Origin of the sequence: Weissella sp. MSCH1 (assembly GCF_045799135.1) — a bacterium.
GTDB lineage: Bacteria > Bacillota > Bacilli > Lactobacillales > Lactobacillaceae > Weissella.
On record NZ_JBJMBA010000041.1, the window covers coordinates 1 to 55442 of the forward strand.

The 55442-nt window shown below is 43.5% G+C and carries 71 protein-coding genes and 1 other annotated feature (1 of these 72 running past the window's edge); of the genes, 11 read left to right on the forward strand and 60 right to left on the reverse strand.

The window, feature by feature from the left end; all coding sequences use genetic code 11:
* Window positions 1-254 precede the first annotated feature (254 nt).
* Window positions 255-668 carry an ArpU family phage packaging/lysis transcriptional regulator gene (locus ACJ28U_RS06500; RefSeq protein ID WP_216808639.1) on the reverse strand — a complete coding sequence of 138 codons (414 nt, stop codon included), beginning with the start codon at window positions 666-668 and terminating at the stop codon, window positions 255-257.
* Window positions 669-805: 137 nt separating this feature from the next.
* Between ACJ28U_RS06500 and ACJ28U_RS06505 the strand changes: the two genes are divergently transcribed.
* Window positions 806-1474 carry a hypothetical protein gene (locus ACJ28U_RS06505; protein ID WP_216808640.1) on the forward strand — a complete coding sequence of 223 codons (669 nt, stop codon included), beginning with the start codon at window positions 806-808 and terminating at the stop codon, window positions 1472-1474.
* Here ACJ28U_RS06505 and ACJ28U_RS06510 read toward each other — a convergent pair.
* The 21 genes from ACJ28U_RS06510 to ACJ28U_RS06610 form a co-directional block, all read right to left on the reverse strand.
* Window positions 1471-1599 (reverse strand): hypothetical protein, encoded by a 129-nt coding sequence (locus ACJ28U_RS06510; RefSeq protein WP_258257889.1) that lies wholly within the window; start codon window positions 1597-1599, stop codon window positions 1471-1473. The genes ACJ28U_RS06505 and ACJ28U_RS06510 overlap by 4 nt on opposite strands.
* Window positions 1600-1602: 3 nt before the next feature.
* On the reverse strand, window positions 1603-1791 hold the full coding sequence (locus tag ACJ28U_RS06515) for a hypothetical protein (protein WP_199402314.1): 189 nt from the start codon (window positions 1789-1791) through the stop codon (window positions 1603-1605).
* A complete protein-coding gene (locus ACJ28U_RS06520) occupies window positions 1784-1960 on the reverse strand; it encodes a hypothetical protein (protein ID WP_407618743.1) in 177 nt (58 codons plus the stop codon). The genes ACJ28U_RS06515 and ACJ28U_RS06520 overlap by 8 nt, the downstream gene beginning before the upstream one ends.
* Window positions 1961-2000: 40 nt before the next feature.
* Window positions 2001-2267: a hypothetical protein gene (locus tag ACJ28U_RS06525; protein WP_407618744.1), complete on the reverse strand. Its 267-nt coding sequence runs from the start codon at window positions 2265-2267 to the stop codon at window positions 2001-2003.
* The gene (locus tag ACJ28U_RS06530) at window positions 2267-2827 is read right to left on the reverse strand and encodes a hypothetical protein (RefSeq protein WP_407618745.1); all 561 of its coding nucleotides are present in this window, start codon (window positions 2825-2827) and stop codon (window positions 2267-2269) included. The genes ACJ28U_RS06525 and ACJ28U_RS06530 overlap by 1 nt, the downstream gene beginning before the upstream one ends.
* A complete protein-coding gene (locus ACJ28U_RS06535; protein ID WP_407618746.1) occupies window positions 2827-2961 on the reverse strand; it encodes a hypothetical protein in 135 nt (44 codons plus the stop codon). The genes ACJ28U_RS06530 and ACJ28U_RS06535 overlap by 1 nt, the downstream gene beginning before the upstream one ends.
* Window positions 2961-3230 carry a hypothetical protein gene (locus ACJ28U_RS06540; protein WP_407618747.1) on the reverse strand — a complete coding sequence of 90 codons (270 nt, stop codon included), beginning with the start codon at window positions 3228-3230 and terminating at the stop codon, window positions 2961-2963. Before ACJ28U_RS06540 ends, ACJ28U_RS06535 begins: the two co-directional genes overlap by 1 nt.
* Before the next feature lie 59 nt (window positions 3231-3289).
* Window positions 3290-3745, reverse strand: a complete 456-nt coding sequence (locus tag ACJ28U_RS06545) for a hypothetical protein (RefSeq protein WP_407618748.1) — start codon at window positions 3743-3745, stop codon at window positions 3290-3292.
* A 2-nt stretch (window positions 3746-3747) separates the two neighbouring features.
* Window positions 3748-4233: a RusA family crossover junction endodeoxyribonuclease gene (locus ACJ28U_RS06550; RefSeq protein ID WP_407618749.1), complete on the reverse strand. Its 486-nt coding sequence runs from the start codon at window positions 4231-4233 to the stop codon at window positions 3748-3750.
* 238 nt (window positions 4234-4471) lie between these two features.
* Window positions 4472-5749, reverse strand: coding sequence for a DUF5906 domain-containing protein (locus ACJ28U_RS06555; protein WP_407618750.1), 1278 nt, complete (start codon window positions 5747-5749; stop codon window positions 4472-4474).
* Window positions 5750-5893: 144 nt separating this feature from the next.
* Entirely contained in the window at window positions 5894-6772 is an 879-nt protein-coding gene (locus ACJ28U_RS06560; protein ID WP_407618751.1) for a hypothetical protein, read from the reverse strand.
* Window positions 6772-7356: a hypothetical protein gene (locus ACJ28U_RS06565; protein WP_164239484.1), complete on the reverse strand. Its 585-nt coding sequence runs from the start codon at window positions 7354-7356 to the stop codon at window positions 6772-6774. Before ACJ28U_RS06565 ends, ACJ28U_RS06560 begins: the two co-directional genes overlap by 1 nt.
* A 2-nt stretch (window positions 7357-7358) precedes the next feature.
* A complete protein-coding gene (locus ACJ28U_RS06570) occupies window positions 7359-8066 on the reverse strand; it encodes an AAA family ATPase (protein ID WP_407618752.1) in 708 nt (235 codons plus the stop codon).
* Between the two features lies 1 nt (window position 8067).
* Window positions 8068-8229 (reverse strand): hypothetical protein, encoded by a 162-nt coding sequence (locus ACJ28U_RS06575; protein ID WP_407618753.1) that lies wholly within the window; start codon window positions 8227-8229, stop codon window positions 8068-8070.
* Entirely contained in the window at window positions 8229-8420 is a 192-nt protein-coding gene (locus ACJ28U_RS06580; RefSeq protein ID WP_407618754.1) for a hypothetical protein, read from the reverse strand. Before ACJ28U_RS06580 ends, ACJ28U_RS06575 begins: the two co-directional genes overlap by 1 nt.
* A 75-nt stretch (window positions 8421-8495) precedes the next feature.
* On the reverse strand, window positions 8496-8801 hold the full coding sequence (locus ACJ28U_RS06585; RefSeq protein ID WP_407618755.1) for a hypothetical protein: 306 nt from the start codon (window positions 8799-8801) through the stop codon (window positions 8496-8498).
* A gap of 4 nt (window positions 8802-8805) precedes the next feature.
* Window positions 8806-8988: a hypothetical protein gene (locus ACJ28U_RS06590; protein WP_407618756.1), complete on the reverse strand. Its 183-nt coding sequence runs from the start codon at window positions 8986-8988 to the stop codon at window positions 8806-8808.
* Window positions 8985-9170: a hypothetical protein gene (locus tag ACJ28U_RS06595; RefSeq protein ID WP_407618757.1), complete on the reverse strand. Its 186-nt coding sequence runs from the start codon at window positions 9168-9170 to the stop codon at window positions 8985-8987. The genes ACJ28U_RS06590 and ACJ28U_RS06595 overlap by 4 nt, the downstream gene beginning before the upstream one ends.
* Before the next feature lie 309 nt (window positions 9171-9479).
* A complete protein-coding gene (locus ACJ28U_RS06600) occupies window positions 9480-9662 on the reverse strand; it encodes a hypothetical protein (RefSeq protein ID WP_407618758.1) in 183 nt (60 codons plus the stop codon).
* Between the two features lie 8 nt (window positions 9663-9670).
* A complete protein-coding gene (locus ACJ28U_RS06605) occupies window positions 9671-9871 on the reverse strand; it encodes a hypothetical protein (RefSeq protein WP_407618759.1) in 201 nt (66 codons plus the stop codon).
* A gap of 33 nt (window positions 9872-9904) precedes the next feature.
* A complete protein-coding gene (locus ACJ28U_RS06610; protein WP_164239499.1) occupies window positions 9905-10099 on the reverse strand; it encodes a helix-turn-helix transcriptional regulator in 195 nt (64 codons plus the stop codon).
* Window positions 10100-10262: 163 nt separating this feature from the next.
* Here ACJ28U_RS06610 and ACJ28U_RS06615 point away from each other — a divergent pair, with 163 nt between their 5' ends.
* The 4 genes from ACJ28U_RS06615 (at window position 10263) to ACJ28U_RS06630 (ending at window position 12814) form a co-directional block, all read left to right on the forward strand.
* The gene (locus tag ACJ28U_RS06615; RefSeq protein WP_407618760.1) at window positions 10263-10640 is read left to right on the forward strand and encodes a helix-turn-helix domain-containing protein; all 378 of its coding nucleotides are present in this window, start codon (window positions 10263-10265) and stop codon (window positions 10638-10640) included.
* Entirely contained in the window at window positions 10641-11024 is a 384-nt protein-coding gene (locus ACJ28U_RS06620) for a hypothetical protein (protein ID WP_407618761.1), read from the forward strand.
* A gap of 49 nt (window positions 11025-11073) precedes the next feature.
* Window positions 11074-11613 (forward strand): hypothetical protein, encoded by a 540-nt coding sequence (locus ACJ28U_RS06625; RefSeq protein ID WP_407618762.1) that lies wholly within the window; start codon window positions 11074-11076, stop codon window positions 11611-11613.
* A 124-nt stretch (window positions 11614-11737) separates the two neighbouring features.
* Window positions 11738-12814 (forward strand): site-specific integrase, encoded by a 1077-nt coding sequence (locus ACJ28U_RS06630; protein WP_407618763.1) that lies wholly within the window; start codon window positions 11738-11740, stop codon window positions 12812-12814.
* A 163-nt stretch (window positions 12815-12977) separates the two neighbouring features.
* Here the strand turns inward: ACJ28U_RS06630 and msrA are convergent, their stop codons facing one another.
* From msrA to ACJ28U_RS06660, 6 genes are all read right to left on the reverse strand, one after another.
* Window positions 12978-13511, reverse strand: coding sequence for a peptide-methionine (S)-S-oxide reductase MsrA (gene msrA, locus ACJ28U_RS06635; RefSeq protein WP_407618764.1), 534 nt, complete (start codon window positions 13509-13511; stop codon window positions 12978-12980).
* Window positions 13512-13528: 17 nt separating this feature from the next.
* Window positions 13529-14377 carry a MetQ/NlpA family ABC transporter substrate-binding protein gene (locus tag ACJ28U_RS06640; protein WP_407618765.1) on the reverse strand — a complete coding sequence of 283 codons (849 nt, stop codon included), beginning with the start codon at window positions 14375-14377 and terminating at the stop codon, window positions 13529-13531.
* 61 nt (window positions 14378-14438) lie between these two features.
* Window positions 14439-14705 (reverse strand) — a binding site (T-box leader).
* A 75-nt stretch (window positions 14706-14780) separates the two neighbouring features.
* Entirely contained in the window at window positions 14781-16130 is a 1350-nt protein-coding gene (locus ACJ28U_RS06645; protein ID WP_407618766.1) for an FAD-dependent oxidoreductase, read from the reverse strand.
* Window positions 16131-16384: 254 nt separating this feature from the next.
* Window positions 16385-16552, reverse strand: a complete 168-nt coding sequence (locus ACJ28U_RS06650) for a hypothetical protein (RefSeq protein ID WP_010373709.1) — start codon at window positions 16550-16552, stop codon at window positions 16385-16387.
* Window positions 16553-16563: 11 nt separating this feature from the next.
* Entirely contained in the window at window positions 16564-18282 is a 1719-nt protein-coding gene (locus ACJ28U_RS06655) for an ABC transporter permease/substrate binding protein (protein WP_407618767.1), read from the reverse strand.
* A gap of 3 nt (window positions 18283-18285) precedes the next feature.
* Window positions 18286-19473, reverse strand: a complete 1188-nt coding sequence (locus ACJ28U_RS06660; protein WP_407618768.1) for a glycine betaine/L-proline ABC transporter ATP-binding protein — start codon at window positions 19471-19473, stop codon at window positions 18286-18288.
* Window positions 19474-19774: 301 nt separating this feature from the next.
* Here ACJ28U_RS06660 and ACJ28U_RS06665 point away from each other — a divergent pair, with 301 nt between their 5' ends.
* Together ACJ28U_RS06665 and ACJ28U_RS06670 are read left to right on the forward strand one after the other, a co-directional pair.
* Window positions 19775-20395, forward strand: coding sequence for a GntR family transcriptional regulator (locus tag ACJ28U_RS06665; RefSeq protein WP_407618769.1), 621 nt, complete (start codon window positions 19775-19777; stop codon window positions 20393-20395).
* Window positions 20396-20461: 66 nt separating this feature from the next.
* Complete coding sequence (locus ACJ28U_RS06670; RefSeq protein ID WP_407618770.1) at window positions 20462-21025, forward strand: hypothetical protein; 564 nt, start codon at window positions 20462-20464, stop codon at window positions 21023-21025.
* 53 nt (window positions 21026-21078) lie between these two features.
* Here ACJ28U_RS06670 and ACJ28U_RS06675 read toward each other — a convergent pair whose 3' ends face one another.
* Window positions 21079-22005, reverse strand: a complete 927-nt coding sequence (locus tag ACJ28U_RS06675) for a manganese-dependent inorganic pyrophosphatase (protein WP_043941143.1) — start codon at window positions 22003-22005, stop codon at window positions 21079-21081.
* 265 nt (window positions 22006-22270) lie between these two features.
* On the opposite strand from ACJ28U_RS06675, the gene plsY reads away from it, so the two are divergent.
* Entirely contained in the window at window positions 22271-22897 is a 627-nt protein-coding gene (gene plsY / locus ACJ28U_RS06680; protein WP_407618771.1) for a glycerol-3-phosphate 1-O-acyltransferase PlsY, read from the forward strand.
* Between the two features lie 37 nt (window positions 22898-22934).
* Here the strand turns inward: plsY and ACJ28U_RS06685 are convergent, their stop codons facing one another.
* The 26 genes from ACJ28U_RS06685 to ACJ28U_RS06810 form a co-directional block, all read right to left on the reverse strand.
* Complete coding sequence (locus ACJ28U_RS06685; RefSeq protein ID WP_043708383.1) at window positions 22935-23816, reverse strand: aldose 1-epimerase family protein; 882 nt, start codon at window positions 23814-23816, stop codon at window positions 22935-22937.
* Between the two features lie 162 nt (window positions 23817-23978).
* Entirely contained in the window at window positions 23979-24896 is a 918-nt protein-coding gene (gene xerC, locus ACJ28U_RS06690; RefSeq protein WP_407618772.1) for a tyrosine recombinase XerC, read from the reverse strand.
* A 2-nt stretch (window positions 24897-24898) separates the two neighbouring features.
* The gene (topA, locus tag ACJ28U_RS06695) at window positions 24899-27028 is read right to left on the reverse strand and encodes a type I DNA topoisomerase (RefSeq protein WP_407618773.1); all 2130 of its coding nucleotides are present in this window, start codon (window positions 27026-27028) and stop codon (window positions 24899-24901) included.
* Between the two features lie 130 nt (window positions 27029-27158).
* Window positions 27159-28028, reverse strand: coding sequence for a DNA-processing protein DprA (gene dprA, locus ACJ28U_RS06700; RefSeq protein WP_407618774.1), 870 nt, complete (start codon window positions 28026-28028; stop codon window positions 27159-27161).
* 68 nt (window positions 28029-28096) lie between these two features.
* Window positions 28097-28861 (reverse strand): ribonuclease HII, encoded by a 765-nt coding sequence (locus ACJ28U_RS06705; protein WP_407618775.1) that lies wholly within the window; start codon window positions 28859-28861, stop codon window positions 28097-28099.
* The gene (ylqF, locus tag ACJ28U_RS06710; RefSeq protein WP_407618776.1) at window positions 28854-29726 is read right to left on the reverse strand and encodes a ribosome biogenesis GTPase YlqF; all 873 of its coding nucleotides are present in this window, start codon (window positions 29724-29726) and stop codon (window positions 28854-28856) included. The genes ACJ28U_RS06705 and ylqF overlap by 8 nt, the downstream gene beginning before the upstream one ends.
* Before the next feature lie 43 nt (window positions 29727-29769).
* Complete coding sequence (locus tag ACJ28U_RS06715) at window positions 29770-29991, reverse strand: YozE family protein (RefSeq protein WP_010373722.1); 222 nt, start codon at window positions 29989-29991, stop codon at window positions 29770-29772.
* Window positions 29991-30605: a YpmS family protein gene (locus ACJ28U_RS06720; RefSeq protein ID WP_407618777.1), complete on the reverse strand. Its 615-nt coding sequence runs from the start codon at window positions 30603-30605 to the stop codon at window positions 29991-29993. The genes ACJ28U_RS06715 and ACJ28U_RS06720 overlap by 1 nt, the downstream gene beginning before the upstream one ends.
* Complete coding sequence (locus ACJ28U_RS06725; protein WP_407618778.1) at window positions 30606-31493, reverse strand: GDSL-type esterase/lipase family protein; 888 nt, start codon at window positions 31491-31493, stop codon at window positions 30606-30608.
* Between the two features lie 112 nt (window positions 31494-31605).
* Window positions 31606-32457 carry a DegV family protein gene (locus tag ACJ28U_RS06730; protein WP_407618779.1) on the reverse strand — a complete coding sequence of 284 codons (852 nt, stop codon included), beginning with the start codon at window positions 32455-32457 and terminating at the stop codon, window positions 31606-31608.
* A 175-nt stretch (window positions 32458-32632) separates the two neighbouring features.
* Window positions 32633-33499 carry a DegV family protein gene (locus ACJ28U_RS06735; protein WP_407618780.1) on the reverse strand — a complete coding sequence of 289 codons (867 nt, stop codon included), beginning with the start codon at window positions 33497-33499 and terminating at the stop codon, window positions 32633-32635.
* 24 nt (window positions 33500-33523) lie between these two features.
* A complete protein-coding gene (locus ACJ28U_RS06740) occupies window positions 33524-34756 on the reverse strand; it encodes an MFS transporter (protein WP_407618781.1) in 1233 nt (410 codons plus the stop codon).
* Between the two features lie 3 nt (window positions 34757-34759).
* Window positions 34760-36055, reverse strand: a complete 1296-nt coding sequence (locus ACJ28U_RS06745; RefSeq protein ID WP_407618782.1) for an alkaline phosphatase family protein — start codon at window positions 36053-36055, stop codon at window positions 34760-34762.
* Between the two features lie 13 nt (window positions 36056-36068).
* The gene (locus ACJ28U_RS06750) at window positions 36069-36485 is read right to left on the reverse strand and encodes a MarR family winged helix-turn-helix transcriptional regulator (RefSeq protein WP_407618783.1); all 417 of its coding nucleotides are present in this window, start codon (window positions 36483-36485) and stop codon (window positions 36069-36071) included.
* Window positions 36486-36561: 76 nt separating this feature from the next.
* On the reverse strand, window positions 36562-37215 hold the full coding sequence (locus ACJ28U_RS06755) for a copper homeostasis protein CutC (RefSeq protein WP_407618784.1): 654 nt from the start codon (window positions 37213-37215) through the stop codon (window positions 36562-36564).
* Window positions 37216-37383: 168 nt separating this feature from the next.
* Window positions 37384-39090: an NFACT RNA binding domain-containing protein gene (locus ACJ28U_RS06760; RefSeq protein ID WP_407618785.1), complete on the reverse strand. Its 1707-nt coding sequence runs from the start codon at window positions 39088-39090 to the stop codon at window positions 37384-37386.
* Window positions 39091-39117: 27 nt separating this feature from the next.
* Window positions 39118-40059: a riboflavin biosynthesis protein RibF gene (gene ribF, locus ACJ28U_RS06765; RefSeq protein WP_407618786.1), complete on the reverse strand. Its 942-nt coding sequence runs from the start codon at window positions 40057-40059 to the stop codon at window positions 39118-39120.
* 155 nt (window positions 40060-40214) lie between these two features.
* Complete coding sequence (locus tag ACJ28U_RS06770; RefSeq protein WP_407618787.1) at window positions 40215-41411, reverse strand: DNA/RNA non-specific endonuclease; 1197 nt, start codon at window positions 41409-41411, stop codon at window positions 40215-40217.
* Window positions 41412-41488: 77 nt separating this feature from the next.
* On the reverse strand, window positions 41489-42712 hold the full coding sequence (locus ACJ28U_RS06775) for an NAD(P)/FAD-dependent oxidoreductase (protein ID WP_407618788.1): 1224 nt from the start codon (window positions 42710-42712) through the stop codon (window positions 41489-41491).
* 182 nt (window positions 42713-42894) lie between these two features.
* On the reverse strand, window positions 42895-43806 hold the full coding sequence (gene truB, locus ACJ28U_RS06780) for a tRNA pseudouridine(55) synthase TruB (protein WP_407618789.1): 912 nt from the start codon (window positions 43804-43806) through the stop codon (window positions 42895-42897).
* Between the two features lie 74 nt (window positions 43807-43880).
* Window positions 43881-44237: a 30S ribosome-binding factor RbfA gene (gene rbfA / locus ACJ28U_RS06785; protein ID WP_010373741.1), complete on the reverse strand. Its 357-nt coding sequence runs from the start codon at window positions 44235-44237 to the stop codon at window positions 43881-43883.
* 25 nt (window positions 44238-44262) lie between these two features.
* A complete protein-coding gene (gene infB / locus ACJ28U_RS06790) occupies window positions 44263-46512 on the reverse strand; it encodes a translation initiation factor IF-2 (RefSeq protein WP_407618790.1) in 2250 nt (749 codons plus the stop codon).
* Between the two features lie 12 nt (window positions 46513-46524).
* Complete coding sequence (locus ACJ28U_RS06795; RefSeq protein ID WP_010373745.1) at window positions 46525-46830, reverse strand: YlxQ-related RNA-binding protein; 306 nt, start codon at window positions 46828-46830, stop codon at window positions 46525-46527.
* The gene (rnpM, locus tag ACJ28U_RS06800) at window positions 46820-47119 is read right to left on the reverse strand and encodes an RNase P modulator RnpM (protein WP_043712110.1); all 300 of its coding nucleotides are present in this window, start codon (window positions 47117-47119) and stop codon (window positions 46820-46822) included. Before rnpM ends, ACJ28U_RS06795 begins: the two co-directional genes overlap by 11 nt.
* A gap of 12 nt (window positions 47120-47131) precedes the next feature.
* Window positions 47132-48271, reverse strand: a complete 1140-nt coding sequence (gene nusA / locus ACJ28U_RS06805; protein ID WP_407618791.1) for a transcription termination factor NusA — start codon at window positions 48269-48271, stop codon at window positions 47132-47134.
* A 19-nt stretch (window positions 48272-48290) separates the two neighbouring features.
* Entirely contained in the window at window positions 48291-48977 is a 687-nt protein-coding gene (locus ACJ28U_RS06810; RefSeq protein WP_407618792.1) for a ribosome maturation factor, read from the reverse strand.
* A 256-nt stretch (window positions 48978-49233) separates the two neighbouring features.
* Here ACJ28U_RS06810 and ACJ28U_RS06815 point away from each other — a divergent pair, with 256 nt between their 5' ends.
* Window positions 49234-49602, forward strand: coding sequence for a hypothetical protein (locus ACJ28U_RS06815; RefSeq protein ID WP_407618793.1), 369 nt, complete (start codon window positions 49234-49236; stop codon window positions 49600-49602).
* Window positions 49603-49650: 48 nt separating this feature from the next.
* Here ACJ28U_RS06815 and ACJ28U_RS06820 read toward each other — a convergent pair whose 3' ends face one another.
* The 3 genes from ACJ28U_RS06820 to ACJ28U_RS06830 form a co-directional block, all read right to left on the reverse strand.
* Window positions 49651-50046 (reverse strand): hypothetical protein, encoded by a 396-nt coding sequence (locus ACJ28U_RS06820; protein ID WP_407618794.1) that lies wholly within the window; start codon window positions 50044-50046, stop codon window positions 49651-49653.
* Between the two features lie 8 nt (window positions 50047-50054).
* Window positions 50055-51161 (reverse strand): alpha-hydroxy-acid oxidizing protein, encoded by a 1107-nt coding sequence (locus ACJ28U_RS06825; protein ID WP_407618795.1) that lies wholly within the window; start codon window positions 51159-51161, stop codon window positions 50055-50057.
* Window positions 51162-51307: 146 nt separating this feature from the next.
* Entirely contained in the window at window positions 51308-52516 is a 1209-nt protein-coding gene (locus ACJ28U_RS06830; RefSeq protein ID WP_407618796.1) for an MFS transporter, read from the reverse strand.
* A 159-nt stretch (window positions 52517-52675) separates the two neighbouring features.
* Between ACJ28U_RS06830 and ACJ28U_RS06835 the strand changes: the two genes are divergently transcribed.
* Window positions 52676-52843 (forward strand): hypothetical protein, encoded by a 168-nt coding sequence (locus ACJ28U_RS06835; protein WP_172437037.1) that lies wholly within the window; start codon window positions 52676-52678, stop codon window positions 52841-52843.
* A gap of 72 nt (window positions 52844-52915) precedes the next feature.
* Complete coding sequence (locus tag ACJ28U_RS06840) at window positions 52916-54421, forward strand: helix-turn-helix domain-containing protein (protein ID WP_407618797.1); 1506 nt, start codon at window positions 52916-52918, stop codon at window positions 54419-54421.
* A 187-nt stretch (window positions 54422-54608) separates the two neighbouring features.
* On the opposite strand, the gene ACJ28U_RS06845 is transcribed toward ACJ28U_RS06840, so the two are convergent.
* Window positions 54609-55076, reverse strand: a complete 468-nt coding sequence (locus tag ACJ28U_RS06845; RefSeq protein ID WP_242440056.1) for a hypothetical protein — start codon at window positions 55074-55076, stop codon at window positions 54609-54611.
* Window positions 55077-55374: 298 nt separating this feature from the next.
* On the reverse strand, window positions 55375-55442 hold the 3' portion of the coding sequence (locus ACJ28U_RS06850) for a hypothetical protein (RefSeq protein ID WP_010373766.1). The gene runs 82 nt beyond the window's last position; only the last 68 of its 150 coding nucleotides appear in the window; the start codon falls outside the window, past its right edge — the gene reads right to left on this strand; it ends in the stop codon at window positions 55375-55377.

Genomic DNA, 55442 nt, shown 5'->3' on the forward strand with positions numbered 1-55442 from the left:
ATCAAAGTTTATCCTTAATAGTTTTGAGTATGTACGCCAGACATAGCAACTGGCAGTGTCGTTTAAAACAAATACAAGGAAGATTATCCTTTAATTTATTTTGTGCTATGTGATGCATGTGGTCAGGATTTGCACCTGACAGATGACCTATTCCGCCACACATGCTTTATTCCAACTTTTCTACTCTATCATAATAACCTGGACTACCCGCACCTTGCATGCGGCAGTTATGAACCATATACGCGCTTTCCAAATTATTCTTTAACTCGTAAATCATCAACGTCAGAAAAATTATCAGCGAACAACAGAAACGCTTCGTCGATAATCTCTTGACCACGTCTGGTGCTGTAACCAGTCAGTGCTTCTACTTGTAACCATTCTAAGTATCGGACGTATCGTAACCACATGAAGTGCCTGTGTGGCTGTGTCATAACCTTGATGGCATGGACAACGGCATCGTAGTAGTACACAGCGTTAGCGTGATTGGTAAATAGTTCATCGTTAGCATTACCAAACGATCGCGCACTTGGCATGTCTGAAATTTCAACTGACTTCAAATCAACATATCCCATATCAGCCATGTTCACGATACGTGGCCACTCGCTATCAAAAAACTCTCGAACCGCTTCTCTTGTTGCCTTCTCATTAACTGCTGGTAAAAGTGCCATTCCTTACGTCCTCCGAACCATGTTAAAATGAACTTACCTTAAATTCTTTTACATGGCGCTGGACTTCGGTCTGGTGCTTTTTGTTTCCCAAAAAACTGATATAGTTAAACTGTAATAACTATGAGAGGATTAGATGTATGTCAACAAGATTATTAGGCCCAAGTACAGGTCATGCAAACACACGTAGTTATGATTTGTTAGATAAATGCATACATTGCGGACTAACTATGTCACCCGAAGTCATCAATGTAACAGAGCCCAATCCGTATAGCAAAATTGCTGTCACGTTACAGTGTACTTCTCTTGTTTGCGCCAAATTCATGGTGCAAGAATTTGAAGTATATTCTACTTACGCTACTAAAAGGGTGAATTATAATTACGCACCTTTAATAGATAACGTACCCGACATACTGAAAGAAAAATTTCCAGAATTTTATGCTGCATATACTGAAGCTCGCGAAGTTGAATCGGACGGTCACATGCGTAGTGCAGGTATGTCCTATCGCTTTTCATTAGAGACTCTCATTAAAGATTATGCAAAGTTAAAATGGCCTGACAAATCAGAAAATATTGACTCATTGATGATGGGGGCAATCATCAAAACTTATTTTAAGTCTGCTGATGACCCCTTACATCACTTATTTACGGCCTCGGCATGGTTGGGTAATGATCAAACTCATACTATCCCAAAACATCCTGACAAAGGGCTTAATGAATTCAAAGAATTCTTACAAGCAACACAATTCATTATCGCTGGGCAACTTCACTCTGAGCTTGCCCGAAAATTCATCGAAGAGGGCAATTAGTCCTCTTTTTTTAGTAGCTTTAGGTAGGTATCCAAAACTGAATTTGTTGCAGATAATGCTTTTGTTAATTCTATGTTCAACAGTCTCATCTCTTCGTATTTGCTTTGATAATTAACTTCTTCCATTGTTTACCCTTCCTCTACCCAATAGTAGTACCCTACTAGCCATTTACTGACCATATGCTTGATGAGCCACTTGCTACTTGTTCGATATGCCTGGCGCTTGTTCCACGTCCGCACAATCACTCGCTTGCCTTCTGGCGTATATGCGAGTTTGAAGTAGCCTTGCTTATCTCGGAAATAGTAATACTTACGCATGATCCTCACTTTCCATAAATTCACCAACGATTTCTTCAACTGTATCATCGTCTATGAACAAAATGTATTCATTCGAAAACTTAATCAAAATCTCGCGCACCTGTTCTTCTGGGTATAAAGCAAAGCCATGGGGTACATAAGCCGGTGCGTGTTCAATCAAAGACCTCATGTCCAGCTGGTTCAACCCCTGCAATTGCCATTATTCTTCCTCACTCTCCGATTTCAAACAGAATGCTGTTCATAGCGCTAATAACTTCTTCAATTGCACCAGCCGTGTTCTCGTAACCATAATTAGACAATTCCTCTAATGCATCTTCTAGTACGTATGATTTTTCCAGTCCTTTAATGATGCCGTTATCAGTTAACTTATAATTGCTAGTTACAGAATTGCCATTAAAGCTAAACCTAGCTTGCGCTGTACCATCAAAATTAACTCCGATTTCCATCTTAAAATCTGCTTGTTTTTGTTCTGCCATTATTCTTCCACCTTCACCTTTCGCGCATTCAATGCAGTTAAGCCAGCAACCAAATTGTCAGCATCAGTTTCTGTGTAAGCAGGTTCGTTACGCATGAACACGTCAAATGCAATTCCACTTTCACCGTCTGAATTTTGCCACATTGCAACTGATTGTTCCTCACCATCAACATCAACTCGCACATAAAATTTCGGTTCCTTCTTCTCAACGAACTCAATGTTTCCGAAATACCAACTACCAAGAATGTCAGCGACTTTATCATAACTAGCATGTGGTTCACCAATCGATTTGCGAATTTCCGTAAATACAATAGACGGAGCATTCAGCACAAAGCCTGCAACGTTTTCCCAATAGGTTTTAGCATTCTGGATACCTTCAATCACATCAGCCGGCAACTCAATCACACGCTTTTCAACAGTTGCGTTTTTTGCAACAGTCGGTGCATCAGGCAGGTCAACCACATTGTATTTTTGTAGTAAAAATGACCCGCCAGCATTGATTTGTTCATGCGCTGTAATGTAATCTGCATTCTCCGGTACATCAATAATCTTCATAAACATTATTCAGCCTCCATTGTGATTTGCTTCAATGCTTCTTGTGCTTCCTTGTATCCAACATCTTCACGGAACTCGTACCAGTCAGTGTAACCTCGCCCTTGCGCGTACTCATTCATCATCTTCCCAGTAACTCGCATTAGTAACGCTCCTTCATAAACCCATCAATTACGGAATCTCTTTCCGCGACATATTGTGATAATTCCTTTTCAGAACTCCACCTAACAAAATCAGCCAACAATGCACGATCATGTGCTTCTCGAATTTCTTCGTCGGTTGGTTCGTACTCCAACCACGCTTGCTGATTGGCGGACCTGAGACCGAACATGACACCCAAAGCCATCTTCTTATCCAAGTAACGTCGCTGACTTACCAGCCCCGTTGACGACTTAATCTTCACTACAAACATGTTTAAACTCCTTAATGCCCACCCATACCCGCCATTGATGGCTCATCTCATCTATGACGTTACTCGGTTACTTCTTTGCTGTCGCCGTCAAACTCAACTACTTCGTATCCATTCACTAACCACTCTTCAGCATTTGAACGACTTGTAAATGCGGTTGCTTTGGCCGTATTCCCGTAGTGTGGAACAACTAATCCGTGTTCAGTCACCAGCTCTAAAATAAGTAGTTCACCATTATTATTCGGTTCAATACTTCGCACTAAGAAGTTGTGCGGCTTCTCAATTTCAAACACATCTTCGCCATTTAGCCATTGGATAATTGCAATCAAGCGCTTGTTGTGACCCACCATATCAGTAGGCCCTAACCACCAAGTATCAACGGCGTTAGTAAAGTACCGCATGTCAATTCCGTCGACATACGAACCATCAGGATTGCTTGCTACGTCCAAACTGCGTTCATCGCGCCACTCAATCAGCGCATTCATGAATTGCCGCGTTACCTTGTACTTTTCAACCATATTTACATCCTCCAAATTTCAATTCGCAAAGCACGCGTGAAATGCATCATCTTGCGACTACGTTTATCAACAATTTGTGCGTCATCAAAACCTAGTGCTTTCTGCATTGCATCTAACGTCGGCTTTTCCATGTTGTCTAAATCCTTGGTTGACCGTGTGGTTTGCTTAATTCGTGTTTGATAGAAAACCAAACTCACTGCCAACGCGTCGTCTGGATCAATGCTCAGTTTCACCTTGTCGTTGATGTCATCCAGTGCTGCAACGACTTCATCTTGATAATCGTGATAACCCTTTGGTCGGAACTTGCGTTGCCCGTTTTGTCCCATCATGTTTCCAGATGCGAACTCATTGTCCAACTCAATCAACGCGTCAAAGATTTTCACACTACCAACTTGGTCGCTGTTGCCTTTCAAACTGTCCAACTTATCGTTCAACTGACCAAACTCACGCTTCAAGAACTTAGCCAAACTGTTAAATAATTCGTTCATTTGTTCTCCGTTACCGTTGTTACCGATATTGTTACCGTTTTGGTTACTGATTAAACGTTGTCATACCGCTATTTGGTGACTTGTTACCGATATGCACCCTTTTTCTATATATTTGTTATTTATTACTACTTTTTAGCTTTTAAGAAGAAAAGTAATAAAAAATAGTAACAATAGTAACAACGCCTATATATCAACGTTTTATCGGTAACAATATCAGTAACCAATCAGTCACAATCGGTCACGCTGTGACTTTGTAATACTTTCCATCACGACGCTCAACTTTATCTGCCCAATTTGCCATCTTGCGACCGAAAGCTTGTTTGCTCATTGGTGCGTCGTCTTTACCGCTGAATTCCAAACTCTCGTAATACTCGACGTAATTGTCGTATAGATCGCCTGACTTATACTCACCTGGTTTTACTGTTTGATACCAAGCAAGGAATGGGTCAACCGCCACAATGTCGTCAGCAATGTTTCCGATAATCTCCCAATCATCTTCCACTGCCTTCTGGTACATCTCGATTGCGTAGGTAGCCAGCATTGGGATTTCAGCGTTCAACTGTTCTTCTGGGAACAACTTGTTTCGTTCTTCAATCTCCTTTGCAGTGGCAACCGGTGCAACCGTCTTGATGATGTGCAATCGTCGTGTGATGGCTCCAGCATTGTTGAATACCGGCATCCCGTTCACGTTGATAATCATCTTTGCGGTGATACGATACTCGCTACCGTCAATTCCCTTTCGTTCGATAGGTGATAGTCCACCACCGGTCACGGCCTTGAACACATCATCTTCCTTGAAACGAACCTTCGTTGCATCATCATCAACCATTAGTGACTTACCAACGAAACGGGCTGTCTCGAAACGGGCGCCTTGTCCTTGTAAGTTCTTCAATTTGAAGGCTCCAACTCGGTTTGCACCAAACATTGCCTGAGTTACCTTAGTGACAAAGTGCGTCTTACCCGTTCCACCGATTGGATCAAGTAGAAACAATGCACCTTGCTTCCAAGTCATGTTTGCCTGGAACGAATATCCAAGCCACGCCCACAGGAACGCTGCGTTATCACCGAACATGTATTGTGCGTATGCAACCCACGTGTCAGGGATTAAGTTTGGCTTCGGTTCGAAATCAAACCCGTCAATGACGTTCATGTTCTTGTCAGGCGTGATGAAATTGTTTTCTTTAACGTCCAACGTCCAATTCTTAAAAGCGATATACCGACCTTTGATTGTGTCGTCGAAGTTTCGCGACTGTTCAATCAGATACGGCTTCACGTCACGTTGTAGTTCACGCTTCTTGTTAGAACTGATACGCAGCATGTCGGTAATTGCCACGATTGAAACATCAATCATGTTGTATACCTGCTTAACTGGCATCCGTTCCCAGTACGAACCATTCCACTTGTACCCAAAGTCATTCTTGACTGCGTAATCATCAAAGCCAATCAGCCAGCGTGCAAATGCTGTTACTGAGTTGATGGTGTACTTGATGTCACCGTGCGATTGGTCTTTACTCATGTTTTTGACTGAAAACGAAAGCCAGTCTAACCGGTCTACGAAATCTGTCGTTCCCCATCCACGGCTTACGTCGTCTAGGGAGTGTGGAATTTTGGCCTGCTCAAACGTTTGAACTGACCTTAGTTGTAATTCATTTTCCATTTCCTATCCTTTCAGCAGCCGTCGTGTTTTATTAGTTACATCTCTTACCGGGTTGTCGAGTTGCTGTGCAATGCCAACATTGTTTAACGCTTCGATTAGATCATCATCTGCTACACCTGAGAAAGCCTTGGCAACACCACCAATCAAACGAGTTAAATTGTTATCTCGCTCGCCTGGGTGGAATGTGATGCCGTGCTTCTCAACATACCCGGAGATGAAACTAGTCAAATTCTCAACTGTCGGTGCATTGAACTCCTCCATGCCACCGCCACCAAGCGCAACGAACCCGGAATCGTGATACTCAGCCTTCACTTTGTACCTGAACCGTTCTGGCAAGTCCCATGGCACGATTGTTCCTGTCTTTTGAAGTGGTAGACCCATAAGGCGTGAAACCGTCTTAGATGTCGTTATATCAACCCCGTAGTTGAGCAGATTAAAGTCTGCCTTTGCGAAAGCGATTAACAGTTCGTCTACGGCCTGTCCCAGCAATCGTGGGTTAATCGGTTCAGCTAACGGAATAAATAGCCGTGAGCCGTTTGAATGATTGCCTGAAGCAATTGCTGATGGTGTCAGCCACATATAGAGTTCAAGTTTCGTCTTGGTCATCAGTGAGTAGAACTCGTGCTGTAATTCATCAAGACTTGGCACCTGGTCAAGGTCAAACACGATACCCTGAATATCAATAATGTTGTCGCGACTACGCGTTAACCCCGCCTTCAAGTTAGAAGGTGTGAAGTATTGCGCCTGTCGTTCCTTGAAATCATCAATATCAGCAATCGGTGCATGCACCTGTGGCAAGCTTTCCACATACTCGATAACGTCTAGGTCATCAACGACGTCATAATCGCCGAATTGACCTGACACTTTAAACGCGTATGCCATTACTTAAACGGATCATCTTGTCCGGCTGGCACGTCGAATGGTGATGCAGCGTTCGTTGGTGTGGCACCAGCCCCAAAGTTATTGATTGACGCGTCGGCAGCATTTTCACTTGGTCGTGGGTTTGACTTATCAGGAACGGACTCCTTAATAGGTGCGCCAAATGCTGAAGCAACTGGTGACCATGCGACACGTCCCTTGTTGGTTGTGAACTTATCAAACTCAGTCACTCGCACTGACAAAATCTTTTCTGGCAGGAAGTCAGCAACATTTTCAAGGTTGATGATCGTGTTTTCGTTAATACCACCAATACCAGCAAGCAATGCGTTAATCTCACGGTAACGGAATGGCGTGTAAGCCGTGATTGATGAATCGTCCATGAAGAAGTGACGAATAGTTGCGCCCTTCTCTGAACCATCCATAACCTCGAACACCACTTGGAACTTGTCGGCTCCATAAGTCTTGCGTTGTTGGTTATCTTCCTTGCCTTGGTATTCAGCAGATTGAACCTTTACCAAGTAGTCTCCTGCAAATGCCAAGTTCTTAGTTGCTGCTTGAATATCTTGTGAGTTGAAAGTAAATGCCATGATTAGTTATCCTCGTTCTTTTCTTCTTCGTTTTCGCTAATGATTAGTTCTGATGCCTTAACTTCCTTTCGGTCGTCCAGGCGGTTTGCTCCCTGATTTCCCTTTTCAGGGTCAAGGTCAATAATGCGTTCGTTGTTCTTAATCGAAATGTGACCAACAACGTCGAATGGCGCTGCAAACGCATTGAATGTTTTATCGTTCATATCCGGCTTGAACAGTGGTGCGCCAATTGCGTCCTTCAAGTCTGTTGTTAGTTCGTGAGCCGTTGCCAGTACAGGTAGTTTGGTATCACGCAACCACATTGCCAGGTCACGGAACCACATTTGAACTGTGTTCCAATTTTGACGACCATCTTTGCTGGCGTTTTCGATATTGTTGATGACCCAATTCTGCAATGCTGTGACGTTGTCCAAGATGACTGCGTCGAACTCGTCGCTCAAATGACGCTTTCCATCTTCTTCTGTCACATACAGCAGACGATCCAACCAATACGTCGTCAGCTTCTGTGCGTCTTTCGCATCTGACTGACCAAATGAAATTACTTGAATATCATCTGTGTCAGAAATTGCATTAGTTGAACCGTCGAAACTCAGCAACAACTTGTTACCAGGCAATTGCTTTGACAGGCTCGTCTTACCAGTTCCCTTACCGCCGTAAATGAAATACATATTCCCGAAATTAGGAATCTGGCCCTTCTTGTAGAATTGCATGCTATTCCCCCAATTCTTCTAACGCCTTATCAATATCAGACTTGACGTCTTGCAAGGCTAATTTGATGACCGTCTTGTCTTCACGGGCAAATTGTTGCCAGTATAGGTCGCCTAGAGCTCGTCGCACGTTATCGGCATGACGGTCAATATTTGCTTGTGCCATTACATTTCCTCCGTATTTACAGGAGTTGAATTGGCAACTAGCCAATCTGCTGCATCATCAAGACGAACGTATTCACCATTGATGAGTACAACATCTTCTTCTCCAACTTCGATTTCGTCACCTTGCCAATCAACACCCCAAGGCGCTGGATCGTCATCTGGTTCGTAATCACGGTTAGTAAAAATTGCCATACCATTCTCCTTGTGTTAATCTGAACGGGTATTCAACGCTGAAATTGAAATACCCAGTGCATTCGGTAGCTCCAACTATCGGATGCTTTTTTTATGCCGTTTTGGCTTTGGTCGCCGTAGCTTTTGACCAGTCTCACGTTCGAGTTGAAGAATTGTTTCGTCGTCAACGTGCAGCAAGTGTCGCATCTGTCCGAATGAAAATTGTGGCGTCTTACTGTGTTTCAATAAGAAACGTTCCTTCAAAACTTCATGACGTTCCGCTTGGCTGATTTGCTTGTTTCGACTACCAACTCGTTCAATCACAACTGATGCATTGAGCGGTTGATTAGCCGTTGGCGTGTGAATGTCACCCACACCCGTTGAACCTGCTGAGAAATCCATTTATTCACCCCCCTTCAATTGCATCTAGAATGTCGAACACTTCATCTCGTGTTGATACCCATTCGATATGCCTTTTAACATGAATGCCAAGTTGAACACCACCAGTTGGAAGTTCACGGGCTTCAACATCATGAATACCGTTGTAAGACAACACTTGTTGTAGATTTACGAACTCAGCAACTTTCATCTAGGCATCCTCCGTGTAATCCAAAATTGTGCAGTTCGAAAGTCGTTCGTTGGTGTGAATTCTGTTCCATCTTCATTTGGAAGTAGAACGGTATAATCACCAAACAAATCAACTTCAAACTTCAACTCAATTCCGGCATCATCAAACAGCTTCATGAGAGTTAGAAATTGTTGTTGTGTCATACACTCACCAACCTTCCGTAGTAATAGATAGCCAATTGAAAGTTAGTGATTGTAGTGTTTAACACTCCGAACTCAACGGCATATCCGTCATCATGTTTTGGCTCACCATATTGAAACGGGTTGACCATGTAGGCCGTCGCTTCAGGTACGAAGCGATTTACAAGTCGAATTATTTGGTCAGCTTGTTGTAGCGTCATTAGTTCTCCTTTCTGTCAGCCACCACAAACCCGCACACCACGCAGGAAATATTCTTAGCGCAGTAGTAGTTCGTGATGTGCAGTTTGTGGTGACCGACTTTCCGAATTACAGTTACTTGCTTGGAAGCACCTTGGCGTCACCTGTAATCAGGTAGTAAACCGTAGGGCCTAATCGCTTGAACCAGACGTACTTCAACACAATAAATGAGTAGTAAGCAGTTACCCCAAAGAGAGCAAGCAGCGCCATGCCCACAATCATTAGTCCAAAAAATACTGCCAATGTTATTTGATCCATATTTTCTCCTATTCCCAATCGGCCCATTTTCTCAACAGGTTCCGACTGTACCTACCATTCATTCGCTCAACTTTCATTGCTTTGAATGATTTTTCAAAACGAATTTTTTCATCAAAATATGTTCGAGAAACTGACAGCAATCCTGCCGCTTCATCAGCTTTAATCAGGAGCTTGTCGTTTACGTCATATTCCGGAACCGGCTTTGCCATACGCCCTCCTTTACGGTTAAACCGAAATGACAATTACAAAAATACAATGTCTTGATATTGAACCTCGAATGCTTTTTCAATGTTCATCACATCTCGCACATCCGGGAATGTTTTCTTTGCTTCCCATGAAGCCCACTTATCAACACTTACGCCAACAAGTTCAGCAGCTTCCGCTTGCGTCATCTCCTTGTTCACTCGAAGCGCCTTAAGCGATACTCGAACTCCCATTTCCGTTCCTCCTTGCTAGTTGATGTAATCATCTTAAACCGAAAGAAACCGAAAAACAACCGAAAAATACCGGAATTTTACGGTTTTACCCTGTACAACAACCGAAAAATACCGTAAAATCAACGTATACAGTAATAGTTAAGAAATTATTAAGGGGATTATTATGGCACTCGGTAATAAAAATATCATGGCTGAAAACATCCAGTATTATTTGGCTAAGAACGGAAAGATGCCAACGGATATGATCCGTGACTTAGGATTTAAAACCACAACAGTTTACGATTGGATAAACGCTCGCACATATCCACGAATCGATAAAATCGAAATGATGGCGAATTATTTCGGTATTGAAAAATCTGATTTAGTAGAAGACAGAAACAACAATCCATTTAAAAAGCAGCCAGAAAAAGAAGTTGTTGATTTAAATGAAGTTTCTGATGATGAACGTAACCGCTTGATTTCAGCCAATGGACAACCTATCTCTGATGAAGATTGGGCCATTATTAAAGCGGTACTAGCCAAATATCCAAAGCGTGACTAGATGATTAATGATTTATTTAGAGAGATTAATGAGTTGGATTACGACTACGCCCCTGTCCCAATGGGTACACCCGCTTTAACAAGTTGGGAACGCAAATTAGTAATGTATGATCCTGATTCGGTTACGCCATATTACTTGACGCATGAAATTATTCATATTGAAGAAAAGCACCATCATAGATTGCAATCGTTCAATGGAAATGATGAGAGAAACCCAAACGAACGTGATGCTGAAGATGAAGCAATTCACCGACTAATGCAGCATCACCTAAACCTTAGTGGAAAGTTTAACTATGTTGACTTCATGATGATATATGGAGTACCTGCGCACCTAGAACAATCAGTAATACGTGAGATGTCAGACATCAACTTATACGTTGTTTAAAAACACACGACCAGACAGGAACGTCGATAAAAGCTTAAGGAGATTATGTATGGGTGGATTATTGATATTTATTGGACTGATTATATTTGCAGTTGGACTGTACAAATTGGTTAACAAAAAATCTAAAACCGCAAAGAAAACAAAGTGGATGATTTTTGGAGCTGGTATTCTTGTTATGTTGGTTGGAACCATTATGGCTGGAAATGCAAGCGTTGCTAATCAAAAGAAGTTAGATTCAACTCCAACTTCTGCTGAACAGGCAAAGCCAACCCTTTCCGCCCTTGCTGCAAGCAACATTGAAAAGATGAGTGGTCTTGATGGAGTAAAAGTCAACGACTCTGACATTGAAAATGTTGTATATCAAGGAAAGCGTAAAGACAAAGCAACCGGTAAAATTTACAAACACGTCTACTACATGATTGGAAAGTACCGTTACAACGGCCGTCAGATTGGTTTCAACATGACGTTTAACTTCGATCGAAACAACATTCAAGACAGCGACGTTAAGTACCAAGTTTTGCAATACGGAAATGACGATTCTTCAATGTCCGGAACTTTCACATCAGATTTGTCAGCAGACACTGAATAAATAAATAAAAAACACGCACACTCTCCGTCGCCAAACAGTAAGTGTGCGTGTGTCGAAATGAAATTAGCAGTTAAGCCTTTTTTCATAGGTTTAATTGTACCAGTTGAGAAAGGTGCATTCAAACATGGCAAGTATTTATAAGCGTGACGGAAAATGGCGCGCAGAAGTAAATTACAAAGATGGTGGCAAGTATAAAAAGAAAACAAAGTCCGGATTTAAAACCAAGACTGAAGCAAACGCCTGGGCAGCTGAGATTGAAAATCTAAAAAACACTAACTTCAATGCGTTCAACAATAATAAAGAAATATTTGTAAACTATTTTCACGAATGGTACACGCTTTATAAATCAGAAGTGCGACCATCTACCCTACGTAGTTACTCACTTCATGAAAATTGGTTACGCAGAAACTTCCCTGACTTAACCATCTCTGAATTAAACAGGTCAACCTTACAACAAATTATAGATAAATATTCAATTGGCAGAACAAAAGGAACTGTTAAAGCGTTTAAAGAACATATATCAGCGGCTAGCCGAACGGCTTTTGCAGATGGTTTATTGCGTATCGACCCCACAGTATCAATTGTTAACAAGGGTTCTGAAAGCACTAAAGATTCTGACGACAATCATCTAGATTTAAACGAGATTGAACTATTTTTAGATTTTATAGAACGTGAGAAACCATCAGACCGCCATTTTGTGTACATAACGGCCTTACTAGGTGGTTTAAGATTTTCTGAAATAACCGGATTAAGGGCCCAAGACATAGATGCACAAAACGGAACGTTAACTGTCAATGTTCAACGATCAAGTAAAAAGCCATATCCTGCCTCAGTCCCAAAAACAAAAGAATCAATTCGAACTATCACCATGCCAAAACGGTGGTTCAACTATTTAGCTAGATACCGAAAAGAAGTTGGCATGGGTTCTGAATTTATTGTCCCAACTCCCCCCGCAAACGAATGGGCCATTAAAAAATTACGTGATACCCTCATAAAAATCGGTGCGCCACATATGATAAATGTCCATGGATTACGACATACACACGTTTCTTGGCTATTGTCTCAAGGAGTTGATTTAATGTATATTTCAAAACGTGTTGGCCATAAAAATACCCTCGTGACACAAACCGTCTATGCGCACATGTTAAAAGAAACCACAGTTATACAAGATAGTCTGACACTTAAAATTCTTGAAAAATAAAAAAATCGCACCCAAAAACTATTACTAGTTTAAAAGGTGCGATTTTTTCTTTCTAAGGTGCAAAACAGGTGCGAAAGTTATGGTAATCAACGGTTTTTAACATGATTTAACGGTAAAATTTTAATTTCATAAAAAGCATCAAAACACGCGCAAAACCTTGGTGTTACTTAGAAACCCCGCTACCCCAGAACTTCTCTTTGTAAGCATCACGTGATTGCTTTTCTTCGTTGTAGCGTTCAACATTTTTCTTATAGAATTCCTGGTGATATTCTTCAGCTTCCCAGAAAGTTGTGGCATCTTCAATCGTTGTTACAATCAAATCATCCCCAAAAATGCCTGATTCTTGCAAAGCGACTTTAGACGCCTCAGCAATCTGTCGTTGCTCAGGTGAATTAACAAAAATCACAGGTCGGTAATTGTCACCGCGATCTTCAAACTGCCCCATCGCATCAGTCGGATCTGCCGTCTGCCAATATAAGGCGACCAAATCTTCGTATGAGATTGCAGCGTCGTCAAACCAAACTTTTACGGCTTCGGTGTGACCTGTTTGGTGTGCCTTAACTTCTTCATAGGTTGGATTATCTTTATGACCACCTGTGTAGCCAGATCGAACGAGTGAAATACCTGTTAATGTTTCAAACGGTTGGACCATGCACCAAAAACATCCACCTGCAAAAATTGCTGTTTGTTCTGCCATATTGTTATCCCCCTAAATTACTTTAACTTGATATCCCACGCAGGGATTTCTGCTGAGCCGTATAGCTGCTTCATGTGCTTCTTGGTAGCCTCGGTTTGATAGGTTTTAACCACTTGCTTGTATACCTTTTTATTTTGCGTACCCTTACGTGCAGCAATGATGTTAATGTAACCCTTGTTAGCTTTATTAACCGGTTCCACGAACAACGCCTTGTCAATATCCAACTTTGCATCGAGGGCGTAATTGGTATTAACAACTGCCGCATCAGCACTCTTCAATGCGGCAGCAGTTTGGTCTGAAGAAACTTCCTTAATTTGGAAGTGTTTCTTGTTCTCCGTTACATCCTGAGCAGTTGGCAACTTGGCGTCATGGTTGTATTTAATCAATCCCGCGGCCTCTAGGACATCCAACGCACGTTTTTCATTCGATGCGTCATTCGGTACGATAATCGTTGCTTTTTCCGGCAAATCCTTCAAAGACTTGTGATTATCAGAATAGATGCGAATTGGTGTCACATACGTCTTACCAATCCCCAATAACTTATTCTTAAAATGCTTATTTTGCACATCGAAATAATTAATCGTTTGGAATGAATTCAAATCGATCGAACCATCAACTAATGCTTGATTTGGCTTAACGTAATCCGTGAACAACTTCAACTTCACATCGATGCCATACTTCTTCTGCGCATCTTTTTTGACATATTCCCATAATTGACGGTCAGAATCTCCAACCAAGCCAACGGTTACAGTCTTTTCGTTCGCAGCGGAAACTGCCCCATCATTTGTTACATACAAAGCCACTGCAGCTGCTAAACCAGCCACTGCCACTGTTGATACTAATACTTGCTTTTTATTAATTGTCATAATCTCCACCCCTAGTTGTAAATAAAAAAACCGTTTCTATACACATTCTCAATATGAGAAGTATAGAAACGGTTTAAGCCCGTGGTACCATTCTAAATTCGCTTGTTCAGTCACCTGAAAAGCCTCACAACGTGCGGACAGGGAGCGAAATGATGCTATGTCGATACGCGTGTTTGTTAACGGTAACCACCCGTGTGTCGCTTATGAACTTGCCATTCACAACACCCAATCACAGGCCATTTTCTGAGTACCAGCGCACGCTACGTCTCACCACCCGTAGCTCTCTGCACTTTGCTAGTAATCGTACTTTCCTGATCATATTGTTTTTACTAACTATTTATTCGTTTTTTCTATGAGTATTATATTAGACAATCCTCATTTTATTGTCAAGCTTTTATTAGGGTTAATTTTTATTTTGTGCATCACTAACCGCTTGTAAGGCCGTTGCACCTACAAAATTAACCGGTTGCGTAAAGTTAGGTTGGAAGAAGAAATCAGCCATCGCCAAATCGTCAATGGTCATTTGATTTTGAATGGCCAATGAGACAACATTCGCCGCTTGCGTAATGTCATGCTTTGACATAAAGGCCGCCCCCAGCACTCGACGTGTTTTGCGATCCCAAGTTAACGTTGATAACACTGGTGTCGTCGACAACATAAAATCCGGTCGATAATCTTCCTCATGAACTGTTTCAACGACATCTAAGCCCCGCGCCTCAGCAGAACCCTTGTTCAATCCTGTTGCTGACATGGCATAACCATACAACTCCACTGCCGACGTTGCTTGCGTCCCTGAGTAAGCCAAGTGATGACCATCAATGTTGCGTGCAACGAGCATCCCCTGACGAATCGCATTCGTGGCTAATGGAATATAGTCATAGGCTTGCGTTGGATTGTAGAAAACAGTCGTGGCATCACCTGCCGCATAAACGTCAGGCAAACTTGTTTCCATATACGCGTTCGTTAAGATGGCCCCGTTTGGCAGCATATCAACTTGGCCCTTAAACAAGTCCGTGTTTGGTAAGAAACCAATCCCAAGTACCGCGATATCCGCCTCGTAAGCACCTTGATTAGTTGTCACTCGAATACCGCCATCTGCGGTATCTTCAAAGCCAGATACCATTTGTTGCAAAGCTAATGTGACATCGTTGTCCTGGAACGCCGCTTCCAGACGATCAGTAATTACTGGACTGAAGTTCTTAGGCAACACGCGGTCAAAACCATCGATTAACGTAACCTTCTTCCCAGTTACTGAAAATTGTTCTGCGATTTCGGCCCCAATGTAACCTGCACCAATTACAACCACACGCTTCACATCATCCGCCACTTCTTTAATTCGGTTAGCGTCTTCCCAAGATTTCACCATATAAATTTTATCATTATCGATGCCTGGAATCTTTGGGACTAATGGCTTTGAACCGGTTGTAATAACGATTTTATCAAACGTTTCATCTGAAAAATCACCGGTCAATAGATTCTTAGCCCGAATACGCTTGTTTACCAAGTCGGCTTCAACAACTTGGTGTTGCATCTTCATTGTAATTCCTTGTTCAGTCATTGAAGCTGGTGTTTCATAAAACATACGTTGTTCATCCGAAACGTGATTACCTACCCACAAGGCAATCCCACATGACAGGAACGACACCGTCGTGTGCTGTTCATAAACCGTAATGTCAGCCTCAGGATGCAATTGTTTAATTTGCGTCGCTGAAAAGGTTCCTGCGTGTGTGCTACCAATTACTGCAATTTTCATGTTATATACCCCACAACATTTTTCAATTATTATCATTGTGCAATTATCAACAACTATTTATCGACATTATTCACAACTAAACCCACTGATGAAACAACCGTTTGTTCCATTTACAAGTGTAAATAAGTCCGATAAATTAGATAACTCACAAACTAATTGTAACTTACTGAGCAAATACGTCAAGTTATTTTTTAAATAAGTAGACGAAAAAACCCGAGACAAGTGAATTCCTTGTCTCGGGTTTTATAACCTCATTAATTGTCACGCCATTGTTTAACAAGCATGACGGTTCCCGTCATTGCTCCTAAAAGCAACATTGCTTGTGCAAACAAAGACTTGTCTGCTAATAACGTCATACTGATAATAATCACTACTGCCAGTACCACGAAATAGATACAGGCATCCTCAATTTGTTCGGTCATACATCCTCCTATTACTTGAACCAAGCATCAACCTGCTTAGGGTGTGCCTTAATCCAATCCTTGGCAGCTTCCTTCGCTGATTTACCATTTGAAGTTGCGAGCATTACTTCACCAATATCTTCTTTGGTCCAATGGAAGTTCTTCAAAACCTTGTACACGTCTGGCTTATCAGCTTTTAATCCCTTACGCGTAAACGTATTGAGCGATTCTGCCTTACCAAACGATTGCTTCGGATCCTTTAGATACTTCAAATCATACTTTTGGAACATCCAGTGGGGCTGCCACCCCGTAATCACGATGTCCTTATGTTCTTTAATCGCCTTACCTAACGCAACTGCCATGGCACCTGATGATGATGGCGTGACTGTCCATCCCTTTTCCTTAAGGCCATAGTCTGCCAGAGCCTTGTCGGCGGACTTCATCACACCGGCACCCGGTTCGATACCGGTTACAGTCTTACCCGCTTGTGTGGTCAAATCTGAAATTGACTGAACATTCATATAGCTTGGTACGACCAAACCAGTTGTTGCACCAGTCAAATTTGGTCCTAATAGATCAATTTGATTTTTGTACTTCTTATATTGCGCAGCGTGTGTTTTAGGCAACCAGGCAGACACTGATGCATCCGCTTGTCCATTAGCCACAGATTGCCACATAATCGAATTATCAAGGGGCGTTAACTTAACGTTATAGCCGTGTTCACGCATTGCCTCAGCTAAAACATTGTTTGAGGCAACTTCAGAATCCCATTGTACATAAACCAAATTAACAGATTCTTTAGCTGACTTAGTTGAAGTGACCGCATTGATAACACCGGTTCCAACCATAGCCACAGCAACTGCTAATGCTGTCCACATCTTCCAACGACCCTTTGACGCTTGTTGTTTAGCTGCTGGGTCAACATTTAACTTCTGCGTAAAGCGATCAATAATAATGGCCAGAATAACTAAGGCTAACCCATTAACGAATCCCTTACCAATATCAGCATTTTGAACCGCTGACAATACACCACGACCAAGTCCTGGTGCACCGATCATTGATGCAATCACAACCATTGACAATGCCAACATAATCGTTTGATTAATACCAGCTAAAATCGTACCAGTCGCCAAAGGTAACTCTAACTTAAATAATTTTTGCTTAGGGGTTGAACCGTAAGAATCGGCCGCTTCAACCAAGTCTTTCGGTACTTGTCGGATACCCAAATTCGACATTCGCACTGTTGGTGGTAATGCGAAGATAACTGACGCAAATACACCAGGCACTACCCCAATTCCAAAGAAGGCAACCGCCGGGATTAGGTAAACAAATCCAGGCATGGTTTGCATAAAGTCCAAGACCGGTTGCACAATCTTAGCAACTGTTTCCTTTTTTGCCATCCAGATTCCCAATGGCACACCGATAACAATTGATACTAAACTTGATACAACAACCAAAGTCAATGTGTTCATCAAGTCAGACCACAAATTTTGATTGGCAATGAACAATAACCCGATGAATGTAAAGGCTGCAAAGCCCCACTTTTTCCCAGAAGATAGAATGGCAAATATGGTAACGCCAATAATAACTGCCCAAGATGGCATGGCAATCAAGCCATTTGTCATCCCGTTCATCAACTGATTACCACCGGCTTGAATGGCGTCAAAGAAGCCACTTAAGTTGGACGTTAACCAATTAACGACCGACTCGACCCAACCCGCGACGGGAATTTTTCCAATTAATAATGTCATAAATTAGTTGTCCTCCGTTTCCGATGTCTCTGCCAGCGCTTCAAGCACTCGACCACGGATGATAACGCCTCGCAGACGTCCTTCATCAACCACCGCTAATGGAGTTGGTGAATCATAAATGAGTGGCATAATATCTGCCACAACCATATCTTTCGCAACCGTTGGCATTTCGGTCGCCACTTCAGATAACGGCAAACCTTCTGAACGAGCGCGCAAGGCATCTTCACTGGTAACGAAGCCCCGGAAATGACGGCCACGATCAATGGCAACTAAGCCACTAACTTCTTCAACACGCATCTTCTTAAGCGCCACGTTTGGACCATCAACTTCGATGTTCGTATAAATTGGCGGAATCATAATGTTTTCGGCTGTCAAAACCTTCGAACGGTCAACATCCTCAATAAACTCACGCACGTAGTCGTTCGCTGGGTTTGTCAGAATTTCTTCTCCCGTACCAACTTGTTGGACTTGTCCATCCTTCATAATCGCAATGCGATCACCGATACGAAGCGCTTCATTCAAATCGTGGGAAATGAAAATAATTGTCTTTTGAAACTTTGCTTGCAAATCAAGCAATTCATCCTGCATATCACGACGAATCAACGGATCCAAAGCCGAAAACGCTTCGTCCATCAGCAAAATTTCAGGATCGTTTGCCAAAGCACGGGCCAATCCAACACGTTGTTGCATCCCACCTGATAATTGCTTAGGATATTGATCCTTGAAGGCCAGCAAATTTGCGTTGTCCAGCGCTTTCTCAGCGCGTTCACGGCGTTCGGCCTTTGGGACGCCCTGCACTTCTAGACCATACTCAGTATTTTCTAGAATTGTTCGATGCGGAAATAACCCGAAGCTTTGGAAGACCATGCTCATCTTCTTGCGACGAACATCCAATAATTGTTCCTTGTTTAGTTTAGAGACATCTTGTCCATCAAGGAAAATTGAACCTGAAGTTGGTTCAATCAAACGGTTTAATAAGCGAATTAACGTTGACTTACCAGACCCTGAAAGTCCCATAATCACGAAAATTTCACCTTCCTCAATTGACAAGTTAGCATCATAAACACCAACTGTCGCACCAGTACGCTTTAATATTTCTGTTTTTGGTACTTGTTTTTCAACCAACTGCAATGCTGGTTTGATTCGCTTACCAAAAATCTTGGTTAAGTGCTCTATTTCTACCTTAGCCATAACTCTCCTCCTACTTGATCGAATACTCTCACTTTCGCTAAGTGACAACTCTATTGTAAACATAAAGTTGTCACTTAGGTCAAATTTAAACGCCTGTACCGCTGTGTTGCATATATGGTACAAATGCTATCGTTAAGCTAACGATTTGATGGTATACCAATTTTATTTATCCCACGGGAAAAGTTGTCCAATAGAAAACAAGTGTGCTATTCTGAAAGTGCGAAGGCAACATATAAATGGTAAAGGTTCTAGACCTTAGCCAAATGTTGCGGTGATAAACAGTTAAATTCGAGGTAAATCCATGGCAGCAATTAAACAACCGCGATATCGCGTTATTGCATTGCGAATTGCAGAAAAAATCAGCACCAATCAATTGAAAGTGGGCGATAAAATTCATGCTCGCTCAACTTTGGCCACAACTTTTGGTGTGTCAGCTGAAACGGCTCGACGTGCGATTAGCGTATTAGTGGATTTGGGCATTGTTGAAACACGTCATGGTAGCGGCGTGGTTGTGACATCCCGTCAAAAAGCCCAAGACTACGTCAATACTGAACAAGAAGTGAACGGCTTACAATCGCTACAACAAGACCTCAAAAATCAAATTAAAGCCCAACAAGCAGCGCTAGATACTTTAGGCACTTCCCTACAATCATTTATCGATCAGTCACAACATTATCAACAGCACAATCCCTTAACACCTTTTGAATTGGCTTTAACCGCACCATCGGCCATGTTTGAAAAAGAGCTACGTGAACTAAATTTTTGGCACAAAACCGGCACAACCTTAGTGGGAATTATGCATGAAGATAAATTAACAATCTCACCCGGTCCTTATGCGAAAGTATTCCAGGGAGATACACTCTACTTTGTTGGCGATCAAAACAGTGTTCAGAGTGTTTCAAACTTCTTTTATCAAAACTAAAATAGCTGGCTCGAATTTAGGAATCCTTGAACGAGCCAGCTATTTCTTATCTAGGAGAATAACGTGATGCGAATATTAGTCGGGTTAGCCGTTATTGGACTATTACTATTTGGCACTTTTCTGTTCAGTTACAAGACAGAAAAACCAGTGACAACCCAACAACCAGCAACCAACGCACCCAAATCAACAAAGCCCCACCGCACCCCGCTTACAATCAAGGAATTGCACGATAGCCAGTTACTCTACTTTGCTGCAATCATCAACTATGCAACGTCGAATATTACCGATGGTCGTTGGCAAGAAGTCAAACGTCCGTCAAACGGTTGGCAAATCGAACCGCACCTCGTTTCTGGCACAACGCGCTATTTTGTTTGGCCAGATAAGCAAGCGACTGTCGAGCAAAAAATGGTCATGCCAAATTGGTTTAGTGTGTCTGACGACATCGTGACACTCCACTCGTTCATTATTCACTCCGGGGACCAGGATGTGGTGCACGAAATTTCCATCCAAGACATTATCCGCTGGCACAACCAAAGTCAAGCACGTCTCCAACATCTCGAGACAATCCAAGCAAATAGTCGCTTATTAACTGACATGACACAAAAAAAGACCTCATCGACAAACCGATGAGGTCTTTTTAGGCAAACTATTAACTTAACAGTCCACCATACGATCATTTCATATTAAGCGTTAAAAGCGTCAGTCAATGGTGGCACAACTTGCTTCTTACGTGATACAACGCCAGGCAATGATGCACGACCGTCTGCTAACTTAACGTCAAAGGCAGCTTCAACCTTATCCAAGTTATCACCCAAAACCAAGATATCTGAATCTGAGTCCAAAATGTTCGTCACAACGAAGACGAAAGTGTTATAACCATCTTCAGCCAGTTCGGCTTCCATAGCTGCAACCACTTCATCACGACGTGAGAAGACATCCTCAACATCAACTGTGTTTACTTGACCAATGCGAACGGTTGAACCATTCAACTCAAATGACTTTGCATCACCATCAATCAATTCCTTGGCTGAACGTGATGACAAGTCAGTACCCGCCTTCAACATTTCCAAACCATAAGCCTCGTAATCCGCCAAACCAGCAATCTTAGCCAAAGCTTCCAAAGCAGGCTTGTCCATTGGTGTAGTCGTTGGGCTCTTCAACAACAACGTGTCAGAAATGATAGCTGATGCCATCAAACCAGCAATTTCAGCAGGAATCTCAATGTTGGCCGTTTGGAACTCATAGTACAAAACAGTTGCAACAGAACCCCATGGCTTGTTGATGAAGTACAAAGGAGCAGCTGATGAGAAGTTAATCTTGTGGTGATCGTATACGCCGTAAACAGTTACATCTGCAATGTTCGCAACTGATTGTGCCGCTTCATTGTGGTCAACCAAGAAAACTTCTTCCGTATCAGCGCTCTCAATTACACGAGGTGCGTCAACCTTAAAGTAATTCAATGCAAATTGTGTTTCTGCATTTGGTGTTCCCAAAGCCACAGCCTCAGTATCTTGATTGTATGCCTTGTTCAAAAAGTATGATGCAGCGAATGCTGACGCAATCGTATCTGTATCAGGGTTTTGGTGTCCGAAAACCAACATCTTAGCCATCAGATAAATCTCCAATTTCTTTGTTTTTTCAATGATTTAATCATACACCATTTACACCGGTTAGGCACGCAAATTAGTCAAAATTTCAACCGATTAGTATCGTCGTAATGTTAAGTAATTAGTGCCATACCAAGAGTTTGCGCGAATTTAGTTAAAAATTATTAAAGGCCCGCTAACTAAAATCATGCTAAAATTGAATCTGTTCTGTTTTTCAGAACATGCACTTATTCACTTTTTAAAATTGCATATCAAAGGAGTGTTAATCGTGACGATTACGCATTTTATTATTAGTTTCATTTTAGCCTATGTTTTCGGTTCAATGCCGTTTGGTTACTGGATCGGACGTCTCTTTTTTAAAAAGAACATCTTGCAACTCGGCTCAGGTAATATTGGGACCACCAACACCTTTCGTGTCCTAGGTACAAAAGCCGGTGTGGCGGTCCTTATCTTGGATATCTTGAAGGGATCTGTGGGTGCGTCAATGGCAATGATTTGGGGCCCAGCCCCTGCTTGGACCCACATGGTAGTTGGCCTTGGCGCCATTCTTGGTCACACCTTCTCAATGTGGATTGGGTTCAAGGGTGGCAAAGCAGTTGCGACTTCAATGGGGGTCTTATTGACTTACAACCCACTGCTCTTTGTAGTTGCCTTTGCTATCTTTCTGACAGTTATCTTGCTAACATCGATGGTTTCAATGGCCTCAATGATCGGCTTCACGCTCGTTAGCTTAATTTCAATCTTCTGGTTACATGATTGGCTGTTATCTGTTATTGCGGTTGCCCTGACCATTTTCGTGTTCTATCGGCATCGTGAAAATATTGTCCGTATCAAAAATGGTACAGAATCATTAGTTCATTTTGGTTTTGGCTATTGGCGTCAACAAAATAAATAAACAAAAGGAGAGCATTCAGCTCTCCTTTTTTAGCTATTTAGAAAAATGTCAGTGAATATGAACCGGTAAATGTTTGGGCTGGTGCTAGTGTGTTAATACCATACTTGTGGCGCAACTCACCATCAGCGTCAACGGTGTCGGCAATCCCCCACCAAGGTTCAATCGCCACAAATGGGGCCTCTTTCGCATATGGCGTCCAAATACCAACGTACTTCGCATTTTGAATATGCATGGTAACCCCGTGTGACTCGCTCAACTTGGCCAAAACAATCGACACTGGATTCTGGTCCAATCGTAGAATGATTGCATCATCCTTATAATCATCACGACGAAGACGCAATGGAATTCGCGTGTCGAACGTTGATTCTAAATTATTGTCCAAGTATGGACCGACTAGCTTGGCACGGTTGTATTTACGTTGTGGTTCAACGTTGATGTAGTAGTCCGTAAACTTTTCGCCCGCTTCCAGTGGCGCACGGAACCCTGGGTGACCACCAACGGAGAAATAAATATCATGCGTGTCAGTATTGGTCACCACGTAGGCGATTCCCAACGTATCCTGCTCTGTCAGACGATACAACACGTCAAATTGGAAATGAAAGGGATAAATCGAAAATGATTCATCATTATCAACCAAACGGAAGCGTGCTGTATTAGCAGTCTTTTCAACTAAATCAAATTCATTGTCTCGTGCAAAACCGTGTTGTGCCATAAAGTACGTCTTATCACGATACTTATAACGATCACCCTTTAAACGCCCAACAATGGGGAAAAGGTTCGGTGCGTGGCGGCCCCAAAAATTAGGATCGGCTTCCCACATATATTCTAGGCCACTCTCTTTATTAGTCACACTGACTAATTCAGCACCCATTTCTGAAATGACGACGGTGATACTGTCATTTTCTAGCTTGACTGACATGCTCTTCTTCCCCCAGTCCGTTCTGTAAACGTTTTCTTCAATATTTTTATCATAGCAAATTTTTTACATAAAATCCATGCACGAATTGTAAATGATTTTCACGAATAATCGACGGATTTATGAAAAAAAGGTTCATGCCAATTAGCATGAACCTCAAAATAATTATTCTGTTGCTCGTGGGAAAAAATCACGATAGCTTTTTTGTAAAGCATCCGTTGTCACGTGCGTATAAATCTGAGTTGTACTTAAACTGCTGTGGCCCAGTAGTTGTTGCACCGTTCGCAAATCAGCACCGTTATTCAGCATATCCGTTGCGTACGTGTGGCGGAACATGTGAGCAGAAATCATCTGCGTTAAACCGGCCTTCTTGGCCAATTGCTTCAGAATGTATTCAATTCCGCTAGCTGTCAATGCCTGACCACGTTGATTTACGAATAGGTTATCATGCATAATCTGACTTTTGGCGAGCAACTGTGGACGGGCATCACGTAAATAACTTGCTAACGCATCAGCCGCATATTGGCCATATGGGACAATCCGAGTCTTATTTCCCTTACCCGTGATCGTGATTACTCGGGCAGTTTGATCTATCATGCCTAACGTTAAGCCCGCTGCTTCCGATACACGTGCTCCCGTGCCATATAAAATTTCGAGCAACAATCGATTGCGCAATCCGAGCAGACTCGTATCAGTCATAACGACCTCAAAAAGTTTGTTTAATTCTTTCTCATAAAAATATCGTGGCAAATGTTGCCCAGACTTTTTGAGTTGTACGCCGGCAAACGGGTTTGTTGTGACAACTGCATTGCGCTCTAAAAATCGATAAAACGCCCGCAAAGAGCTCACTTTGCGCGCAATCGTCCGGCTGACGTCACCTTTTTCGTAAAGCATCGACAGAAACACACGCGCATCATACTGATCAATGGTAGTTAAATCAACTGGTGTGCCATCCCCAGAATCTGTCAAGAATGCAACAAATTCAGTAATATCCGATTGATATGCTTTTTGGGTGTCCTCGGAATATTGCCGCTCAACTCGCAAATAGTCCAAAAACAAGCCCGTCAACGTTGCCGTATCCATCTTTATTTTGCCTGCTCAGTTTCTTTTTCAGCCTTAGTATCTGCAACTTCGTCGTCATCCTTTGGTGTCGTACCATCAGCACGCGTCTTCTCAGTTGGCTTGTCCCATGAGACAAAATCACAATCTGGGTAACGTGAGCAACCATAGAATGTGCGACCACGCTTCGTCTTACGCTCAACGATTTGTCCGATACCACACTTTGGGCAACCAAGCCCAATTTCTTCAACAATCGTTTGTGTGTTTCGACAATCAGGGAACCGAGAACAAGCGTAGAACTTGCCATAGCGTCCCATCTTTTCAAGCATCGGTGCCCCACAGACATCACAATCGAAGCCAGCCAAACGGTCCTTTAATACAATCTTTTCCATTTCCGTTTCAGCTTTCGTTAACTCTTTAGAGAACGGCTTGAAGAAATCGTCAATTACTTTGACCCAATTTTCTTTACCTGCCTCAACGTTATCTAAACTAGTTTCAACTTCAGCTGTAAATTTAATGTTTGTCACATCCGGGAAAAATTCTTGCACTGTATTTTGGACCAACTCGCCTAGTTCGGTTGGCACAAATTTCTTGGCATCAATTCGGACGTATCCACGCTTCTGAATCGTTTCAATCGTCGCAGCATAAGTTGATGGTCGACCAACCCCGTTCTCTTCAAGCGCCTTAACCAAGGCCGCTTCAGTATAACGGGCAGGTGGTTGGGTAAAGTGCTGTTCAGGTGACATTTTAGCTAACTGCACCAAATCGCCAACCGTTAACGTTGGTAGCTTGTTATCCTTTTCCTTCGCAGCAGGATAAGCCTTCGTAAATCCAGCAAACTTCGTCTTTGAGCCATTAGCACGGAACATCACCCCGTTTTGCTCAATCGTAACTGCCATAGTATCCAAAATTTCTGGCGTCATTTGACTTGCCACAAAACGCGACCAGATGAGTTGATATAACTTAAATTGATCATTCGTCAACTTATCCTTAATTGATGCCGGCGTACGGAAAACCGACGTTGGTCGAATCGCTTCGTGGGCATCTTGGGCACCTTCTTGTTGCTTACCTTGGACAGGCTTAGTTGCGGCGTACTCGGCCCCATATTCTTCGTGAATAAAGGTTGAAGCATCAGCCTTGGCGATTTCAGAAATTCGCGTTGAATCGGTACGCATATAGGTAATCAATCCAACACTACCTTCCTTACCACCTAAGTTGATACCTTCATACAACTGTTGTGCCGCCATCATTGTTTTCCGGGTACGGAAGTTTAACTGTGTGTTAGCAGTTTGCTGCAAAGTTGATGTCGTAAAGGCTGGTTGCGGATTACGCTTACGTTCCTTAGCTTCAACCTTGGTAATATCAAAGTCACTCTTTTGATTTAAGCGTCGTAAGATATCTTGGACAGCTTCATTATCAGGCAATTCCACTTTTTTACCATCAACGCCATAAAAAGTGGCTTTAAAGGTCGTTTTGTCTTTCTTGAACTCTGAGTCCATTGTCCAATACTCATCAGGTTGGAAAGCCTGAATTTCATTTTCACGTGCAATAACCAATCCTAGTGCAACAGACTGTACACGGCCAGCAGACAAGCCCTTTTTGACCTTCTTCCACAAAATTGGTGAAATTGAGTAACCAACCAAACGATCCAAAACACGTCGAGCTTGTTGGGCATCCACAAGATCCATATCAATCTTACGAGGCTGTTTGAAAGCGTCTTTAACTGCATCTTTCGTGATTTCGTTGAACACGACTCGATTTTCACCAGACTCTAAATCCAAATCTAAAATGTGTGACAAATGCCACGCAATAGCCTCACCTTCACGATCCGGGTCGGACGCCAAGTAAACATGTTTAGCAGCCTTTGCATCTTTCTTTAGCCCCTTGATTACATCACCTTTACCACGAATGTTAATGTACTTTGGTGCATAATCATTCTCAATATCAACACCCATGGTTGACTTTGGCAAATCACGAATGTGACCAATACTAGCAACCACCTTATACGTGCTACCCAAATACTTTTCAATCGTTTTTGCTTTCGATGGAGACTCAACGATTACCAAGTTTTTCTTTGGCTTCGCCTTAGACTTTGTTTTGGCTTTCGTAGTCGTCGCACGCTTTTTAGATGGCTTTTTTTCTGTTTCAGTTGCCATGGCGTGGACCTCTTTTCTGTTAGTTTTTTGTTTTCTTCTATATATAGCAGTTAAAATGCTCTATCAATAAAGTACTATACACTACCTGTCTATAATTTGACAAATGCTAACTGGGTCATCTGTGAAACATTTACCAAGCGTTAACGTACTCCGCCAAAATCTGGGCTGGCGAAATAAGCGGGATTGCACCTGCTGCGATTAAGGTGTTAGTCCCTTCTGACAAGGGGCTAGTCACCGGGCCCGGTACCGCCATCACAACCCGATTCTCATCCAGAGCCACATTGGCCGTAATTAACGACCCTGATTGTTGTCGTGCTTCAACAACAACCGTCACTCGGGCTAATCCTGCAATGATGCGGTTTCGTTCCGGAAAATGATGTTTTGCTGGGGGTTCCCATGGTAAATACTCGCTTAAGATTAGTCCTTGTTGGCTGATTTGAGTTTGCAAATTGTCACGACGCTTTGGATAAGCTACATCAACGCCGGTGCCAATCACAGCGATTGTTTGCCCAGCCTGTGCCATAGTCTCCCGGTGGACAGCTTCATCTGTACCTCGTGCTAAACCTGATACCGTGACCAATTGTGCGCTCACCAAATGCGGTAACCAGGTCGCTAATACTTGCTGACCATACCGCGTTAATTCACGTGATCCCACAATTGCCACACACGCCCGATTGATTAATGTATAATCGCCTTGAAAGAAAAGGCAGAGTGGCGGTTGTGCAATCTCTCTGAGTAGTTCCGGGTATGCATCATCAGCCAGAGTCACCACTGGGTATTGTTTGACCAAATTGTAAGCACGGCGTAGTTCTCCCGACCGTATAGCGACTCTAATTTTAGTTTGGGCAGCAACCGACAATTCCGTCAATGTAAATATTTCTTGCAATGTTAAGCGTTGGCGCTGTGTTTCCTGCAAAAATTGCCAAATCTTATGACGCCTCATTAAACCAATTCCCGGTAACAAGCGAACCCATAATAAAAAATCACGTTGTGTCATCATATCCCTCCTAACCAGGAAAGACGTTACACAACGTGATTTTTCTTTTTTATAACAGTTTCTAAGTCATTTTATGATAAGTACTGTTTCACCGGTGCAAACGTTCGTCGGTGGATTGGCGTGACACCGTGGGCAGCTAGCCCTGCCAAATGCTCGGCCGTGCCATAACCAGCATTGTGGTCAAAGCCGTAACCAGGATAGTCAATTGCATATGCCGCCATTAAGTCGTCACGAAAGTTTTTAGCCAAAATTGACGCAGCACCAATTGAAATACTCCGATCATCACCCTTAATTAGCTTCTCTTGCGGCAACGGTAAATCAACCGTCATCGCGTCAATCAGTAAACCATCAACCTGAACGGATAAATTCTCAATGGCCTGTTTCATCGCCACCCGTGACGCCTCATAAATATTCAATGTGTCGATATCTGCCGCATCAACAACACCAAACGCGAAGGCAACCACTTCTTCTTTAATTGCCGCATCCAAGGCCAATCGGGCTTTCTCGGACAATTGCTTTGAATCATGAACTGCCAACAAATCGAATTGATCATCAATTACAACCGCTGCCGCCACCACTGGACCAGCTAATGGGCCGCGACCAACTTCGTCAACCCCAGCTAAGACAAGCCCCTCCGACCAAGCATCTCGTTCAAACGAAAGTCGGGCCTGAAAGGCTGCCAACTTTTCAGCTTGTTTCTGTTGCTGCTTTTCGTAACGATCAAGTAATTTTTGCACACCGATTCGGTCATCCTGTCGCCAGCGTACTAAATCAGCTGCCGTTGGTTGCGCTGCCAGGGCTAGCTTAATGGCCGAAATCGTCTCAGCTTTAGTCATTAACCACTTCTCCGATGTGATCTTCTGGCATCTCAACCGTGTATGTGCCTAACTTACCACGACGCAAGTCAAGCAACATACGTTCAGCAGCGCGATCATAATCATCCTTAAAGCCTAACTTTTGGGTAATCAGCAGTAACATCTCGACGTCGGTATTCGCTTCCCAGGCGTCGTCTGCCAAATGATAACGTGCCACGATAGCAGCTGGATTATATGTTCGCATAAACTTTAAAGTCGCCAGCGCAATATCATCTTGGTTAATCAATTGGTCCTTAATCGCCCCTGTCATCGCCAGATGTTCACCAACGCGCTGATCTTCAAACTTTGGCCATAACACTCCCGGCGTATCCAAAAGTTCCAAATTAGTCGGTGTCTTCAACCATTGCAACTTCTTTGTCACACCAGGACGATCACCAGTAATCGCAACATTCTTTGTGACCAAGTGGTTCAACAACGTCGACTTACCCACGTTCGGAATCCCTGCCACAAGGGCCCGTATTGGCTTATCTTTAACGCCCTTCTCTTCAAGGGCGGCCCATTTATCGGCCAAGACTTTGCGCGCGGCCTTTGTCATAATTTGTGGCGTTTTGTGACCACGTGTGTCCAATGCAACAACTTCAAGTCCTTGGTCCACGAAATACTTAGTCCAAGCCTTAGTTCGCTCAGGATCAGCCAAATCTGTCTTCGTCATCACTAACAAACGTGGCTTGTTCCCCAACACCTCATCCAGTTCAGGGTTACGTGATGAAACTGGGATCCGGGCATCCACCAATTCAAACACAATATCAACATACTTTAAATTCTCACGCATTAAGCGGAAGGCTTTGGCCATGTGGCCAGGGAACCATTGAATAATTTGGGCCATAATAGACTCCTTTCTATGTATGGTGGTACCCCACCAATTCGTCCTATTCCTCTGAAGCCAAGTAACGTGACCAGGCTTCATCAAAAATCGACATGCTATGCAAGTAACTTGCATTTTCTTCTAAATAACGGGACAAGCTTTCAAAATCTTCCGCTTGTTTTGGAAATTGATGGTCGTAAAACGCGGCATTGGCAAACGTTTGCACCTCGTCAAACGTTACCGGATTGCGTTGCGTCATCAACCATGAAAAAAATGGGCGTCGCATTATCGTGTAAATCCTCCGCGGAAAACAAATTTGTTCTGGGCCGGTTCAATCGTCACAGCTTTAAACCGCATATCATTAACCTTCGGCGTCTTACCAAGGTCGATGAGGATGGTCTGCTTTGATGTATTAATTTTTAGCCAGTCTGGCAAGTTCATCATGTTACCGATATAGCCCATGACGTACTTAACCGGCAATGGTAGTTGTCCGACGGCGACCGAATCAGCATGCAATAGGATGCCACCATGTTTCGTTACCTCTGGCGTCATCTTCATACCAAAATCGACATTTTGACCCAAGAGCTTGTATGTACCATACACCATCATGCCAGTTTTTGTCATTTCAAAACGGAATTTATTTTTTAATGAAGGATCATCATTTAAGTATTTTTCAACAATCGCATTAAGCTCAGTGCGATCGACGCTGACTTCAAAAGCCGCCTGACTGAGTTGCGGTTGCGTATCTACTGCTTGTTGTCTGTCCTGTGGTAATAAAAGCAAACCAATCACAATCAATACCATCACAACAATCGTGGCACCTACACCTGTAATGATGCCTTGTACACGATCACGACTAGGCATAACAAAGCCAAATCGTGTTACCTTACGTCGTTGCATCTACTTCACCAGCCATTCTGATTCTTTTTCGGCCATTCGCTTCACAAGCAATTTACTCATTTTGTCATACCCTTTATCATTCGGGTGATAGTGATCAAGTGTCGTAATATAATCATTTAATTCCTTATCACTCTTGCCATTCAACGTATCCTGCACCATTTTGTTATTAAGCGAGCCCCGGTTTGCTTGTTCTGATTCCTTAACTAATTCCTGCCGCGCAGCACGCGTTTGGTACTGCCCATACGTCAATGTCTTAAACGTTGACACGTAATAAATCTGCGAATCAGTGGCCGCGATATTGGCATTGATGCCGTTGTAAATTTTAACATCCGCATTTAAGTCTTGCCGGTTTGCTAAATAAACGTATAGCGGATTGTAATTACCAAACAAAAAAATGGGTGCATCTGGATTCTTTTTTTGGATGAACTTCATGAGTTTCATGAGTTTTTCGGTGTAGGTTGGCATACTCTTAACAACTTCTTTCGTCACAGCAGTATCTGACTTCGCAAAAATTGCTTTAAACAACGTTTGTTGTAAATCGTTGCCCCCTACCGTCATGACAATCACATCGGCCTTTTTTATATCGCGGACCGCTTTTTTATCAGACTTCACCCGTCGCAAAATCTGATCAGACCGATCACCAGCCTTACCATAATTGGCCGTCTTTACCCGAACACCGTAAGCTTTGGTCAATAACTTTGCCGTGCGTTTTGTATAGCCTTGCTGTTTTGTCGTATCGCCAATCCCCTCAGTTAGGGAATCACCGACTGCAACCAAACGAATATTTGATTTCTCAGCCGCGTTTACCTGGCCAACGTTTAGGAGACTTGTCGCAACCGATACCACCAAAAGTCCCAAAATAAACCGTCGATGTTTTGATTGTTTCAACTTGGTTCGCCTCCTCGATATCATTATTCTGACTTACTATTCTACCATATTTCGTGACACAAAAAATGAGTGAACCCACAAAAACGTGAAATCACTCATTTTAAGCACTATGTTACTTTAATAAATAGCTGAACCCAATTGCACCTGCACCAGTGTGCGTTGAAACAGTTGGTGAAGTTTGTTGTACCACAATCTTAACGTCTGGGAAAATCTCATTAACCTTGTCGGCTAGTTCTTGTGCTTCAACTGGGATACCAGCGTGTGAGATGCCAATTGCTGCAACCCCATTTGGAGCTGCTTGCATTTGCTCAACAATCTTCTTCAAGTACGCTTTAGTTGATTTCGCCCCGCGTCCCTTAACCTCAACGTTGATATTACCTTGCTCAATGTGGGCACCAACCTTGATATTTAAGACGCCGGCAATAAACCCAGCTGTCTTCGATAGACGACCACCGGCTACTAAATTATCTAAATTAGAAACAGTCAAATACAGTTGCGTGTTGTCACGAATGCGTTGAATTTCGGCTAAAACTGCTTCTTTTGAAGCGCCGGCAGCCGCCAGCTTAGCAGCTGCCAAAACTTGGAAACCTTCCGCACGGTCAATAAATTCAGAGTCTAGCGTCGTAATATCGCCTTCAACCATTAATGCAGCTTGACGTGCCGCGTCGGCTGTACCAGACAACCCCTTAGTCAAATGAATTGAAATAATATGCGTCTCTGGGTCGGCCGCCATAATTGACTCATACACTTCAGTAAAATAACCAAGTGCTGGTTGTGATGTTTGTGGCAAATTCTTTGCCTCAGCCATCTTATCCATAAATTCGACACGAGATAGCGTCACACCATCTTGGTAAGACGTACCATCAATCGTAATACTCAATGGTACGATTTTAACATCAAGTTCTGCAGCTTCTTCAGGTGTCAACATTGCTGTTGAGTCAGTAACAATTTTTACTTGGGCCATGTGATATAATCCCCGTTTGTTTTTTATTAAGTACCTTAATTATGCCATTTTTACAGCTTTAGTTCAAGTTAATAAGGTTTAATAACCTGACAACTAGTATTTAAAACCGTCTAATTTAGTATATAAAACAAAGGAGCATCAATCGATGCTCCTTCTTAATAAATGCAAAATGTCATTAAAGTGAGTCAGGCTCACGAATCCAAGCCAAAGCCAAGGCCCCGGCCCCTAGATGAGTGCCGATTACCGGTCCAAAATAAGTTAATTCGAACGGCATATCAGGATGACGCTGTTGCAACTCATCACGCCACTTTGCGCCTGCTTCAGGTGCATTCGCATGAATCACCATGGCACGCAATGGATAATTTGCCTCCGCGCGAGCCTGATCAAACAACTCTTCTGCACGGGCCATCGCTTTCTTCATCGAGCGCACCTTCTCAAAAGGCACAATATAATTTGAATCATTATCAAACGTCAAAATCGGCTTGACCTTCAACATCGTTCCGATGATAGCAGAAGCGTTTGACAAGCGACCGCCTCGCACCAAATTTTGTAAGTCATCCACAATAAAGTACTCATCCATTGTGGTGGCCATTTGGTCCATTGTCGCAATGATGTCTGCTGGTTCAGCCCCATTTTGGGCCATCTGAGCTGCTTTCATCACCAAGTGCCCCATTAAGCGCACTGTAATCTTTGAGTCATAACCAAACACTTGGAAGCCTGGCACGGCATCCGTTAGTCCAGCGACCGTATTCACCGTTCCTGAAATCGTTGCAGCCAGGTTAACAACGATTGCACCGTCATAACCATCCGCTTTCAATGACTCAAATAACGTAATCCATTCACCAACCGCTGGTTGTGATGTTGATGGGAAACTTGCGGACGTGGCTAGTTTCTCATAAAATTCGTCAGTCGTTAAATCGATACCTTCACGATAAACCGTTCCGTCAATAATAACTGGAATGGGCATTACCTTGATATCAAGTGCAGCGACCTCGTCATGGCTCAAATAAGCCGTCGAGTCCGTTACAATCGCAATTTTCATCTCAATAATCCTCTCAATTGTGTTTTAATCTGTTGTCTTCTTAGGCAATCGTAGGAAAATAACCAATCCAATCAAGAAAAGAATTGATAATGATCCAGCCGCATATTGCACGCGACCCGTCGTTTGTGACACGATTCCAAAAATAGCAGGTCCGATAATCGCCGAGAACTTACCAAAAATATTGAAAAAGCCGAAAAATTCGCTGCTTCGTTCCTTAGGTACAAGCTGACCAAGATATGACCGCGATAATGCCTGCATACCACCTTGTGATGAACCAACACCAAAGGCCAGTAACCAGAATTGATTAGGGTGATTAATAAAAATAGCAAATAATGTAATTCCGATATAAATCAGCATCCCCATAATCAAAACGTTCCGGTTACCAAACCGATTTGCCAACCATCCATATACAATTGAGAATGGAAAGGCAATTAGTTGTACAACTAGCAATACCACAATCAACTGGCCACTTGGAATTCCGATAGCTAAAGCAAACGATGATGCCATCGTAAAGATTGTATTAACTCCGTCGATATAAAAGAAGTAAGCAATCAAGAAGCCTGCTAGTGCTGGATATTTTGGCAACACGCGTAACGTATGCCAGAGTCGCTTAAGTGACGCTTTCACCTGATGATCAACTCGTGGCAACGCATAGGTTTGTCGCACATTTTTCATAAATGGTATTGTAAACACCGCCCACCAAATCGCTGATAGCACAAATGCGAACTCAACTGAACCATAGCTCGAGAAAAAGCTACGTCCAACCATAAAAATGATGAACGGTACTAGGCCACCTAAATAGCCAAAGCCATACCCAGCTGAACTCACCATATCCATGCGTTTATCGGTCGTTACGTCGGTAATGTAGCTATCGTAGAAAACATTTGCAGATGAGTACCCGATAAATGATACCACAAAGACCGCTAGCAGGAGAAACAGATTGTCACTCGGAACTGCCGTCAAAGCGAACGTGCCAAGCACACCCAAGGCCGTGAAGAAGTAGAAGAGTCGCCCCTTCATCCCTTGAAAATCAGCCAACGCGCCTAATATCGGTGCCAACACAGCGCCAGCTAAAGTTGCGATGGAATTGGCATACCCCCAATAGGCCGTCGCATGTGTCGCTGAAATGCCGTTATTGGCAGCCACCGATGTTAACCAAATCGGCAAAACCGCCGTTATCACGATGATGCCATAACCTGAATTCGCCCAATCATAAAAAATCCAGCTCCATTCAGTCTTACTAAATAATTTGCGCATCCATTACTCCTTAAACGCTTGATCGATTGTGTGACCAGCAATTGGGGTTTGGAACCGTAGATTTAGCAAGTGCGCCATTGTCGGCCCTTCGTCTGTCAAATCAACATCTAAGTCCAAAACTTGACCAGCCTTGATATCTGGCCCATTTAAAATCAACGTCGTCGTATAGTCATCATTGTCTGGGTGATAGCCATGCGTTCCCTTATAACGATCAACTTCGCCACGTTCCAACATCTCGTTTGTCACTTCTTCGACAACAGCCGGGCGACGCGTTTCATCGGTAAAGTAGTAACCCTTCTCACCTTCAATCATCAGCGTTGCCGCTGGATCAGCACCAAATGTCACAATATCATGATGGTCATAAATTGCTTTAACACCCGGCACATCTTTCACAACATCCTTCACTTGATCAAGCAAAGCGCTATCCTTCAAATAAATGTAGGTTGCACCATCAGTGTGCTTCGCAATAACCTGCCAATTGCGGGCAACACGACCATTCCGTGTTGCCTTCAACCAACCGCGATTAGCAAATAACATGTTCAGGTGAATCATCTTTGAGACGTTCTGTTGATAGTGATCACCAAGAATCATGAAGTCTGTCTCTTCAAAAATGCCCGCATCTTTAGTTGCTTGAATCAAGTCACCAACGTGCTTGTCCAAGCGATCTAAGGCATCCCACGCTTGTTGCGTCCGAACCCCATAACGGTGCCGATGTGAATCCATGTCAACCAAGTGCACCAACGTAAGATTTGGCTTCTTGGTCCGAATAGTATCAGCAGCCGCAGCCGTAATAAAGTTATCCAACTCTGGCTGTTGAATACCATTGCGTAAATGACCAAACTTACGGTCCATTTGTAGCAAGAACAATGGCGAACTTGCTCGCAATGACGTTGTGTATTGATTGGTCCAAATACGGTTTGGGAAAATCTCAGCAATATTCCAGTTGATATGTGCCCCCGCAGTGACAGGCCACAAGAAAGCAGCTGTCGTCATACCAGCTTCGCGTGCCAAGTCATAGACCGTCGGTACCTTAATGTGCTTTGCATACCAATACCAATCTGGTGAGACTCGTTCAGGTTGCATAAGGGTCGCATTCACAACGCCGTGCGTTTTTGGATAGGTTCCCGTGATAATTGACGTGTGTGATGGATAAGTAATTGACGGATAAACGCCTTTTACGTCACGCACCCATGTTCCTCCAGCGACCAATGCTGATAGGTTTGGCAAAAATTGTAAGCGCGCCTTCAAATCAGCGCTACCCATTGCATCTAACGAGATAACAACTGCGTGCTTTGCCATTAAACTAATCCTCCTATATTTGCTTACTTAATGACTTTTCAAGACGGTTAAGTAAGATTTGAACCATGCTTTTTTCTTCAGCGGACCATAACTTAAATGCAGTTTCTTCATAGATCATATGCTGTTCGTTAACAGCCGTCAGTACGTCATTACCCTTGACTGTGAGCTCGTATATTAATTGGCGCCGATCGCGACCAACGGCAATATTTGAAACCATTTCTTTCTTGAGTAATGAACTTAGCTGCCGTGACAATGTCGAATTATCAAGGCCCGTTTCATCGGATAACTTATCTTGAGTATCAAACCCAGCGGCAACATGACTCAACAACTGCCACTCGGCAATTGTCAGTCCGTTACTTTTTGTCATCTTCGTCAGCATGGTCTTGTACTGTTTTTCAGTATCGCGTAACGCTTCTAAGACGGTTTTCATCCCAACCTCCTGACATAACTTATAGATTATACGCTTTTTGTATTACACAATTAGGACAAAAAGGTTTTCCTTACCATTACAAAGCTTCCTTAACCGATAATGGCACAATTTTTGACCCGTGCAGCTCACTGACATTGAGTTGCTGTGATAACCATTCTGCATTCTCAAACGTCACACCACCACCAGGTAGAATCGCGAGACCCGTTGGTGCCATTTGGACAATCTCTTGTAAATGCGACACTGTTTCCGTGATCGGCACGGTTAACTTCCCACCGTGCGTTAACACACGTATTACCCCGTAATTCGCCAACCAGCGCAAGGCCTGTTGTTGACAACGTTCTGCAATATCATCAAAAGCCATGTGACACACCACTTGCATGGGCTTTGCAGCTTCCAGCAACTTGGTCATGCGATCCCGAGCTAGATGCTTTTTGACGTCGACCACCCCAAACGTCACCGTCTTGACCCCCAAAGCCCGCATGCGGCGTAACGAACGGCGCATATCTTCAATTTCAACCTCAGAATAGTCGAAGTCACCACCCCGTGGGCGAATCATCACGACCAAATCAATTTGCGCTTCAGCTGCCAACGTCACAGCTTCAGCAACTGTCTGGTCATCTGGGGTTAGTCCTCCCAAATCCAAACGACTATTTAATTCCACGCGATCGACGCCATTACGAATCGCGGCACGCATTGTATCGATGTCAGCCAGTGCAATTTCCTTGATCATGATGAACCCCCCTAAAATTTCTAATTTAAGCTTATTTTACTAAATTTCAGACATTGGCTGTTAATTGAACCATTTTGGTTAATGAGACTTTAATATTTTAACCACGGCCAAGCAAAAAACGACTAGCAATACCACGTTGGTACCGCTAGTCGTTTTAACAATTTGTCATTACTGCTGTGCTGGTTTATTTTGACGTAACCGTTGCACCATTGCAAAATCAGGCGTCACTGCCATGGTCGTTTGTCCCTCGAAAATTACGAAACCAGGTTTAGAACCATTTGGCTTTCGCAACCGGCGGACTGGCAAGTAGTCTACAGGCACATTCGCGGAATCTCGAGCCTTCGAAAAGTACGCTGCTAACATCGCACCTTCAAGCAATGTGTCATCAGATGGATTTGCATCGTGAATGATAACGTGAGAGCCTGGAATATCCTTAGTGTGTAGCCAGATATCTGATTTAGCAGCCGTCTTCATGGACAACCGTTCATTTTGTAGATTGTTTTTACCCACTTCAATCAACGTGCCATCAGTTGCATAGAACTTTTCCGGTTGGCTAACCTGAGGCTTTTGCTTCTTCTTACTCTGCACCCGCATGTAGCCTTCTTGAATCAACTCTTGACGAATTTCTTCGATATCCTTTGGCGAGGCGATATCAATTTGTGCAAGCAAGTTTTCAAAATAATCGACTTCCTCTTGCGCCATGGCAATTTGCTCATTCAAGTACTTCACAGACGTCTTCAATTTGTTGTACTTCGTGAAATACTTCTGGGCGTTTTGTGATGGGCCGATTTGGTTAGACAGAGCAATTTTGAGGGGCTTATTATCGTCATAATAATTTGGCAACTCAATTTCAGTCATGCCACGCTCCAACTGGTGCATGTATGTCGTCAATAACTCACCTTTAACCTTAAATTCATCCGCATTATCAGCTGCATCTAGTTCAGCTTGTTGCTTCTTAATCTTAGTTTTATTCTTCTTCAATTCATTTCGAACAACTCGCAAAACAATGGCTGCTTGTTGTTGTACGCGATCTCGTTCTGATTTTTCAGCAAAGTACGCATCCAACATTTCACTGAGTGTTGGATAGGTTAACACATTACCCTGTACTGTTAACCACTCAAACGGGGTGAAATTAACACCCTTTTCCGTGGAAATCAGGCGTGGTTCTGGCTGATCGAAGTGGCCAAACCAATCTTGCGCTAACTTCATCGCATCGCCGGATTGTTGCAACACCGCTGCTAATTCTTGTGCCGAATCACGGGCAAATCCTTGGAATGTGGTTTGAATCCCCTTCGCCAAATCGTTCACATCTGGGTTATCCAAAATCAAATTAGCTAGTCCATCAAGTGATTCATACGGATTAATCACATCTTGCTTCGGTGGCATAACATAAGTACCACCAGGCATTAGTGTTCGTACACGATTTTGGTCAGCTGGAACGTGCTTAATCAAATCCAAAATACGTTGTGTCGGTTCGTCAATCAAAAACAAATTTGAGTGACGTCCCATCATCTCCAGGATAAGTGACGTCTTCTCTTCGTCACCCAGTTCATTGCGTCCAGAAGTGGTGAACTTAATCATACGATCATTTGCCACCTGCTCAACGCGCAGCAATTGGGCGCCTTCTAGATGCTTACGAAGCATCATGGCAAAATTAGGTGCCGTTTGCGGGTTCGCATACTTAATACGAGAGATCTGTGCCCGCGCAAACGAAGGATGCGCACTCAATAACACTGGATAATTTGTACGATTATTACGAATTACCAGAAAAATTTCGTTAGGGTATGGTTGGTGGATCTTCATGATTCGGCCACCAGCCAAAGTTTCATTCAACTCACGCACCATTGCGTGCGTAAAGAGACCATCAAAAGACATGAGTTGTCTCCTTTCTTTTTTCTTAGACTACGCTTCTGCTAAAAAGCGTCGTGACACAGATTCATCTTCTTGAAGCTTTGCAATCAAAGCATCCATACCAGTGAATTTTTCTTCACCACGAATGTAATGATGCCAGCGAACGTTCACACGCTCGCCATATATTTCTTGGGCAAAATCAAACAGGTTAATTTCAACTGTCTTTGGTCGGTTTTCACCAAAGGTCACATTGTAACCAATCGACGCCATCCCGCCGTACCATTTACCAGCGATTTCCAATTCGACTACGTACACCCCAACCCCTGGCAACCGCTCACCTGGCGTAGTCTCGATGTTGGCTGTTGGGTAACCCATTTCACGTCCACGAGCCTCACCGTGAACAACCACACCACTGGTTTGGTAGGGTTGCGTTAACAATTCATTCAACGCATCCACCTGACCGGCATCAACCAGTTGACGTGCGCGTGTTGAAGCACTTTCTTCTCCGTCAACATCAACACGTGAAACTTCGATGACATCAAAGCGTCCGTCTGCGTAGCCGGGCAAGTGGGACATATCGGCTTGCGCGTCGGTAGCGCCGTATGTATGATCAAATCCAGCTACAACGGCTGTTGCACGTAAACCAATCATATACTGTTCAACAAAGTCAGCTGGTGCAAGTTTCGCCAAAGCAGATGTAAAGTTAACGACGTAAGCCACGTCAACCCCCATCTCTGCAAGCAACGCTAGCTTACGTGGCAACGTCGTGAGATACGTCAAAGGGTGTTGGTGTGCAGCAAATACAACTGACGCATGTTGATCATACGTAAGCACTGCCAATTTCACACCTCGTGCCGTCGCTTCAGCTTTCGCACGATTAATTACAGCACGATGTCCTGCGTGAACTCCGTCAAAAAAGCCCATGGCTAACACAACTGGCTCGTCGGCAATTGTGGCAGCGTCAAAAGGATGATGTAATGTGATGACTTCCATTGTCAGCGCCTCTCGTTTCAAAAATTCAATGTTTTCATAATAACATAAAACCCCGCACAAGGCGGGGTTTAGTCAGAATATTCGCGATATACCAGCTTTCAAAAAAGAATGAACATTCATTTATTAAAAAGCGTTGGCACCCATCACTCTCAGGTTTACCTCTCAGTCATACTATGACGCTTACCCTGTTGAATGGCCTGACTCTCTGGCATTTGCACCAAATTAGCCTTATTTGTGTTAGCCGGCATGCTATCAGTGCCGTACCAATACACAGCACTTGATCCCCCGCCCGTTACGTACACGGTTGGGTCATTCGTTGTCGCTGGTGCTTGTGATTGTGATTGTGCAGCAGGTGCCATGCTTGGTTCAGATGATGCGACAGGTGCACTGCTACTTGTGGCCGGGGCTGATTCCGCTGGAGCTGCTGGTGTAGCACTCACTGTATTTGTAGCTGTACCATCAGCGTAGTTAATCGTGGCATTGGGGCTTGTATTGTCAAGATACACGACCGTTGCATCATCAGCGCCAGACTCTTCGCGTCCGCCACCAACTTTAATCTGGATTCGCTTTCCGGCGTCGTCATAACCAACATAGGCTAATCGAACTTTGCGCGGAATTAATTCATCTTGTGCATAAAGCGGTGTCACTTGATAATCCAACCGGAAATTTGGATGTGTCGCTAACCAACTATCCAAATGATTCTCATAGTAAAGCATGCTAGCGGTATTGCCTTCATCCATACCACTATAATTTCCCGAGTTCATCCAAGCTGTCTCAGGGACCAAGTTTCGCGCTTCATCATTTAATCCTGAGAACTGATAGCCCACTAAGTGTCCACGCGCCATTAGCCAAGCTTGTTTCGATCCTGTTTGTTCACCAGACTCTGAGTACCAAAACTTAAAATTGTGCCAACCAACTGGATCATATGTTAGTCGTTCGGAACGTTTAGCAGTTGGCTCTTCTGCGTTTGATAATTGAATATGACTATCACGCGCCCGACCCAAATGATCGAGGCTCGCCATGACCATTTGTCGCTGACTAGCATAAGGCAGTGGCTTTTGCACCGTCCCATTTAACCCTTGAACTTGCGTCTCTGGATTTCCTGTCGCAGTGGCAGAGCTCGAGGCTGCAACCGCTTTAGATGATGCACTCGATGAAGTTACAGAAGTGGCCGCTTTCTTTTCACTCGAAGCCTGACTCGTTGCATGTGATGATGCCTTTTTTTCAACATGTGAACTAACCTGTGATGATTGGTTCTTTGCATCATCGCGTGACCCACCAGATGCGCCAACACCGACAAACAACAATAAGACCAGGCCAACCAAGCCGGTCGCTTTTAATTTATTACTCATAACATTACCTACTAAGAATTTTTTCTTAGTTTAGTATACAGAAAAACACCAGTTTTAGCTGGTGCTTTTACAAGTTCTTAATGATACAAATCGAAGCGTCCCTTAGCCATGACTTGCTTAATCCCGCCAGTTTCTAATAACGATTTATTCATAATGACCTTTTTGAGCATCGATGCCGGATAGCCACGGACTTCATGTTCATCGCCGACCACCCCAATCGCACTCGTATTACCAATTGAGCAAACTGTACCGAGTGATTTATATGCAAATGGTGTTAAGTCATACCCTGTTACCGCAGCTAAGACGTTTTTGCCCGCAATTTCACCCATAACTAACGCTAATTGTGCAGTGGTTGGCAAAATTTGGCCGGTTTTCGAATCCGTGACCGCTGCAACATCTCCTACAATATAAATTCGGTCATCCGCTGGATCTTGCAGATAAGGTGTAACACCCATACGGTTTCGCTTTGCTTGGTAACCCGATGCAGCCATAACACTCGACCCCCGAACACCAGTGGTCCAAATAATCGTGCCAGCAACCACTTCACCATTTTCACCTGTCTCGCGGTCGGCATAGTGCATCACATCAGGCTCAATGGCATTAATACCTTTCCCTGATTCAATAACCGCCCCACGCCCTCGTAAAACTGCCAAACCATAGTCAACTAGGTGCTGAGAAAAAACACTTAATGGTCGCTTAGCGCCATCAACTGACATAATTTGAATTTGATTAGGTGCCACGCCTGCCATTTCAGCGTAGCGCTCACGGTTTTCAGAAAGCGCCCCCAACAATTCAACACCTGTAAACCCAGCTCCTGCCACCACAATATGTAAATGGCGTGGATCATTATCTTGACGATACGCAAACATCTCATCCGTGATGTGTTGCTGAATTCGTTCTGCTGAATCAACAGAATCCATCGGCAATGCATATTCTTGCACACCCGGGATACCAAAATCTTCAGATTCAAATCCCAAACCAATAATTAGATAGTCAAACCCGATTGATTCATGATTAGCTAGTTCAACCCGATGCTGGGCACGATCCACCTTCGTTACTCGATCTTCAATAAATTCCGTCATCTCTGGATTTACGACATCTGCAATCGGATACGTAATGCGATCAGCCGTCAACGCACCTGATGCCACTTCATGCAAATCAGTGGCTTCGTAGTGATAAGGATTTTGATCGACCAGCGTGATGGTCATAAATGACGCATCTGCCCGTTTTTGTAAGACCTTCAGCGCCATTAGGCCCGCATAGCCAGCACCTAAAATTACCACGTTTGTTTTCTCTGCCATATCTATTGTCTCCTTTTACGCGATTTCTCAGCATATTCCCAACCATGCCGGACTGCTTTAGTCTGTATTTTAGGCGGTGAATTTGAAGATTTTTAGGTACGACACTTACACAGGTACCAAATCTAATGAAAAAGGGGTCGCATCACCACTCAAAACTGGTAATGTGACCCCTTAAACAAGACCTATTCAATTGAAAATGTTCGATAAGGGCGGTACTGATTACGATCTGCCCGCCATTCAAAGACTGATTTCACTTCACCTTGGTAAGTAACAACAATCTTATCTGCCACGGGAATTAAGGCTGTTTTAGGCAAGCCAATCCCGTTCTTAACTTTTGCCCATTGCTCGTCAGTTAATGCAACATGTGGATATTGCGCCACAGCGCTATCTAACGGTTGTAACCAAACATCCACATTCCCGTTTGTTGTCATCATTTCAGCAATATCCGTCAACGAATGAGCTTGGCTTAAGTCATAACCACCAGCCTTTTGGCGTGTAAGCTGACTCATGACTGCCGGTACACCAAGCTGTTTACCCAAGTCAACAGCTAGCGTGCGAATGTAAGTCCCCTTAGAAACCTCTGCAATAAACGTAAACTTTTGCGTTTTCGTCGTTTCGTCAAATATCGGTTCAGACGTACGTTCAAATCGATAAATAGTCGCTTGGCGCTCAGGGCGCTCGACAGTCTCGCCGGCACGCGCGTATTCATATAAGCGTCGGCCGTTAACTTTAACTGCAGAAAACATCGGTGGAATTTGGGTGATGTCACCCGTCAAAGCCTTCATGGCATCCGCAATTTCGTCAGTCGTAAATGGCCGTGACAATGGTTGAGATTCGACTACTTCGCCATCCAAATCTTCAGTGGTTGTCGCAAATCCAAATGTCACCTCACCCGTGTAAATCTTACCGGACTCTTGTAAAAATTCAATTGCCTTAGTCGCTTTACCCAGTGCCACTGGCAGAACCCCGTCAACTGATGGATCTAACGTCCCAGCGTGACCAATCTTTTTCATGTGTAAAATTTTACGTAACTTGAACACAACGTCGTGTGACGTCATGCCTGCTTCTTTGTATACCGGTAAAATACCATCCATGATGTAATCCTCTTATCACTTTTTAGCTATGTATGAAAATAGCGACCCAAAGCAGGTCGCCATTCTCTAAATTATTAGTCGTTTTGGTGTAGCTGACGAATCAAATCGTCAATCTTGTTACCATATTGGACAGATTCATCCTTAACGAACTTCAATTCTGGCGTCTTGTAAATTGCCAAACGTGATCCCAATTCCTTGCGAATCAAACCAGTGGCAGCTTCCAAACCAGCAGCGGCCTTTTGGTTAACAGATGCCAATTCTGACAAGACACTATAGTAAATCTTAGCTTGTTGCAAATCGCCAGTGACTTCAACACCAGTAACCGTTACACCTTCAACCCGAGGATCGCGGATGCGTTTTAGCAACAAATCGTTGACTTCACGTTGGATTTCTTGTTCAAGACGTCCAACACGGAAATTTTGTTGTGCCATTTTAGCTCTCCATTTCCTTTGTTAATTAGCGAGGAATCTCAACCATTTCGTAGGCTTCGATTACATCACCAATCTTTTCATCATTGTAGTTTTCGATCGTCAAACCGAAGTCGTAACCATTCTTAACTTCCTTAACGTCATCCTTAAAGCGACGCAAAGAAGCAAGCTTACCGTCAAAGATAACGATGCCATCACGGATCAAGCGAACTGAAGAGTTACGCGTAATCTTACCTGATGTCACCATACCACCGACAATCGTTCCAATCTTAGAAACCTTGAACAACTCACGAACGTCAGCTGTACCAACAATTTCTTCCTTGAACTCAGGATCCAACTGACCCTTCATAGCAGCTTCAATTTCATCGATTGCGTTATAGATAACGTTGTGCAAACGAATATCAACCTTGTCTGAGTCCGCTTGTTGACGAGCTTGTGGCGTAGGACGTACGTTAAATCCAACGATAATCGCACCAGAAGCTTCAGCCAACGTAACATCAGATTCGTTAATTGCACCAACGGCCGTGTGCAAGATATCAACCTTAACACCGTCAACGTCAATCTTACGGAATGAACCAGCCAATGCTTCAACAGAACCTTGTACGTCAGCCTTGATGATAACTGGAACAGACTTCATTTGCTTTTCAGCCATCTTGTTAAACAAGTCTGAAACAGAAACGACGTTGTTACGGTTACGATCAGCAATCAAAGCACGCTTAGCACGCTCTTCACCAGCTGCACGGGCAGTCTTTTCATCTTCAAAGACGACGAAACGGTCACCAGCAGATGGCACATCATTCAACCCAGTAATCTCAACCGGTGTTGAAGGAACAGCTTCCTTAACACGACGACCACGGTCGTTCGTCATTGTACGAACACGTCCGTATGTGTTACCCACAACAATTGGGTCTCCAACGTGCATCGTTCCTTGCTGAACCAAGACCGTTGCAATTGTTCCACGACCCTTGTCCAAACGAGCTTCGATAACAGAACCAGCTGCACGTTGATCAGGGTTTGCCTTCAACTCCAACACGTCAGCCGTCAACAAAATCATCTCCAACAATTCTTCGATGTTTTGACCAAACTTGGCTGAAATGTTGACGAAGATCGTGTCTCCACCATACTCTTCTGGGATCAATTCGTATTGCATCAATTGGTTGATAACGTTTTCTGGGTTTGCACCAGGCTTATCAATCTTGTTAACTGCAACGATAATTGGTGTACCAGCTGCCTTGGCGTGGTTAATCGCTTCAATAGTTTGTGGCATAACACCGTCATCGGCAGCCACAACCAAGATCGTGATATCCGTGATATCAGCTCCACGAGCACGCATCGCCGTAAAGGCCGCGTGTCCAGGCGTGTCCAAGAACGTAATCACACGACCTTCATCAGTCTTAACTTGGTAAGCACCGATGTGTTGCGTGATTCCACCAGCTTCACCTTCCGTAACGTGTGAGTTACGCAAGTAGTCAAGCAAAGTCGTCTTACCGTGGTCAACGTGTCCCATGATCGTAACGACTGGGGCGCGAGGAGCCAAGTTTTCTGTGTTTTCTTGCTCTGCTTCAAAGAACTTGTCGATGTCGGCAATGTCGACTTCAACCTTTTGCTCAGCTTCAATACCGTAATCGGCAGCCAAGATTTCGATTGTGTCAGCATCCAATGATTGGTTTTGGTTAACCATCACACCCAACATGAACAACTTCTTGATGATTTCCGTGGCATCACGGTGAATCAACTTCGCAATATCTTGCACGTTCATACCAACTGAGTAAACCAAAGTTTCTGGTAATGGTTGGTCCTTACGTACTGTTGGTGCTGGTCGGTTTTCGTTGTTACGGTTACGACCAGGTCCCTTCTTACCCTTCTTGTTGTTACGGTTATTACCGTTCCAATTGTTGTTTGGGCGACCGTTGTTTCCACCGCGGTTGTTGTTGCGGTTGTTATTGTTGTTACGGTTACCACCTTGGTTACCGTTACCATTGTTTGAACGGTTTTGGTTACCTTGGTTGTTGTTACGGTTTTGGTTATTACCACCGTTGTTTTGGGCTGCCTTAGGAGCGTTGTTTTGGGCAGGCTTCTTAGGTGCCTCGGCCTTCTTTTCGGCCTTTGGTGCTGTCTTAGCAGCTGGTTTTACGGCATTCGTCAACGTCTTCACCGCCTTATCGTCAATTGTTGACATGTGGTTCTTAACGTCCAAACCAGCCTTTTCAGCTGCTGACACTAAGTCCTTTGATGAAACATCTAATTCCTTCGCCAATTCGTAAATGCGCTTGGTCATGTGTCATCCTCCCTAGATTTCTAAGTATTCCCGCATCTTTTTCGCAAATCCTCGGTCAGCTACTGCAATGACAGTACGCGCTAATCCGGTTGCGTCAGCTAATTCTTGTCGTGTCAAAGCGGTTGTAAATGGCACGTTATAGCTGGTTGTCTTATCTGTAAATTTTTTCATACTACTTGCACCGCCATCGTTAGCAAAGAAAACTAAACTTGCTTTACTGTTTCGAATTGAGCCAAGTACCATATCCTCACCGGTCACTAGTTTGCCAGCACGGCGCGCTAATCCCAATAGGTTTAAAAGTTTTTGCTTATTTTGCATCGCCAAACAATTCCTTCCGTGCAGCTTGGTGATCGACGTAGGCAATCAACTCATCATAGAAGTTATCGTCAAGCTTCGTTTCGAAAACACGATCAAACGTGCGCTTCTTCTTCGCCATCTCGGCAACTTCAACTGACAATGAGATATATGCCCCTCGACCGTTTGCACGGTTGGTTGGATCAAGTTCAACGTTACCTTCGGGGGTACGTACGATGCGCACGAGTTCCTTCTTCGGTACCATTTCACCGGTTACGATGTCTTTTCGCATTGGAATCTTACGTGGCTTCATGAGCACACCTCCTTAGGCTTCTTCTGATGCCTCGAAGTCGTCGGCCGCATCAGCTTCAATAACTGGTGCGTTAGTGGCTTCGTTTTCCTTGTTTGCCATGTCAGCAACAACAGCGTCACGTTCACTTTCAGGCTTGATATCAATCTTGAAGCCTGTCAAACGGGCAGCCAAACGGGCGTTTTGTCCACGCTTACCAATAGCCAAAGACAATTGGTAATCAGGAACTAACACCGTTACAGCGCGGTCGTTTGTTGGATCAAAAATAACATCCACGACTTCAGCAGGGTTCAAAGCATTCTTGATAAATTGGGCTGGATCTTCTGTCCATTCCACAATATCCATGTTTTCGCCTGACAATTCAGTCACAACGGCTTGCACACGGGCACCGCGTTGACCAACCATTGTTCCAACGGCATCCAAGTTACTGTTATGTGAATAAACCGCAATCTTTGAACGATCACCAGCTTCACGAGCGATTGACTTAATTTCCACCGTACCATCAAAGACTTCAGGTACTTCGGCCTCGAACAAACGCTTAACCAACTCAGGGTGCGTACGTGAAACGAACACTTGAGGTCCCTTTTGTTCGTTTTGAACTTGTGACACCAATACCTTAATTTTGTCACCCATCCGGTATGACTCATTTGGCATTTGATCACCTTGCTTCATGGCAGCTTCTTGGTTACCAGGCAAGATAATGTACAAGAAACGTGAATCTTGACGTTCAACTTCTCCCGTAATGACCTCGTTCTCATAGCCGATAAACTTGTCATAAACAACGCCACGCTCAGCTTCACGTACCTTTTGCATAATGATTTGCTTAGCTGTTTGGGCAGCCAAACGGCCAAAGTCAGCTGGTGTTACTTCAAAACGGATTTCATCCCCAATTTCGTAAGCCTTGTTCAATTCCAAAGCTTCTTCCAAAGTGATTTGCTCATAAGGTTCGTCGATTTCTTCAACAACCGTCTTAACTGAGTAAACCTTGATGTTACCCTTCTTTTGATCGAATTGAACCTCAACGTTTTCTGATTCGTCGTAGTTCTTTTCGTAAGCCTTCTTCAACGCTTCTTCGATCGCTTCTACCAAGACTTCTGCCTTGATACCCTTTTCTTGCTCCAAAGCGTCAAGGGCGTTTACTAATTCCTTACTCATTTGGATTCTCCATATAAAATTAGAAGTTATTTGCTTGACGAGCTTGTGCAATTGCGTCACGTGGGACGTCAACCGCAGTGTCATCTTCCAAAGTGATTGTCAACGCTTCATCTGAAACCGCCGTCAACTCACCCGCAAAGTCTTTCTTACCATCGATTTTTTGATAGGTTGACACACGAACCATCTTGTTCATTGCCCACTCGAAATCTTCCGGTGTCGTCAAGATGCGTTCCTGGCTAATCGTCAAGTTTGCTTGCTTAATCGCTGTACGTGGTACATCAAGGCGCTTACGCTTACCCTTGACTGTAATCGCCAATGTCAACATATCGTCAGTGACGGCAAGCAATTCACCGTCAAATTCATTTTCTCCGTCCACCTCTTGGTTTAAGGCAACGTGAATATATTTTTCGAGCGCCCACTCATAATCTTGTGGCCGCTTTAATTCACGTTCTGCCCCAGGAGATGAGACATCCATCAAGTATGCCTCAGGGAATGGATCTGGTTCGATTTGGTCCATACGCTCACCAATCGTTTCGGTTAGCATAACCAAATCGTCCATGTTAATTGCACCGTCAAGACGATCAACTAACACACGGAGCACCATATCTGATCCTTGTTTCTCGTAAATCACATCCCAGAGATCAAACCCTTGGTCTGCCAACTCAGGCGCTAGGACAGCTTGCACTGTTTCTACAACGTTTGCCATATTATTCCCTCCCTTCGTTCCGTAAAATCATCTATGTCAGAGGTAAAACCCTAAAAAAATGAGCGGCCAAGGAATTTCGTTCCTGGCCACTCAATTAAGAGCTTATTCATTAACAGTTATTATAGTAACACCATTCTGGTGGAATAGCAACTTATATCACACTGTATATGTGTTGGTACCCTATTTCAAATCTTTCTAACAATTCGTCTGTATAATGATGGTATCTATCCGAGGAACACATAACAGGAGGCTACCCATGCAAACAGAACAACTTATTTTAACGGCCATCAACACCGTTCGCCAGGCGTTTGGTCACGGTCGCTTTATCGACCCCACCGATTTGTCTAAAATGGCGGCCATCACAGCCATTCAAAAGTACCTTGCAGCCGCACCAAGCATTAACGACGACACAGTTGCTATTGATGTCTATCAAGGTGCCGAACAGCCAGTGGTTGTCTTTTCATATAATCATGACGGTCAAATCATTGCTGGTGAGACTTGGACCTGGATTATGTTAGACGAAGCTTTGGTGGCAAACGGTACCGCGTTTCGTCTGATGAGTACCGATACTGTCGAGCGCCTAAACATGCCACTCGGCCAATCAATAGCTCACTATACAAAATAACGTAAAACGTCTGGTAAGTTCACAGGGCTTACCAGACGTTTTTTACTATTATAAGCGACGTTGCAAGTAAACACGTGTTCGTCCCGTTACAGGTACGTCCACTAGTTCACCAAATACCGTAAACCCGTTCGCCTCATAGAAGGCTTGAATCCCTTCGTTGTCAGCATATGCCGTTGCAACCTTTGCACCGCGTTGGCCACTACGCATAAAGACTTCACGTAATAGTGCCGCATCAACCCCAGCTGCCTGCAGGCCTTCTGATAAAACAAGTCGCTTAATGTGCACCTCGGCACCCATAAATTCAGCAATTATCCCACCAACCGGCATTTTTTGTTCGTTTAACACGGCAATCGCAATGTCAGCGTCTGGCGTCGTTATTTCGCGACCCAGAATTCGATTTAGGTGAGTGTGCAGTTCAGTTACGGTCGTCTCTTTTAGTTCCATGGATATCCTCAAAATTTTGCATCGATAATTTTGGCATGTTGCAACTCAGCTACCGTGTGGGCACCCGTCAATTGCATCACAATCTTTAATTCTGTTGCCAAATGCTCATACACTGATTGTACACCAGCCGCCCCACCTTGGTTCAACCCCCAAAGCATCGGACGACCAAGTGCGACAACATCTGCTCCTAGCGCAAGGGCCTTCGCAACATCCTCACCACGCCGAATACCAGAATCAAAAATAACCGGTACACGGCGGTTAACAGCCTTTGCAATCGCCGCCAATGTATCAATAGATGCTGGTGCACCATTTAGCTCACGGCCACCGTGATTAGACACCCAAATACCGTCTGCGCCGGCCGCGATTGCAGCTAATGCATCGTCAGGATCTTGAATGCCCTTGACAATTACCGGCAAGCCGTGGGCCATGTCCTTAACCTTATTAATATCGCGCAGCGACAAATCTTGCTTTGCCCGTGCATAAATATCAGCAATCCCTAACCCTTCACCAGAACCGGCGGCATTCGAAAACGCTGCCAAATTCTCCATTGGCAATGGGAACGTAAAGTTATTAATAATATCAGCCTCACGATACCCACCTAACGTGGCGTCAGCGGTCAAAATAATGGCCTTATAACCGTTGTTAACTGCTTCGTCTAGCAAATACTGATTAAAATCATCATCACGGGACATATACAATTGGAAAAACTTGGGTGTATCTGGCGCCGCGCTTGCGACATCCGCAATACGTGAATTACCATACGTTGATAGACTAAAAATCGACCCTGCAGCACCAACTCCCTTGACCGTAACTTGTTCACCATCTTGGTGCATCAGCCCATGCGCTGCAATTGGTGCCGCGATCACAGGCACCGTAAGCGGAATATCGAACAATGTCGTACGCAAATCAGGCGCCGAAATATCTTGCAACATACGTGGAATTAATTGATAGTGGCGAAACGCTTGTTCGTTATCTCGCAACACTTGTTCGTCTGAAGAGCCACCGTCCACGTAGCCAAACGCTCCCGCTTCGGTGTCACGCTTTACGGCCTCACGCAACCGTGGCAAGTCAATAATGGTTAGCATTTCTTCTTTTGTACTGCCTTGATAAGTCATCAGAATTACCTTCTTTTCTTGTTAATTAAGTTGCAGAACACTTTTACAACTTTTAGTTTAGCCCGCTAACAAAATTATGGCAGAAAAAAGGTGTAACCGTTTGCAGAAAAAAGCACCTAACAGGATTGTTAGGTGCCAAAATCGCATTAGTGCGCATCAACTTGTGGTGCCACATCGTGTTCGTGATTATAAAACTTGTAGTATAAGAGACCAGCAATCACCGGAATAACAGCCGCAAGTAGGTACAATTCGCGGAAATTCATCAACTTTTCAATGTCACCCAAGACGAATGGGCCAACACCAATTCCTAAATCTAAACCAATGAAGTACGTTGACAACGACACGCCTACTCGTAAGGCATTAGGTGCCATCTTCAAAGCCACGGCCTGTCCATTCGACATAAATGTTCCATAACCCAATCCGATAAATGCACCAGCAACCAACAACGTCACCCCAGAATGTGTCAAACCTAAGATAACTAACCCAATCGCAAGTGAGATATACGATGGGTACATCACATAATCCTCACCCTTCACGTCGAAGATTCGACCAGCCATAGGACGTGTAATGGTAATGACCAAGGCGTACACCACAAAGAAGAATGAACTAATCCCCACAAGGTGAATCGTCTTTGCATAAGATGAAAGGAATGACAACACTGATGAGTAAGAGAAGCCCATCAAGAAGCCAATGCTAGCAATAAAAATCGTATTGCGTTCAATCAAATTATCAAATGTCATATGACGCAAATCAGCTTTCCGTTCGGGGGTCAAAACCAAATTACGGACTGGCAAAATCAATGTCGCAATCGTGGTCAACAAAATCAATGCAGATGACACTTCCACAATAAAACGGAAATTCGTCAAGTTAAGCAAGATCATTCCCACGAACGGTCCAATGGCCGCAGCCAGTGACGTGCTCAACCCATAGAAGTTGATTCCCAACCCCTTTTTATCCTCTGGAATGTAGTCTGTCACAATGGCATTTGTGGCAGTCGAAGCCATACCATAGGCAAAACCATTGACCAAACGAACAACAAACATCACCCCAATATTAGGAATCGCTAGATAGGCAAGTGTCGAAACCAAATATAGGATCGCACCATAGCGCAGTGACTGCTTACGACCAATGATATCAAGTTGCTGTCCAATGAATAAACGAGCAAGCAACGTGCCAATAACGTAAATTCCTGATGCTAGCCCCGCTTGAGCTAAACTAGCGTGCAAATTTGTGTGTACCACAACGGCAATAATCACCATTAATAGGTAGTACACTAAGTAAATGACGAAATTAATCGCCGTAATGCTGACAAACCCGGCATTCATAATACTGGTGACCGGTTTTGAATCATTCATAATCAACAACTCTCGCTTTCATAACGTAATGTCCTTAATCATAGCGAAGCTGGCTTCGTTTCCAAAAAACCATTTTTTCAAAATTTAAAAACTCATTTTTGTTCCGGCCTCGTGTTCTTCCTATAATGAAATCATTCAGTAACAGGAAGGATGTCAATAATGACTCAATCTAATGAACAAATCGCACACGATCTAGCGGTTGCAATCGCTAGCCAACATTATTTAAAGAGTTCTGTGCGTAGCTTTCACAACGCCATTACGGATTACGATGAAATTTACGACGAACTACTTGCCGAACTTGCCAAGACAGCGCACGTTGCGGTATAACAAAAACATAACAGCGCTTATGAAAAGGCAGTGCGTGCACTGCCTTTTTGTGTGTTAATTGGGAGACTTTCAATGGAATGGCTATTACACAAAAAAGAGTTAGATAAACTAACCCTAAAAAAATACTTACTGGAACAACCGTATACCTTAGTACCAGTTAAGCAAGTTATTAATCAACTCGGTTGGTCAAAATATTTGGTCATGCATTATGGGCAAGAATTAATTGACGACATCGAGAGACTTTCACCAAACGCGCAATCGTACATCACTTTCGACGCCAGTAATCAACACTTCATCGTCCAATCAGGTCATACAATTAGTCTCCATGACCTCACCTTAGATTATTTAAACCGATCGCCAAAATATCATATGCTGCTCGCCTTATTTTTGGAAAATTTCCAGTCTGTCGAAGATTTTGCCGCGCAACATGACTTTTCAACGCCCTATGTCCGTGACGAATTACGTGAGCTTGCTGAACATCTGGCACAACAGCATATTTTGGTGACAGATAGTTTCACCTTAAATGGCAATGAAAAGGATATTCGTTATTTTTTCTTTCGCATTTTATTTGACTACTATTATCAACAAGCTAACCCCCTCACCCCAGATGCCCAAAATTGGGCAGCCCAACTTTTCAACACACTCTCACGTGTCACTACAGCAACTATCACACCTGCGATGCGTGTCGTCATGCAGTTTCAACTCGGCTTGTGGTATACCCGAATGAAGCATGGTCACATCATTTCATTGACCGACTCGACGCCAGTGCTCCGTGATTTGGCCGATTTACCTAGCGAGAACGCCGCCTTTCCCATTACCTTGATGAACACACTTAAAACGGTGCTTGGTCTAGATATCGTGGCGGCCCATGATGAAACGCGTTTCGCCCTCAGTGCCTTATACGCCTTTGGCTTTGCCCGCAAGCATGATTTCATGCAATTAATGCCCACGCAAGCGGTTGCCCTATTTTCGGTCATCAACGACTGTATTCGTGTATGCCTGCCTCGCTTCTTAGGAAACCCTGGTTTGCTAACGCCTGAACTAATGACTGATTTAGTAGATGATTTGTACACGTCTAACTTGCGCCTAGTTTACTTCCATAGTGAGTTACGTCCAGAGCCCAATATTACAGACGCCTTCCATCAATTCCCAATTTATGCGGAATTGACGATGACAATCATTAAAGAAATTGTGAAACAAACCAAATTACCGTTCGAAACTGTTCGTAATACTTTATTTGAGGATTATTTCAATACCTTCATAACCCGCATTCCACGTGAAGATGCGCTGCCACTCGTCACAATTGCATTAGATTTTGTAGACAATGAAGCCTTAAAGCGTCGCCTGGTTCAGCGATTGCAAGGTTTTCTCAGCATCAACATCTTTATTACGGACACACAAATTACAACCGCTGACCTTGTCATTTCAAATATCCATTTGAATTACGAAGAGCAACAAACCATTGTCTTACGGCATAGTCCAACATTGGCCGAGCTCAATGAGATTCGTCGAACCGTCAAAGAAATTACAATCGCCAAGTTTGAACGATTTACCGGACAAACCATTTCCAATTTTTAAAACAGCTTTTTAAAAATTGGAAATATCGTTTTTGGCGCCCTCGTCACTTTCAGTTATGCTATATCACGTGGTTGCCAAGGCGTGATGCCATAATTCTTCTTAATATAAGTGACAACGAACAAACACGCCTTGCAGCCATAATTATTCAAAAAACGTGCCGACTAACCACCGGCACGTTTTTTAACAGCTAAATCAACGTAAATTTTTCAATCATTAATTCGGGATGCACGATAATCATTGTAGTTGTTCCTTCAACCGCGTAACCCGCATCCTCAAAAGCAATTTGCACCTGGCGTTTGTATGCAAACCACGACCGCATATCAGCTTGTATTAAATCATCAATTTGATTTAGTACCTCACGAGCATTCTCGACTGCTGCATCAGCCCGGATTGTTTCGCGAATTTGATCAACATATTCTTGTGAAAAATAGTGTGGCATCTTAAGCTCACTAACCACTTCAGATAATAAGTGATCAACTTGCACATTTTCTGCCCGCACCATCATTTTCTTAACGGCCAGTTCAATGGCTAATTCCGTTAAGTATGTATTGGTTAAGTGCAGTGCCACCTTACACAGCGGTGATGTTTCATGCTGACGTCGGCGCTGTTCTAATGCATCTCGTACAGCATTAGGCGTTGGAATTTGATAGGTCATTGGCAATATCCTCCTCATCAGTTTTCTTAATCGTACTGAATAGGTTTGAATATGTCGCGTCAAACCTATTGTTGAAATTCGATACCTTCATGACTAGACATTCTGATACCAGATTGCTATAGTTAAGCTAATGCATGGAATAAGCCATGTAATACACGACTCTAAAAGACACCGCTGATCAGCAATGATTAGCGGTGTCTTTTGTCTATCAACAAAAAGAAAAGACAACACCCAAACGGATGCTGCCTTAGCAGTTATTATTCAGTTTTTTGTACGACTTGTAATCATGAATCGTTCGTTAGTTCAAACCACGACGATTAATTTCACGATATAGTGCAGTCATTGAAGCGTTTGCCAAACGTGTGC

Coding starts and splice junctions, on each gene's coding strand:
- ACJ28U_RS06500 (WP_216808639.1), bottom strand. CDS start 668: ATGGCACTTTTACCAGCAGTTAATGAGAAGGCAACAAGAGAAGCGGTT.
- ACJ28U_RS06505 (WP_216808640.1), top strand. CDS start 806: ATGTCAACAAGATTATTAGGCCCAAGTACAGGTCATGCAAACACACGT.
- ACJ28U_RS06510 (WP_258257889.1), bottom strand. CDS start 1,599: ATGGAAGAAGTTAATTATCAAAGCAAATACGAAGAGATGAGACTGTTG.
- ACJ28U_RS06515 (WP_199402314.1), bottom strand. CDS start 1,791: ATGCGTAAGTATTACTATTTCCGAGATAAGCAAGGCTACTTCAAACTC.
- ACJ28U_RS06520 (WP_407618743.1), bottom strand. CDS start 1,960: ATGAGGTCTTTGATTGAACACGCACCGGCTTATGTACCCCATGGCTTT.
- ACJ28U_RS06525 (WP_407618744.1), bottom strand. CDS start 2,267: ATGGCAGAACAAAAACAAGCAGATTTTAAGATGGAAATCGGAGTTAAT.
- ACJ28U_RS06530 (WP_407618745.1), bottom strand. CDS start 2,827: ATGTTTATGAAGATTATTGATGTACCGGAGAATGCAGATTACATTACA.
- ACJ28U_RS06535 (WP_407618746.1), bottom strand. CDS start 2,961: ATGCGAGTTACTGGGAAGATGATGAATGAGTACGCGCAAGGGCGAGGT.
- ACJ28U_RS06540 (WP_407618747.1), bottom strand. CDS start 3,230: ATGTTTGTAGTGAAGATTAAGTCGTCAACGGGGCTGGTAAGTCAGCGA.
- ACJ28U_RS06545 (WP_407618748.1), bottom strand. CDS start 3,745: ATGGTTGAAAAGTACAAGGTAACGCGGCAATTCATGAATGCGCTGATT.
- ACJ28U_RS06550 (WP_407618749.1), bottom strand. CDS start 4,233: ATGAACGAATTATTTAACAGTTTGGCTAAGTTCTTGAAGCGTGAGTTT.
- ACJ28U_RS06555 (WP_407618750.1), bottom strand. CDS start 5,749: ATGAGTAAAGACCAATCGCACGGTGACATCAAGTACACCATCAACTCA.
- ACJ28U_RS06560 (WP_407618751.1), bottom strand. CDS start 6,772: ATGGCATACGCGTTTAAAGTGTCAGGTCAATTCGGCGATTATGACGTC.
- ACJ28U_RS06565 (WP_164239484.1), bottom strand. CDS start 7,356: ATGGCATTTACTTTCAACTCACAAGATATTCAAGCAGCAACTAAGAAC.
- ACJ28U_RS06570 (WP_407618752.1), bottom strand. CDS start 8,066: ATGCAATTCTACAAGAAGGGCCAGATTCCTAATTTCGGGAATATGTAT.
- ACJ28U_RS06575 (WP_407618753.1), bottom strand. CDS start 8,229: ATGGCACAAGCAAATATTGACCGTCATGCCGATAACGTGCGACGAGCT.
- ACJ28U_RS06580 (WP_407618754.1), bottom strand. CDS start 8,420: ATGGCAATTTTTACTAACCGTGATTACGAACCAGATGACGATCCAGCG.
- ACJ28U_RS06585 (WP_407618755.1), bottom strand. CDS start 8,801: ATGGATTTCTCAGCAGGTTCAACGGGTGTGGGTGACATTCACACGCCA.
- ACJ28U_RS06590 (WP_407618756.1), bottom strand. CDS start 8,988: ATGAAAGTTGCTGAGTTCGTAAATCTACAACAAGTGTTGTCTTACAAC.
- ACJ28U_RS06595 (WP_407618757.1), bottom strand. CDS start 9,170: ATGACACAACAACAATTTCTAACTCTCATGAAGCTGTTTGATGATGCC.
- ACJ28U_RS06600 (WP_407618758.1), bottom strand. CDS start 9,662: ATGGATCAAATAACATTGGCAGTATTTTTTGGACTAATGATTGTGGGC.
- ACJ28U_RS06605 (WP_407618759.1), bottom strand. CDS start 9,871: ATGGCAAAGCCGGTTCCGGAATATGACGTAAACGACAAGCTCCTGATT.
- ACJ28U_RS06610 (WP_164239499.1), bottom strand. CDS start 10,099: ATGGGAGTTCGAGTATCGCTTAAGGCGCTTCGAGTGAACAAGGAGATG.
- ACJ28U_RS06615 (WP_407618760.1), top strand. CDS start 10,263: ATGGCACTCGGTAATAAAAATATCATGGCTGAAAACATCCAGTATTAT.
- ACJ28U_RS06620 (WP_407618761.1), top strand. CDS start 10,641: ATGATTAATGATTTATTTAGAGAGATTAATGAGTTGGATTACGACTAC.
- ACJ28U_RS06625 (WP_407618762.1), top strand. CDS start 11,074: ATGGGTGGATTATTGATATTTATTGGACTGATTATATTTGCAGTTGGA.
- ACJ28U_RS06630 (WP_407618763.1), top strand. CDS start 11,738: ATGGCAAGTATTTATAAGCGTGACGGAAAATGGCGCGCAGAAGTAAAT.
- msrA (WP_407618764.1), bottom strand. CDS start 13,511: ATGGCAGAACAAACAGCAATTTTTGCAGGTGGATGTTTTTGGTGCATG.
- ACJ28U_RS06640 (WP_407618765.1), bottom strand. CDS start 14,377: ATGACAATTAATAAAAAGCAAGTATTAGTATCAACAGTGGCAGTGGCT.
- ACJ28U_RS06645 (WP_407618766.1), bottom strand. CDS start 16,130: ATGAAAATTGCAGTAATTGGTAGCACACACGCAGGAACCTTTTCAGCG.
- ACJ28U_RS06650 (WP_010373709.1), bottom strand. CDS start 16,552: ATGACCGAACAAATTGAGGATGCCTGTATCTATTTCGTGGTACTGGCA.
- ACJ28U_RS06655 (WP_407618767.1), bottom strand. CDS start 18,282: ATGACATTATTAATTGGAAAAATTCCCGTCGCGGGTTGGGTCGAGTCG.
- ACJ28U_RS06660 (WP_407618768.1), bottom strand. CDS start 19,473: ATGGCTAAGGTAGAAATAGAGCACTTAACCAAGATTTTTGGTAAGCGA.
- ACJ28U_RS06665 (WP_407618769.1), top strand. CDS start 19,775: ATGGCAGCAATTAAACAACCGCGATATCGCGTTATTGCATTGCGAATT.
- ACJ28U_RS06670 (WP_407618770.1), top strand. CDS start 20,462: ATGCGAATATTAGTCGGGTTAGCCGTTATTGGACTATTACTATTTGGC.
- ACJ28U_RS06675 (WP_043941143.1), bottom strand. CDS start 22,005: ATGGCTAAGATGTTGGTTTTCGGACACCAAAACCCTGATACAGATACG.
- ACJ28U_RS06685 (WP_043708383.1), bottom strand. CDS start 23,816: ATGTCAGTCAAGCTAGAAAATGACAGTATCACCGTCGTCATTTCAGAA.
- xerC (WP_407618772.1), bottom strand. CDS start 24,896: ATGGATACGGCAACGTTGACGGGCTTGTTTTTGGACTATTTGCGAGTT.
- topA (WP_407618773.1), bottom strand. CDS start 27,028: ATGGCAACTGAAACAGAAAAAAAGCCATCTAAAAAGCGTGCGACGACT.
- dprA (WP_407618774.1), bottom strand. CDS start 28,028: ATGATGACACAACGTGATTTTTTATTATGGGTTCGCTTGTTACCGGGA.
- ACJ28U_RS06705 (WP_407618775.1), bottom strand. CDS start 28,861: ATGACTAAAGCTGAGACGATTTCGGCCATTAAGCTAGCCCTGGCAGCG.
- ylqF (WP_407618776.1), bottom strand. CDS start 29,726: ATGGCCCAAATTATTCAATGGTTCCCTGGCCACATGGCCAAAGCCTTC.
- ACJ28U_RS06715 (WP_010373722.1), bottom strand. CDS start 29,991: ATGCGACGCCCATTTTTTTCATGGTTGATGACGCAACGCAATCCGGTA.
- ACJ28U_RS06720 (WP_407618777.1), bottom strand. CDS start 30,605: ATGCAACGACGTAAGGTAACACGATTTGGCTTTGTTATGCCTAGTCGT.
- ACJ28U_RS06730 (WP_407618779.1), bottom strand. CDS start 32,457: ATGGCCCAAGTAAAAATTGTTACTGACTCAACAGCAATGTTGACACCT.
- ACJ28U_RS06735 (WP_407618780.1), bottom strand. CDS start 33,499: ATGAAAATTGCGATTGTAACGGACTCGACGGCTTATTTGAGCCATGAC.
- ACJ28U_RS06740 (WP_407618781.1), bottom strand. CDS start 34,756: ATGCGCAAATTATTTAGTAAGACTGAATGGAGCTGGATTTTTTATGAT.
- ACJ28U_RS06745 (WP_407618782.1), bottom strand. CDS start 36,055: ATGGCAAAGCACGCAGTTGTTATCTCGTTAGATGCAATGGGTAGCGCT.
- ACJ28U_RS06750 (WP_407618783.1), bottom strand. CDS start 36,485: ATGAAAACCGTCTTAGAAGCGTTACGCGATACTGAAAAACAGTACAAG.
- ACJ28U_RS06755 (WP_407618784.1), bottom strand. CDS start 37,215: ATGATCAAGGAAATTGCACTGGCTGACATCGATACAATGCGTGCCGCG.
- ACJ28U_RS06760 (WP_407618785.1), bottom strand. CDS start 39,090: ATGTCTTTTGATGGTCTCTTTACGCACGCAATGGTGCGTGAGTTGAAT.
- ribF (WP_407618786.1), bottom strand. CDS start 40,059: ATGGAAGTCATCACATTACATCATCCTTTTGACGCTGCCACAATTGCC.
- ACJ28U_RS06770 (WP_407618787.1), bottom strand. CDS start 41,411: ATGAGTAATAAATTAAAAGCGACCGGCTTGGTTGGCCTGGTCTTATTG.
- ACJ28U_RS06775 (WP_407618788.1), bottom strand. CDS start 42,712: ATGGCAGAGAAAACAAACGTGGTAATTTTAGGTGCTGGCTATGCGGGC.
- truB (WP_407618789.1), bottom strand. CDS start 43,806: ATGGATGGTATTTTACCGGTATACAAAGAAGCAGGCATGACGTCACAC.
- rbfA (WP_010373741.1), bottom strand. CDS start 44,237: ATGGCACAACAAAATTTCCGTGTTGGACGTCTTGAACAAGAAATCCAA.
- infB (WP_407618790.1), bottom strand. CDS start 46,512: ATGACCAAGCGCATTTACGAATTGGCGAAGGAATTAGATGTTTCATCA.
- ACJ28U_RS06795 (WP_010373745.1), bottom strand. CDS start 46,830: ATGCAAAATAAGCAAAAACTTTTAAACCTATTGGGATTAGCGCGCCGT.
- rnpM (WP_043712110.1), bottom strand. CDS start 47,119: ATGAAGCCACGTAAGATTCCAATGCGAAAAGACATCGTAACCGGTGAA.
- nusA (WP_407618791.1), bottom strand. CDS start 48,271: ATGAGTAAGGAATTAGTAAACGCCCTTGACGCTTTGGAGCAAGAAAAG.
- ACJ28U_RS06810 (WP_407618792.1), bottom strand. CDS start 48,977: ATGGCAAACGTTGTAGAAACAGTGCAAGCTGTCCTAGCGCCTGAGTTG.
- ACJ28U_RS06815 (WP_407618793.1), top strand. CDS start 49,234: ATGCAAACAGAACAACTTATTTTAACGGCCATCAACACCGTTCGCCAG.
- ACJ28U_RS06820 (WP_407618794.1), bottom strand. CDS start 50,046: ATGGAACTAAAAGAGACGACCGTAACTGAACTGCACACTCACCTAAAT.
- ACJ28U_RS06825 (WP_407618795.1), bottom strand. CDS start 51,161: ATGACTTATCAAGGCAGTACAAAAGAAGAAATGCTAACCATTATTGAC.
- ACJ28U_RS06830 (WP_407618796.1), bottom strand. CDS start 52,516: ATGAATGATTCAAAACCGGTCACCAGTATTATGAATGCCGGGTTTGTC.
- ACJ28U_RS06835 (WP_172437037.1), top strand. CDS start 52,676: ATGACTCAATCTAATGAACAAATCGCACACGATCTAGCGGTTGCAATC.
- ACJ28U_RS06840 (WP_407618797.1), top strand. CDS start 52,916: ATGGAATGGCTATTACACAAAAAAGAGTTAGATAAACTAACCCTAAAA.
- ACJ28U_RS06845 (WP_242440056.1), bottom strand. CDS start 55,076: ATGACCTATCAAATTCCAACGCCTAATGCTGTACGAGATGCATTAGAA.